Source organism: Pseudomonas sp. NPDC012596, from assembly GCF_042902325.1.
Taxonomy (GTDB): domain Bacteria; phylum Pseudomonadota; class Gammaproteobacteria; order Pseudomonadales; family Pseudomonadaceae; genus Aquipseudomonas.
Window position 1 is genome coordinate 55,173 of sequence record NZ_JBIBEB010000012.1, and the last position, 55,463, is coordinate 110,635.

The window sequence follows — 55,463 nt, forward strand, 5'->3', positions numbered from 1 at the left end:
GACGTACCGGCCGGTGACATCGGCGTTGGTGCCCGCGAGATCGGCTTCATGTTCGGCCAGTACAAACGCCTGGCCAACCAGTTCACCTCGGTGCTGACCGGCAAGGGCATGACCTACGGCGGCAGCCTGATCCGCCCTGAAGCCACCGGCTACGGCTGCGTGTATTTCGCCGAAGAAATGCTCAAGCGTCGCGACCTGCGCATCGACGGCCGCCGCGTGGCCATCTCCGGTTCCGGCAACGTGGCCCAGTATGCTGCGCGCAAGGTCATGGACCTGGGTGGCAAGGTCATCTCGCTGTCCGATTCCGAAGGCACCCTGTACGCCGAAGCCGGCCTTACCGACGCCCAGTGGGATGCGGTGATGGAGCTGAAGAACGTCAAGCGTGGCCGCATCAGCGAACTGGCTGCACAGTTCGGCCTGGAATTCCGCAAGGGCCAGACCCCATGGACCCTGCCGTGCGACATCGCCCTGCCGTGCGCCACGCAGAACGAGCTGGGCACCGAAGACGCCCGCACCCTGCTGCGCAATGGCTGCATCTGCGTAGCCGAAGGCGCCAACATGCCGACCACTCTGGAGGCTGTGGATATCTTCATTGATGCCGGCATCCTGTATGCACCGGGCAAGGCCTCCAACGCCGGCGGCGTGGCCGTGTCGGGGCTGGAAATGTCGCAGAACGCCATGCGCCTGCTGTGGACCGCCGGTGAAGTGGACAGCAAACTGCACAACATCATGCAGTCGATTCACCATGCTTGCGTGCACTACGGTGAAGAGGCCGATGGCAAGATCAACTACGTGAAGGGCGCCAATATTGCCGGCTTCGTGAAAGTTGCCGATGCCATGCTGGCGCAAGGCGTGGTCTGATCCTGAAGTCTGGGGCTGCTTTGCAGCCCAATCGCCGGCAAGCCAGCTCCTACAGGTACCGCGACGGCCTCTGGCTCAGCGCTGTCCCTGTGGGACAGGTACCGCGACGGCCTCAGGCTTAGCGCTGTCAGTGTGGGAGCCGGCTTGCCGGCGATTGGGGCGCGCAGCGGCCCTGATGTTTTTCAAGCCTCGCTAACGATCTCCATGATCTCGATCATCTGATCCCCCACCGGCCGCCGCCACACCACCTCGTCCCCAGGCGCCGCGCCCAACAACGCCCGCCCCAGCGGCGATGCCCAATTGATCAGGCCCCGGCTGGCATCGGCTTCATCCTCACCAACCAGTTGCACCCGCTGCTCCTGGCCCTGCTCATCGCTAAACCTCACCCGGCTGCCGATCTGCACCTTGCTGTTCGAAGTAGCGGCAGGCACCACCTGCGCGCTCTGCACCCTTGCGCTGAAGTAACGCAAATCACGTTCGGTATCCGCCAGGCGCTGCTTGTCACCCCGTTCGCCCTGGGCCTGCAGCTCCGCTCGCAGGGCATTCAGTTCGGCCACACGCTGCTGCAGCTGGCGCAGGCCACTGGCGGTAACGTAATTGGGCTGGTCGCTGACACGCCGCTCCACCGGCTGGTCGGCCTGGGCGGCGGCCTGGTCCTCGTTGACGAATGCTCGGCTCATGCTGGGGCCTCCTTTTGCTGGAGACCATGGTGGCAGGTTGCGGGTTTCAATGGATGTCCGTTTGCGACTCAGTCGTGGCGGTAGGCCCGCGCGGCGCCGCGGTCCTTCTCCTGCTGCCACTCGCGGTCGCGATCGTCCCAGAAGCGCTCGTGGTACAGGCGCTGCTCTTCGCTGTTCTGCATCGCGTGGCACTGGCGAAAGCCGTCGTCCCAGCCGCTTTCGTACTGGCGGTTGTGCAGGTAACGCTGCACGTCCTTGCGAAAGTTGCCAACCATCAGCCCGGCCGCCTGGCGGCCGCTGCTGCAGCCGTCCTGGTAACCGTCGGCGTAGGCAGGGGGATAGCCGTTCTGGACCATCTGCTCGTGAGTGGTTTCGCAACCGGAAAGCAACAATGCGATGCACACGCCTAACCAGTACCGCGACATGGCCACAAGACCCTCGGAATGATGCTGGAAAGTCTAGGTGGCCAGTTGTCGAGGCGCTGTCAAAACAGTGTCAAAGAGTCGGTTGGTTCACAGTGTCTAGTGGAGGCTTTGCCGGCCCTATCGCCGGCAAGGCTGTGGTGTACCTGTGGGAGCCGGCTTGCCGGCGATAGGGCCAGTACAGTCAATAGTGATACCACTTTACCTCAAGCATCACTTCGTTCTGCGCGGTAGCCAGGTGGCTGAACTCCCGTGAAGCACTCAACCTCAACCCCAGGTTCTGGCTGATCTCCCACTGCTGGTTCAGGCTCACGCTGCGCCGCACCTCGCCATTGGTGAAGTAGTCGCCCTTGGCCTCTAGCGTCATGTTGCCCAGGCCGTTGCGCCACAGCAGCCCGCCGTTGAACCCCGCCGCCGGTGCGATGAACTGGGCGAAGTCGTTGTGGTGCTCGACCCGCACGGTACCCAAGGCAAAGCCCAGCAGCCCGTCGGCCAGTTGCCAGGTGCCGCCGGCGCCACCGTTCACATGGCTGACCAGCACCTCGTCGTCATGTTTGCCCGGCACCCGCTCCAAGCCACCGGTAACCTGCCAGGACCAAGGCTTGAGTAGTTCGTTACGCGGTGTCAGCGAGCGAATGGTCGCCAAGTCCAGCTGTTGCACCTGCCAGTCGTTGCCTTCGTACTGGCGCACTTTGAGCTGCAGAATCTCGATCTGCGCGCCGAGTGGGAAGCCGTAGGCGTTGTCGTTGAGGTCGTGATAGGCCATGCGCAGCCCGTATTCGGCATAGGCGCGGTCTTCACGGGTGCCGACGCCAAGCTGCCAGGTGCGCGAGTCGTGGCCGTCTTCGGGCAGGCCTGGGCGCTCGATCTGCAGTGGCGGCGGCGGGTTGCGGTTGATCGCCCGCAGCAGCTCGAAGCTGCGTGTGGCCTGGCCCGGGTCGCGTTCCTGGCCGTTGGCGCGGTAGCGCTCCAGGCGGTAGGCGGCATCCTGTACCAGCGCCTGGCGCTCACGGGGCAGGGCGGTGAACGCGGGGCTTTGAAGTTGCGTGGTGTCGGCGCTCACGGCCAGTACCTGGCGCTTTTCGTCATGGTCCAGCGGCTCGGCGCGGGCCAGTAACTCACGTTCGCGCGAAGGGCGGTAGGTTTCGCTGGCGACCAGGCCGGATTGCTTGACCGCCTTGACCGTGTCGGTGGGGATCGCGGTCAGCGGGAACTGCGAGGTCAGGTCAAGGCTCGGCCGGGCCACCTGCAGCAGCTCAAGCAGGCGGTAGGAGCAATTCTCGTCGAAGAAAAAATAATCGAACTGGACCTGCTTGAGCTCCCAGACGTGCTCGACCATGCGCCCGGTCTCTTCCGGCGTCAGGTCCAGCTGGTATTCCCACAGGTCGCGGTTTTCCAGGCTGCGGTATTCGGACAGCTTCTCCTGGTAGGGCATCAGCGCAAACAGGCCGGGATAACCGCCCATCAGGCCCTTCCAGGCATACAGGATGCTGTTGTCGCTGCCCTCGATATAAGCGCCGAAGTTGATGGCGTAGCTCAGCAGCGTGGTGTCGTCGCTGCGGGTATTGGGCTGGTCGATGCGCAGCAAGGTGTGGCCGAACATCGACGATGGGCTGTTCAGGTAAGCGGCCGGGAAGATCAGCGCCGCGCTGTGTGGGTCGATCGACTGGTACCAGGTCTTGAATTCCTGGCAGTCCGGTTGCGGCAGGCCTTGCAGGCCGAGTTGCTCACGCAGCCAGCGGGTGCGCGCGGGGAATACGCATTGGGCATGCTTGTCGCCCAGGCTCGCCGGGGCGTACAGCGCCTGTACGGTGGCGCGCAGTTCCTGGTCCGGGTGGTGTGCCCCGTCTTCGGCGAGGAAGAACTTGCGGTCGTCGACATAGCTGCGCCAGCCGCCGAGCTTGGCGGTTTCGTAATGGCCCAGGGCGATCCAGTAGGGGGTGTTGGCCAGTTGCTGGAGGCGGCCTTCATCCAGCGCAGGTGCGGCATGAACAGGGGCGCAGGCACACAGCGCCAGGTAAGCGAGGCGTTTGAGCATGTCGGGCAACTACTTCTTAACGATGCCGATAGAAAGGCGAAAACCCGCCCCGTGATGGGGCGGGAGCAGCCGCGCTTAAGCTTCGGTTGCGTACTTGGCCAGGCGTGGGTCGTTTTTCAGGACGGCCAGGGTGTTGGTGTGGACAGTTTCGGCAGTCACGTCGGCGCTGCTGAAGATCTGGTTGAAGTGCTGGTGGGCGACCGAGTTGAAGTAGCCGCGGTCTTCCGGCGCCACGCCCAGTACCACCGCGTAGGTAGTGAGCGCTTCGCCTTGGCCCATGGCCATGTCTTCGGACAGCTCGTTCATCATGCCATTCATGGCGAACCAGGACTTGCCGCCATAGGTCAGCGAAGCCTTGGTGGAGCAGCCGTTGGTGCCGGAGGTCATGCCGAAGGTGGCGTTGCCGGAGGTGCCGTTGGTGGTAGAGGCCAGGAAGTGAGCCGGGGTGCCGCGCTGGCCTTCGAACAGCATGTTGCCCCAGCCGCAGTTCGGGCCACCTGGCGCTTCGGCCATGGCGTTGAGGGAAACCACGGTGAACAGAGTACCCAGAAGAATCCGTTTCATAGCATTTGTTCTCTATTTGTCTTAACCAAGGGTCAGGTTTCTGGCAACTCGGTTGCCAAGTCGGGAAAGCGTTTCACCCACCCGCGCAGCTTGGAGTTTAGGCACGATCTAAAGGTTGCGTTGTTGATTGCGAAAAATTTGCTTGTGCATCAAGCCACCCGCCTGCGACATAAAGTCCCGAGGAGCCTTGCAAGGCGCGCGCGGGCAGCGCCAGAATGCTGCGTATCTGCCCGCCGAAGTAAGGAAACCCAATGCCCGATCCTGTCGCTGCGCGCCTGCGTCTCGCGCCTGAAGCTTTGACCAGGCGTTTTTCCCCCGAGCAGTTTGCCTTTGCCACCACCGACGATCTGGAGCCGTTTCGCGGAGTCCTGGGCCAGGAACGTGCTGTCGAGGCCCTGCAGTTCGGCGTGGCCATGCCACGCCCGGGTTACAACGTGTATGTGATGGGTGAGCCTGGTACCGGGCGCTTCTCGTTCGTCAAGCGCTACCTCAAGGCCGAGGGCAAGCGCCAGCAGACCCCGGCCGACTGGGTTTACGTCAACCACTTCGATGACACCCGCGAGCCGCGTGCCCTGGAGCTGCCGTCGGGCAGCGCCGCTGAATTCATCAGCGACATGGGTGGCCTGATCGACAACCTGCTGGCGACCTTCCCGGCGGTGTTCGAGCACCCGTCCTACCAGCAGAAGAAGGGCGCCATCGACCGCGCCTTCAACCAGCGTTACGACCGCGCCCTGGATGTGATCGAGCGCGCCTCGCTGGAAAAGGACGTGGCCCTGTACCGCGACGCCAGCAACGTGGCCTTCACCCCGATGGCCGACGGCAAGGCGCTGGACGAGGCCGAATTCGCCCAGCTGCCGGACGAAGTCCGCGAGCAGTTCCACGAGGACATCGCTTTCCTCGAGGAGCGTCTGAACGAAGAACTGGCCAGCCTGCCGCAGTGGAAGCGCGAGTCGAACAACCAGCTGCGCCAGCTCAACGAAGAAACCATCACCCTGGCCCTGCAGCCATTGCTGGCGCCGCTGTCGGAGAAGTACGCCGAGAACGCGGCGGTGTGCGCCTATCTGCAATCGGTACAGGTGAACCTGCTGCGCACCGTGGTAGAGCAACTGGTCGATGACAGCAAGGCCGACGCCGTGGCGCGCAAGCTGCTCGAAGAGCAGTACGCGCCGAGCCTGGTGGTTGGCCATCACGCTGCCGGCGGTGCGCCGGTGGTATTCGAGCCGCACCCGACCTATGACAACCTGTTCGGGCGCATCGAATACAGCACCGACCAGGGCGCCCTGTACACCTCGTACCGCCAGTTGCGCCCAGGTGCGCTGCACCGTGCCAATGGCGGTTTTCTGATCCTCGAAGCCGAAAAGATGCTTGGCGAGCCGTTCGTCTGGGATGCGCTCAAGCGTGCCCTGCAGTCGCGCAAGCTGAAGATGGAGTCGCCGATCGGCGAACTGGGCCGCGTTGCCAGTGTCAGCCTGCAGCCGCAGATGATTCCGCTCAACGTCAAGTTGGTCATCATCGGCTCGCGCCAGCTGTACTACGCGCTACAGGACCATGATTCGGACTTCCAGGAAATGTTCCGGGTGCTGGTCGACTTCGACGAAGATATGCCGATGGTCGACGAGAACCTTGAGCAGTTCGCCCAGCTGTTGCGCACCCGTACCAACGAGGAAGGCATGGCGCCGCTGACCAGCGATGCGGTGGCGCGCCTGGCGACCTACAGCGCACGCCTGGCGGAAAACCAGTCGCGCCTGTCGGCGCGCATCGGCGACCTGTTCCAGTTGGTCAGCGAGGCCGATTTCATCCGCCAGCTGGCCAGTGACGCGATGACTGACGCCGGGCACATCGAACGTGCGCTCAAGGCCAAGGCCACCCGCACTGGGCGCGTCTCGCAGCGGGTGCTCGACGACATGCTTGCCGGCATCATCCTGATCGACACCGAAGGCGCGGCCATCGGCAAGTGCAACGGCCTGACCGTGCTGGAAGTGGGCGACTCGGCGTTCGGCATGCCGGCGCGTATTTCCGCCACCGTGTACCCGGGCGGCAGCGGCATCGTCGACATCGAGCGTGAGGTCAACCTGGGCCAGCCGATCCACTCCAAAGGGGTGATGATCCTTACCGGTTACCTCGGTAGCCGCTACGCCCAGGAATTCCCGCTGGCGATCTCGGCGAGCATCGCGCTGGAGCAGTCCTACGGCTATGTGGACGGTGACAGTGCGTCGCTGGGTGAGGCGTGCACGCTGATCTCGGCGCTGTCGCGCACACCGCTCAAGCAGTGCTTTGCCATTACTGGCTCAATCAACCAGTTCGGCGAAGTGCAGGCGGTGGGTGGGGTCAACGAGAAGATCGAAGGCTTCTTCCGCCTGTGCGAAGCCCGGGGCCTGACCGGCGAGCAAGGGGTGATCATCCCGCGTGCCAACGTCGCCACGCTGATGCTCGACGAGCGCGTGCTGCAGGCGGTCGAGAACGGCATGTTCCATGTCTATGCGGTCAGCCAGGCCGACGAAGCGTTAAGCCTGCTGGTGGGCGAGGAGGCCGGGGTGCTGAACGACGAGGGCCTGTTCACCGAAGGCAGCGTCAATGCCCGGGTGGTCGAACGCCTGCGGGAAATTGCCGAGATGATCAGCGAGGAAGACATCGAGAAGGCGGAAAAGGAACGCCTGGAAGATGTCATTGCCCAGGCCAAACCGGCCTGAGTCAATAAATCGGCGCTGACGGCCATGTGCTACCGTTCAGCGCCGGTTTTCCATCTTTTTACAGCATTATTCTATGCTGGAACTTAAGGACGGCAGCAGGGTTCAGGATGGAGACAGCCCGAACGTTTTGGGCTGAACAGGGCTTATTGGAGGGGGACGCTGCCATGCGCAACCTCAGCCTTACTCGCCAGTGCCTGGGCCTGGTGACCCGTATCGAATGCAGCATTCGTCCGCTGGCCGGCGACAACGGCATGTGGACCTTGCTGTTCGCCGCCGGCATGGCCGGTGAACAACCCTCTGCCATCAAGGCCCAGGGGCCTTTTCATGGCCCGCTGGTGGCCGAGTCCGTGCTCAATGCCATCGTCGACAGCCTGACCCTGCATGGGTATCAGGTCGCCGAGGATCCGCAGATCTGGTGCCTGCACTTGCAAGCTCAGTTACGCCGGATCAACGGCGAGCGTTGCCGCAACCTTGGGGATTACCAGTTCCACCCCGAGACCTGAGAGCACGCTACGTTGTTGGTAGGACAACGCAAGCCATGTAGGAGCCGGCTTGCCGGCGATTGGGCTGCGCAGCGGCCCGCCTTTCAAGCAGGCTTTTGCTGTAACAGGTGGCTGGCTATACTCGCTGTCGCTTTTTAGTCACCTGACGAGTCCCAAACCCTCCATGGAACGTATTCTCGAAAACGCGATGTATGCCTCGCGCTGGCTGCTCGCCCCCATCTACTTTGGCCTGTCCCTCGGGCTGCTGGCCCTGGCGCTGAAATTCTTCCAGGAAGTTGTCCACGTCCTGCCCAATGTCTTTGCCCTGAGCGAAGCGGACCTGATCCTTGTGATCCTTTCGCTGATCGACATGTCGCTGGTTGGCGGCCTGCTGGTGATGGTGATGATCTCCGGCTACGAAAACTTCGTGTCGCAACTGGACATCGACGAGAGCAAGGAGAAGCTCAACTGGTTGGGCAAGATGGACTCCTCGTCGCTGAAGATGAAGGTCGCCGCCTCGATCGTGGCCATTTCCTCCATCCACCTGCTGCGGGTGTTCATGGATGCCCAGAACATCTCCACCGATTACCTGATGTGGTACGTGATCATCCACATGACCTTCGTGGTGTCGGCGTTCTGCATGGGCTACCTGGACAAGCTGACCAAGCACTGAGTATTGCCATGCCTGCGCCGCCCGTCCGTTGCAAAACGGACGGGCGGTGTTGTATTCGGCTTGTGCTTTCGGCGGGGCTGTACGAAAAATGAGCACTCATGCCTGGTTCCAGCAGCGAGGTGCTCTCATGAACCTGCATCAGCTCAATACCGAGGCCAGGGCCGGCCATGTCAACGAACTGAATCTGATTGCCATCGAAGGTGGTGATTACCTGCTCGAAGCCCGAGTCAACGGGCGCGCTCAGCCGCTCGATGACAGCCAGGGCAAACGCCTGCGCGTGCGCTCGGTGGAAGAGGCGCGGGAGCTGTTGAAACCTTTGCCGATGATGTCGATGAACCTGCTGCATTGGTCTGTGCAGGACGAGATGTGTGGCATGGGGCAACACCCGGAAGAAGACCTCAAGGTGCCCATTTCGCCGCGCTCGGCCTGGTAGCTGCTCGCAGCGCCCCAGTGTGCTAGGCTGCTCGCCCTTTTCATCAAGGGCGCGGCTGCACTGCGCCCTGCAGTGGAGCACGACAATGTCCGAACTCAACCTGTCCACCGACGAAACCCGCGTAAGCTACGGCATCGGCCGTCAGCTGGGCGGCCAGCTGCGCGACAACCCGCCACCGGGCGTTAGCCTGGAAGCTATCGTGGCCGGCCTGACCGACGCCTTCAATGGCGCCGATAGCCGCGTCAACGAAGCCGACCTGTCGGCCAGCTTCAAAGTGATCCGCGACATCATGCAAGCAGAAGCTGCTGCCAAGGCTGAAGCCGCTGCTGGCGCTGGCAAGGAATTCCTGGCCGAAAACGCCAAGCGTGAAGGCATCACCACCCTGGCTTCGGGCCTGCAGTTCGAAGTGCTGACCGCCGGCGAAGGCGCCAAGCCCACCCGCGAAAGCAACGTGCGTACGCACTACCACGGCACCCTGATCGACGGCACTGTGTTCGACAGCTCCTACGATCGTGGTCAGCCGGCTGAATTCCCGGTTGGCGGCGTGATTGCTGGCTGGACCGAAGCCTTGCAGCTGATGAACGCTGGCAGCAAATGGCGCCTGTACGTGCCGAGCGAGCTGGCCTACGGCGCCCAAGGCGTCGGCAGCATCCCGCCGCACAGCGTGCTGGTATTCGACGTCGAACTGCTCGACGTTCTGTAATGCCCTGGGGCCGCTACGCGGCCCATTCGCCGGCAAGCCGGCTCCCACAAGGACCGCGCAATACCTGAGGGTTGTGCTGTACCTGAGGGTTGTGCTGTACCTAAGGGTTGCACTGTACCTGAGGGCTGCATTGTACCTTGAGGGTTGCACTGTACCCTGTGGGAGCCGGCTTGCCGGCGATGAGGCCGGTGCTGCCGGCCTCAATTCCAGTCTGTTCCCACCGGGCGCAAGGCCCGCGCATAGCAGAACAGGAACAGATTGCGCACCAGCTCCTTGAGCACCACCGGCTCACTCGAATTCAAACCCTGCAGGTCCAGGTCGCCCTGGTCGCGCAGTTCATCGAGCGCTTCTTCCTCGAGTACGGCGCACACTTCGCCAGTCTCGCGGTGCAAGATGCGCAGGTAAGGGTGGGGGCGGTCCAGCCAGGCGTCGATCAGATAAGTCATGGCTATTCTCCTTGGATAGCAGTTCCAATGAGAATAATTCTTATTATCAAAATAGCAAGAGACTATTGGAAGAATTCTTCCGAATGGTGCGGCTGACCCTGTTGCAGGATCTGTCAGGGCCACCGTCTGGCAGCCCCGTCGCACACTAAAATCAGACCTTTCGCACGAATTCCGACTTCAACTTCATGGCACCGATGCCGTCGATCTTGCAGTCGATATCGTGGTCACCGTCGCACAGGCGGATGTTCTTGACCTTGGTGCCGACCTTGACCACCAGGGAGGAGCCCTTGACCTTGAGGTCCTTGATCACGGTGACGGTGTCGCCATCCTGCAGCACGTTGCCGACCGAATCCTTTTTCACCACGTCATCGCTGGCAGCATCAGCTTCGCCGTTGGCCGACCACTCGTGGGCGCATTCTGGGCAGATCAGCTGAGTGCCATCCTCATAGGTGTATTCGGAATTGCATTTTGGGCAGGCTGGCAGAGTACTCACTTCGGTTCCTTAAACAGACAGGCGGTTAAAGGCCCATATTGTATAAGGTTTTAGCCGGGAAATGTTTTGTCTGTACAAAAGCATTCGCGGGACAAGCCCGCTCCCACAGTTACACCTCTGCCTTGAGCTTGGTGGATAACCTGTGGGAGCGGGCTTGTCCCGCGAAGAGGGCGATGCTGGCTTAGTGTGTACGCGCGACCGCAAACTCACTCAGCTCAACCAGCGCATCCCGGTATTCACTGGCCGGCAGCACTTCCAGGCAGACAATGGCCCGCTTGACGTAATCGCGCGCCATTTGCGCGGTGTAGTCCAGAGCGCCAGAAGCCTCGACCGCTACGCGGATCTGCTCCAGGTCTTCCAGGCCACCTTTCTGGATTGCCTTGCGCACCAGTGCCGCCTGCTCAGGCGTGCCTTCACGCATGGTGTAGATCAGCGGCAGGGTAGGCTTGCCTTCGGCCAGGTCGTCGCCGACGTTCTTGCCCAGGGTTTCCGAGTCACCTTTGTAGTCGAGCAGGTCGTCGACCAGCTGGAAGGCCACACCCAGGTGGTCACCGAAGGTACGCAGGGCCTCGCGCTGCTCGTCGGTGGCTTCGGCCAGCGCGGCGGCGCTGTGGGTCGAGGCCTCGAACAGCATCGCGGTCTTGCCGCGGATGACCTCCATGTACACCTCTTCGGTGGTGCTGGCATCGCGCACGCGCGACAGCTGCAGCACTTCACCCTCGGCAATCACCCGGGTGGCCTTGGAGAGGATCTGCATGACCGGCATCGAGCCCAGTTCGACCATCATTTCGAACGAGCGCGAGTAAAGGAAGTCGCCCACCAGCACGCTCGGCGCGTTGCCCCACAGTGCGTTGGCGGTGGAACGGCCGCGGCGCATGCCCGACATGTCGACCACATCGTCATGCAGCAGGGTGGCGGTGTGCAGGAACTCGATGGTCGCGGCCAGCAGGCGCAGGTCGTCGCCTTCGCGGCCCAGGGCCTTGCCGCACAGCAGCACCAGCAGGGGGCGCAGGCGCTTGCCACCGGCGGACGTGATATAGTCGCCGATCTTCGATACCAGCGGCACGCGCGAGGTCAGCTGCTTCTTGATGATCTCGTCGACGGCGCTGAAATCGTCAGCTACCGCGCGGTAGAAGGTTTGGGGTTGCATCGGCTGCTCCATTGAGGTTGCGCGGCATGCTAGGTCGCGGGTCCCGTGGTGTCAAGGCGCGGTGCCCGGGCGGCGGGGCCGGTACTTGCAAGCAAAACCCGGGTTGCGTACAATCGCGCACCCTAACTTCCTGGGCAGCACCTGCCTTACGCAATTGCACCGGGCCGTTCCAGCCCCATGCAGCCATGCCAGCCAATACTCAATATATAAAGCGCTGGGTGAGCAGGATTATCGGAGAAATACCCATGTCTTACGCAGTAATCGTTACCGGCGGCAAGCAGTACAAAGTCGCTGAAGGTGAATTCCTCAAGATCGAAAAACTGGAAGTCGCCACTGGCGAATCCGTGACCTTCGATCGCGTTCTGCTGGTTGCCAACGGTGAAGAAGTCACCATCGGCGCTCCAGTCGTCGCTGGCGCTAAAGTTGTTGCCGAAGTCGTTTCGCAAGGCCGTCACGATAAAGTACGCATCATCAAGTTCCGTCGTCGTAAGCACCACATGAAGCGTATGGGCCACCGCCAGTGGTTCACCGAGATCAAAATCACCGGCATCCAGGCTTAATCCCCTAGATCCCCTGAATTTATTTGGAGAATTGAACCATGGCTCACAAGAAGGCTGGTGGTAGTACCCGTAACGGTCGCGACTCAGAATCGAAACGCCTTGGCGTGAAGATGTATGGCAGCCAGGTCGTCAAGGCCGGCAACATCATCGTCCGTCAGCGCGGCACCCAGTTCCACGCCGGCTACGGCGTTGGCATGGGCAAGGATCACACCCTGTTCGCCAAGATCGAAGGCGTGATCAAGTTCGAGAAGAAAGGCGAGTTCAACCGCCGTTACGTGAGCATCGTCGCCGCTTAATCGCGACGTCGCTCCAGAAGCCCCGTCATGCGACGGGGCTTTTTCGTTTGTGGTGAGCCTCTTGCAAAGCTGTTTGTATGGGCTGCCGGCGTGGGTTTCTACGGTCGTACGGGGCCGCCGCGCTCATTTTTGCAAGAGCCTCAGGTTTTTCAAGTATTCAGCTCGCCGGAAGGCGAGGGGCGGTTTTAAATGAAGTTTGTTGACGAAGTATCGATTCGGGTCAAAGCCGGTGACGGCGGCAACGGTTGCATGAGCTTCCGTCGCGAGAAATTCATCGAGAACGGTGGCCCCAACGGCGGCGACGGTGGCGATGGTGGTTCGGTGTACATGGTGGCCGACGAAAACCTCAATACCCTGGTCGATTACCGCTACACCCGTCACCACGAAGCCCAGCGCGGCTCCAACGGTGGCAGCACCGATTGCACCGGCAAGAAGGGTGAAGACCTGTTCCTGCGCGTGCCGGTCGGCACTACGGTGATCGACGCGTCCACTCAGGAAGTGATCGGCGACCTGGTTACCCCAGGCCAGAAGCTGATGGTCGCCCAAGGCGGCTGGCACGGCCTGGGCAACACCCGTTTCAAATCCAGCACCAACCGTGCGCCGCGCCAGACCACCCCAGGCAAGCCGGGTGACCAGCGCGACCTGAAGATGGAGCTGAAGGTCCTGGCCGACGTTGGCCTGCTGGGCCTGCCAAATGCCGGCAAGAGCACCTTCATCCGTTCGGTATCGGCCGCCAAGCCGAAAGTCGCCGACTACCCGTTCACCACCCTCGTGCCAAACTTGGGCGTGGTCAGCGTCGACCGCTGGAAGAGCTTCGTCATCGCCGACATCCCCGGCCTGATCGAAGGCGCATCCGACGGTGCCGGCCTGGGTATCCGCTTCCTCAAGCACCTGGCGCGTACCCGCGTGCTGCTGCACCTGGTCGACCTGGCGCCGCTGGACGGCAGCAGCCCGGCCGATGCCGCCGAAGTAATCATCAACGAGCTGACCCGCTTCAGCCCGTCGCTGACCGACCGTGAGCGCTGGCTGGTGCTGAACAAGTCGGACATGCTGATGGACGACGAGCGCGACGAGCGGGTCAAGGAAGTGGTCGAGCGCCTGCAGTGGGAAGGCCCGGTCTACGTGATCTCGGCGATCTCCAAGCAAGGCACCGAGCAGCTCAGCCACGACCTGATGCGCTACATCGAAGACCGCGCCGACCGCCTGGCCAACGACCCGGCCTACGCCGAAGAACTGGCCGAACTCGACCAGCGCATCGAAGACGAAGCCCGTGCCCAGCTGCAGGCCCTGGACGACGCCCGTACCCTGCGTCGTACCGGCGTCAAGAGCGTGCACGACATCGGCGACGACGATGCATGGGATGACGATTTCGAGGACGACGAAGACGGCCCGGAAATCATTTACGTGCGCGACTGACCGGTTGCAGTACACTAAACGCCGCTCTCTGGAGCGGCGTTTTTGTATCTACGGTATCTACAGATTCGACATAGGTTGGAAGAGAAGATGCGAAGCAAGGTGACTGGCGCCAAGCGCTGGGTCGTGAAGATCGGCAGTGCGCTGCTCACGGCGGATGGCAAAGGCCTCGACCGCGGCGCCATGGCCGTGTGGGTCGAGCAGATGGTCGCGCTGCGTGAAGCAGGCGTGGAGTTGGTACTGGTCTCCTCCGGGGCCGTGGCAGCCGGCATGAGCCAGCTGGGCTGGACTTCGCGACCGAGCGCGATGAACGAGCTGCAGGCCGCTGCTTCGATCGGCCAGATGCGCCTGGTGCAAGCCTGGGAGTCGAGCTTCGGCGAGCACGGCAAGCACACCGCGCAGATCCTTCTGACCCACGACGACCTGTCCGACCGCAAGCGTTACCTCAATGCCCGCAGCACCCTGCGCACGCTGGTCGACCTGGGTGTAGTGCCGGTGATCAACGAAAACGACACCGTGGTCACCGACGAAATCCGCTTCGGCGACAACGACACGCTGGCCGCGCTGGTGGCCAACCTGGTCGAAGCCGACCTGCTCGTCATCCTCACCGACCGTGACGGCATGTTTGACGCCGACCCGCGCAACAACCCCGAAGCCCAGCTGATCTACGAAGCCCGTGCCGATGACCCGTCGCTTGACGCCGTGGCTGGCGGTACCGGTGGCGCCCTGGGGCGTGGTGGCATGCAGACCAAGTTGCGCGCTGCGCGCCTGGCCGCCCGTTCCGGTGCCCACACCATCATCATTGGTGGCCGCATCGAGCGTGTGCTGGACCGCCTGAAGGCCGGCGAGCGCCTGGGCACCTTGCTATCGCCCGAGCGCGGCATGCTGGCAGCGCGCAAGCAGTGGCTGGCTGGCCACCTGCAAACCCGTGGCACCCTGGTGCTCGACGCCGGTGCCGTGCAGGCCTTGCGTCAAGCCAACAAGAGCCTGCTGCCGGTTGGCGTGAAGACCGTGCAAGGCAGCTTCCGTCGCGGCGAGATGGTCGTCTGCGTGGGCCCGGACGGCCTTGAAGTGGCGCGCGGGTTGGCCAACTACAGCGCACTTGAAGCCCAGAAAATCATCGGCCAGTCGTCCGAGGCCATCGAGTCGCTGCTCGGTTACAGTGCCGAGCCGGAGCTGGTGCACCGCGACAACCTGGTGCTGGTATGAACCTGCTCAAGCGTGTAATTGCCGTGTCGGCGCTGGCGTTGCCGATGCTGGCCGGGGCAGAGGAGGTCGGCCAGGTGTCGACCGTGTTCAAGTTCCTCGGGCCGAACGACCGCATTGTGGTCGAGGCTTTCGATGACCCCAAGGTCGATGGTGTGACCTGCTACCTGTCGCGTGCCAAGACGGGCGGCATGAAAGGTGGGCTGGGCCTGGCAGAAGACCGTGCGGAGGCGTCGATCGCCTGCCGCCAGGTCGGGCCGATCAGCTTCAAGGGTGAGTTGAAGGACGGCGAGGAAGTGTTCAAGGAGCGCACCTCGCTGGTGTTCAAGACCATGCAGGTGGTGCGCTTCCTGGACAAGAAGCGCAATACGCTGGTGTACCTGGTGTACAGCGACCGCATGATCGAAGGTAGCCCGCAGAATGCGGTGACGGCCATCCCGATCTTGCCTTGGGCGCATTGATGTAATCGGGAGGCCTTTGGCCTCCAATCGCTGGCAAGCCAGCTCCCACAGGGTTATCACTGCCCTTGAAGGCTGTGGAGATCCCTGTGGGAGCCGGCTTGCCAGCTCCCACAGGGTTATCACTGCTCTTGAAGGCTGTGGAGATCCCTGTGGGAGCCGGCTTGCCGGCGAAAGGGCCGCAAAGCGGCCCCATTACTCCAGACTCAGGCCAACTCCTCAGCCTGATCCTTGCGCACAACCGCCTTCTCCACATCCCGTGGGCTGATGAACTTCCAGTCCGCTTCGTCGATGTAGATGCCATTCGGCCCGCTACCGCCTTCCAGGTCGATCGCCACGTGCGCCGACACCTGCGGCTTCACGCTCGCCAGAATCGGCACGAAGCCCAGCTGCAGACTGGTCTCCAGCAGTGCCGCCTGGTTGCGTTCGTCGATGTCCGCCGCTTCGTCCAGGTAGTACGGCAGGCGAATGCGCCCGGCCAGGTCGCGGTCCATCAGGTGCAGCAACAAGTACATGTTGGTCAGCGCCTTGATGGTCATGGTGGTGCCGTTGGACGCGGCGCCGTCGATGTCGGCGTGGATCACCGGCTGGCTGTTGATCTTGGTGATCTCGAACGCGAGCTCGAACAGGTCTTTGAGGCCCAACTGGTTATGGTTGGCCGCCACCAGCCGTGCCAGGTATTCCTTGGCCTCTTCGTTCTTGTGGTCCTGGTCCGAGTTCTGCGTCAGGTCGAATACCGACAGGGTCTCGCCTTCCTCGTACTGGCCGGCGCTGTGGATGATCTGGTCGATATGCTTGAGCGCTTCCTTGTTCGGCGCCAGCACCACGCGGAAGCTCTCCAGGTTGGACACTTGGCGCTTGTTGATCTCGCGGTTGAACAGGGCCAGCTGGTGCTCGAGGCTGTCGTAGTCGCTGCGGATGTTGCGCAGGGTCCGGGCAATGTCGGTGACCGCGGCGCGGCGCGCCTTGGCCAGGGTCAGGGCTTCGTCGGTGCGGTGCGCGTAAGCGTTCACCAGCAGCTGCAGGCGGCGCTCCATGTCGTCTTCGCTGTCGAACTTGGCCACGCCCTTCAGGCGCACCTGGGCGTACAGCGCCTCGATCTGGTTGTCGACGCGCTGCAAGCCCTGCCAGCTGTCCTGGTAGTCGTTGAGCAGCGGCAGCAGGTTGTCCATGGAGTCATCGACCGCCTCCATGAACGGCGTGCCGAACGGCAGGTCGGCCGGTAGCAGTTGGCGACGGCGCAAGGCGTCTTCCAGCGTGCGCTGTTTGGACTCCAGGTCGCCGATCTGGCGGCCGACCAGTTGCAGCTTGGCCGACAGTTGCTGAACGCGTTCGGTGAAGGCATCGCTGGAGCGCTTTAGCTCGTCCTGGGCGGCTTCCAGCTGCGCCAGTTGCTCCAGCTTCTCGGGTTCTTCAGCGGCCAGGGTTTCGCTGCGGCGGTAGTCTTCCAGGGCCTTCTGGGCATCCAGCACCTGTTGGTAGAGGGCTTCGGTCTGCGCCTTGGAGGCGGTGCGGTCTGCGGCTACCGACTGCTGGGTCTTGAGCTGCTTGAGCTCGCGCTCCAGGCGGTCCTTCTGATCGCGCAGGGCGGCGCGGTCGGCCAAGGCCTGCAGGGCGGGCGGGTCGATATGGGAGATATCTATGGAAATGCCCGGGGCCTCGAAACGCTCGCCCTTGAAGCCATCGAGTACCGCTTCCAGCGATTTTACCCACAGGTCGCTGTCGTCCAGCTCGATGCCGCGGTCGCCCAACGGCAGGCTGAACAGCGCGCCGTTGAACAGGCGCATCAGGCGGTCGACGTCGGCCTGCGAGAACTCTTCGCGCAGGCGGGCATAGCTGTTGTTGTCGGCGTGGTCGAGTTGCTGCTTGACCTGCTTCATGCGTTTTTCCAGGTCACGCACGCGCTCGTCGAGGTCTTCGGCGGAGAACTGTCGCGATTGCGCCAGGGCACCGGCCAGTTCGTCGTGTGCATCCTTGGCCGCCAGCAGTTGCTGTTCGAGGACCTTGACGTCGTCGACCAGGGCGAAGCGGTGCTTGAGCACCGACAGCTCGCCGAGCCAGCGCTGGATGCCCGTGATTTCACGCTCCAGGCGCATCAGCTCCTGGGTGCCGCCGCGCTGGTCGTTCTGCAGCCGGTCTTGCTCGCCACGGAAGTGCTCGGCCTGGATCACCAACTCTTCCTTGCGCGCCATGGCGTATTCCTGCCAGGTGCCCAACAGGTTATCGAGCAGCGGCGAAAGGCGGTGCAACTTGCCGCGCAGGATGTCGCGCTGGGCCACGCCGCCGGCCAGGGCCTCGACCAGCGGGCCGGCGGCGACGAGGGCGTTGTAGTCCTGCTCCATGCGGCGCACGTCGCGGAAGGCTTCTTCGCAGGCGGCAATGTAGTCGACGCTGCCGGAGCGCAGGCTGTGCTCGAAGGCGTCGAGGAACAGCTGCTTGAGCTTGGCGGCGGTGATTTCGCGCATGTGCAGCAGGTTGATGAACAGTGCGCGGAATGTCTTGAGGCTCTGCTCGCTGGTCGAGCGCAGCGGGATCATGGTCAGGTCCAGCGGCACCGACGTGTGGCCGCCGACCAGCAGCCGGCGCAGTTCATCCGGCTTGAGCTCGTAGGCCTTCAGGCCCAGGCGCTCGAGGTTGGTGAACAGCTCTTTCTGGCGCAGGCAGGTGTCGTTCTTCTGGTAGTGGGCCAGGTCCAGCTCGCCTTTGTAGGCGAAGAACTGGTGGCCGAAACCGCCGCCCGGGCCGCGGCCGACCACGCCGACCACGTGCGGGCCGTGGGGCAGGTTCAGTTCGCAAAGGATGTAAGAGGTGTCGCTGGCGAAGTAGAAACGGCGCGACTGCTCCAGGCTGTACTTGCCGAAGCTCATGTCGGACATGCGTGCCAGGATCGGGAACTGCAGGGCATTGATCGACGCCGACTTGCCCAGGTTGTTGGCGCCGTAGACCGACAGCGGGTGTTCCAGCGGGAACAGGCCAAGGCTGTAGCCGGCGGTGTTGAGCAGTGCGAAGCGGCGGATGCCGTAGCGTTCCTGGCTCATGCGTCAATCTCCTGTTGCTCTTCGCGGATGGCCCGGGCCAAGGCCTCTTCTTCGCTTTCGTCGATTTCAAACGGCGCCAGGTCGAGCGGGTCGTCCGTGCGCGCCAGTTCTTCCGGGCTTTCTTCTTCGACCAGCACCGGGGTTGGCAGCGGCAGGTCGCTGTGCAGGGTGGCGGCCAGGTCGCGGTCCTGCTGCACCGACAGGCACACGTCGAGGAAGCGGTGCATCGGCGGCAGGAAGCGGTAGATGCCGCCTTCTTCGTGGGCGAAGCCGAGCTGGGTCATGCGGCGCATGATCTTTTCTTCCAGCTCGTCGACGGTCTGCACTTCGGCCTGCAGGAACAGGTCGCGGTACTTTTCCAGCAGCGACGGCAGCTCGTCGCGGCCAATGCTGCCGCCGTCGAGCACGGCCATCGGGTCGCGGCCCTGGTCGGCCAGGTGTTCGACCAGGATGAAGGTGAACAGCGAAAGGCGCTGGGCGGTCTTGTTGACCTGCGCTGCGGCCTGCTCGGGGACGAAGTAGTAGAAGCCGCGGGTATCGCACACCAGCTCGAAGCCCAGGGCCTTGAACAGGGTGCGGTACTGGTCCTGGAAGTTCGACAGCTGGGCGTACAGCTCGGGGTCGCGGCGGCTGACATGGAACCCTTTGAACAGCTCGCGAAAGATCGGCGCGAGCTGGGACAGTTCGGAAAGATCAAGATGCATTGGCTGGGCTCGCGTTGGTTTCAGGTGGCGCTTCGCGGCTGGAGGTCAGGGCGAACGAGCGCAGGCTGACCAAGTGTTCCTGGGTGGTGTATTCGCGGCGTTCGAGGCGTTCGCGCTTGAAGCGCTTCTCGCGCGACAGGCGCGAGAACCAGTACAGCAGTTCGTCGGTGGCGCCTTCGGGCTCCTGGTCCAGCAGCCAGACCATCAGGTCGGGCAGCGGCAGGGCATTCTCGCAGCGTTCGAGCATTTCTTTGACCGTGCGTGGCGCACGCGGCAGCGGGCCGTTCTGGGTCTTGTGCGCCTTGGGGAACTTGGCCGGTTTCGGCTCGAAGCGGGCGAGGGCGTAGACATACGCCTCGACCTGGCTGGCACTGCCGAGGAAGGTGCTTTGCGGGCGGGTGAACAGCGGCATGGCTGCGTGCGGCACGGCATCGATGCCTTTGCGGCGGATCACCGACAGGGCCAGCGCCGCGCCGCGGGTCACGGCGTTGTGCCGGCGCGCTTCTTCGCGCAGCGGCAGCAGCAGTTCGCGGGCGTGGCGCAGGGTCAGCTGGGCGCTGGTCTGCATCTCGAGGATGCGCGCGTGGGTGCGCAGCAGCATGTCGTCGTCGACCAGGTGGCCCAGGCGCGCCTGTTCGCCCAGCAGCTTCAGCAGCACGGTCTCGACCTTGCGCACGCCTTGTTCGAAGGCGCCGTCGGCGTTGACCAGCTGGATCATCGGCTCGACGTATTCATCCCACGTCGCCAGTACCTCGGCATAACGCTGGCGCAACGGGATCTGGCGGTTGCTGGTCTTGGCCCGTTCGGCCACGGCCACCAGCGCCTGTTCGTCGTTGTCGAGTTTCTTGAGTACGTCGCGCACGCGCATGTCGAGCAGGCGCAATTGGCGCGCCAGGTCGTCGCTGTCGCGGTTGTCGAAGGCATCCTGGATATGCCCGGCAAGGCGCTCCAGGTGGCGCAGGTAGGCCTCGATCTCCAGGCACAGGCCCAGGCGGTGCTCGCGGCGCAGGTAGGCGAGGAAATCGTGGATCTGGGCGTTGAGCTCGAAGCGGTTCGGGCTCTTGGCCACCGGCACCAGGATATCCAGGCGGATCCACACGTCGAGCAGCTGGGTGATGTCCTGCGGCGTGCTTTCCACTTGCTGGCGGCCCAGTTGCTGGCGCAGTTCGACCAGGCTCAGGGTGCCTTGGTCGAAACGCTCGCACAGCGGCTCGATCAGGGCCCAGTGTTCAGCTAGGGCGCGCAGGACGCGCTTGGGTTCGATCATTGGCGTCTACTCGTTGCCAAGTAAAAAGGGGGCGATTGTACTGCATCCCGGGGGGAGGATTTCACCCCTTGGTCTGTAATGAGGAGTTACCCCTGATTTTGCTAAGGGATTCACTGGCCTCATCGCCGGCAAGCCGGCTCCCACAGGTACGCCACCGAGCCCTGTGGGAGCCGGCTTGCCGGCGATGAGGCCCCTGCATGCCGCAATTTTCTGCCGACCAGTTGCGGCGCTCGCCTGCCAACAGCGTTAGAATGCGCGATTGATTCAACCCTCCGGATACCCGTGCCTTGCTGACCGAGTCCCGCCGCCGCGCCTACCTTTCCGCCATGCAAGTGGTGCATTGGCTGCCGCGCGCCGAACTGCCGTTCGCCGCCCCGTCGCGCCCCGAGCTGCTGTTGCCGCAGGTGCCGGTCGAGGAAGCCGAATTCGAGATCAGGCCATCCGCACCGGCCGTCCACGACGCGCCGCCGGTACCGCAGGCGCGCTCCGGCGAGCGGCCGAAAATCGAAATCCCGCGCCCGGGCAACACGCCAAAGCCTGTGGCCAAACCGGTCGAGCCCGAGGCGCAGGCCCGCGCGCCACGTCCGGCCCTGGTGCCACCGCCGCGCTTTTCGCTGCAACTATTGCGCGCTGGCAGTTGCCTGCTACTGGTCGAGCTGGCCACCGGCCAACCGTTCCAGAGCCGCGACCCGTCCTACCTGCTGCTCAAGGACATGCTGCGCGCCGCTGGCTTGCCCGACGCTCCGCAAATCATCGGCGAGCCGGTGCGCTGGCCGCTGCTGGTGCGCGGCAACATGGACCAGGGCCCGGACGCTGCGCGAGATTTCGTCAAAGGCTTCATCCAGGCGCGCCTCGAAGAAACCCCTTGCAGTTGCCTGTGGCTGATCGGCCTGCCGGCCCTGCGCTTTGCCGCCAGTGCCGACACCGAAGCGTATTACCAAGTACTGAAGCTCGACGGCCTGGGCGACGCCTGGGCGTTGCCGGGCCTTGAATTGTTGATGGACGAGCCGCACCGCAAGGCGGACGTCTGGCAAGCGATGCGCCAGCTGATGGCGCGCTGGAAGAGCGTTGAATGAGTGAATCGATCAGTTTCCGCCCCATGACCGAGGCGGATCTGGATGCCGTGCTTAAGATCGAATATGCCGCGTTCAGCCATCCCTGGACCCGCGGGATCTTCCAGGATGCGCTCAAATCCTACGAAGTGTGGTTGATGTTCGATGGTCAGCAGCAAGTCGGCCATGGCGTGATCAACGTGATCATCGATGAGGCGCACCTGCTGAACATTACCGTCAAGCCGGAGAGCCAGGGGCGGGGCATGGGCCTGCGCTTGCTCGAACATTTGATGGCGCGGGCGTATCAGCTCAATGGGCGGGAGTGCTTCCTGGAGGTGCGGGCCAGCAACCAGTCGGCGTACCGGTTGTATGAGCGGTACGGCTTCAACGAGATCGGCCGCCGGCGGGATTACTATCCGGTGGCGGGTGGGCGCGAGGATGCGCTGGTGATGGCTTGTACGTTGTTTGAAGAGTGACCTGCTTTGTCGACTGGCTGTGGGCATTTGCAGGGCGATGATGCACGTCTTGATTCTTGTAGCGTTGTCTAAATCGAGCGCCGCCCGCGGGGCGCATCGCGGATAAATCCGCTCCTACATTTGTTGCAACGCGCCGTTCCAGTCAGGCCATGGTTGTTCGTCTCGGTGCATGGCTGAAGACCTGCGGGGCGGCGGCAGCGCCAGCCGAAATTTCGCGCCGTACCAACAAGGCTGACGACTATGGCCTATCAGGCCATGGCGCGTTGCAACAAATGTAGGAGCGGATTTATCCGCGATGCGCCGCGCGGGCGGCGCTCGATCTCCAACCCTCCCAAAACATACCTTCGTGCACCTAGCTGCCCCACGCACTCCCAGGCGTACCTGGGTCAGTCCTAACCATGCTTAACTCTTTTCAGGCCGCCAGGGTTGGCGACGGTGCTCAGGAGCAGTAATGAAAAGTGCAAAAGGCTGGCTGCTGGCGTTGGCGTTGATCGCAGGTGCGGCGCAGGCGGATGAGCGCGACCTGTGGATGTTCGCGCAATGGGCCGGGGATCATCAGACCCGGCCTTTTCGCGAGATGCTGGTGGGTGCCCGCCTGTATGGCGTAGTGCCGATTCACCAATTGCTGCGCTCGGCCTCGGACTGGCGGCTGTGCAAGGCTTCACCCTTCGCAGTGCCACCGCCCGGCAACTGGCCTGCGGTGCGTTCCACGCTGGCGCTGATCAAGACACTGGATGACGAGGGTATCCTGCGCCAGTTCGAAGTGGTCTCGGCCTACCGCGATCCAAGCCTCAACCGCTGCGCCGGCGGCGCCGTGGGCAGTGCCCATACCCGAGCGTTCGCGGTCGATATCCTGCTGCCGGCCTGGGCTGACCCCAACCCGTTGTGTAGCTTCTGGCAGCGGCATGGCCAGGCCTGGAACATGGGCCTGGGGCGTTACCCGTCAGGCCGTATCCATGTCGACACCGCGGGTTATCGCACCTGGGGCGGCGATGGCAGTGCGGGGTCGTCGTTCTGCAGCAGGCCCAGCTGAGCAAGGCAGGCCTGGCTTTCGCCAATCACCCATTCGGCAAAGCGCTGGCGCTTGCCGCCGTCATCCAGCGGGTGCGGGCTCAGCAGGTGATAAGCGGAGCCATCGCGCAGGAAACCGAACGGCGCTGCTAGCTGGCCGCTGTCGAGTTCGTCACGCACCATCAGTGCCGAGGCAATGCTCAAGCCCAGGCCGGCGCTGGCTGCCTGCAGTGACAGGTAGAAATGTTCGTAGTCGCTGCGCTGGCTGTGCCGCGCCTGCTGGCCGCTCAGGCGCAGCCAGGCAGGCCACGCGCTCGGCCGGGTGTTGCTGTGCAGCAAGCGCTGGCCGTCGAGCGCGGTACTGCCATCGCGGTTGACCGGGCCAATCCATTCATCGCAGATCCTTAAAGTGTGCAGCGCGGGTGGCCAGTGGAAGTCATCGCGGCGCAGCGCCAGGTCGACGCCGCTGCGCGCAAAGTCCATTGGCCCGCCGGCGGCCACCAGATGCAGCTGCAGGTCCGGGTGAGCGGCATGAAAGCGGGGCAGGCGCGGGATCAGCCAGCGCATGGCGATGGTCGGTTCGCACGAGAGCACCAGCACATTGTCGCGTTCCTGCTGCTGCAGGCGCTGCACTGCGCCTTCCAGCTGCTCGAAAATGGCCTGGGTTGTGCCCTGCAGTGCGCGGCCCGCCGGGGTCAGGAAGATCGCCCGGTTGCGCCGCTCGAACAGTGCGATGCCAAGGCTTTCTTCAAGCAGGCGCACCTGACGGCTGACGGCGCCATGGGTAACGTGCAGGCGCTCGGCGGCGCGCACGAAGCTCTCGGTCTCGGCGGCGATGTCGAAGTAACGAAAGGCGGTGAGGGGTGGCAGTTTCATGGGCTTCATGGTTGCCAGTGCGGGCCTCTTCGCGGGGCAAGCCTCACACCACCTTGGGTAATTGTAAGGGCTGTGTGGGAGCGGGCTTGCCCCGCGACGGGCGGGCACGGGCAATAAACCTCTGTGAGAAAAGCTAGCGGATTTGCTTCACTATAAATCGATTTTCCACCATTTGTTGGGCCTCGATAATGCGTACATCTGTGCATTTTCATCGTCTATCGAGGACCCACCCGTGACCGAACTGCTTGCCGTCGCTCTATTCACGCTTCTGGCCGTCATCAGCCCTGGGGCCGATTTCGCCATGGTTACCCGCAGCAGTTATGCACAAGGCCGCAAGGCCGGGTTGGCGGCAGCGGTGGGCATTGCCCTGGGGGTGCAGGTGCATGTGCTGTACACGGTGCTGGGCATCGCCGTAATCATCAGCCAGAGCCCTTTGCTATTCCTGGCCATGAAGGTGCTCGGGGCGGGGTACCTGATCTACCTGGGTTACCAGTCGCTGACCAACACCGCGCGCATCAGCCTTGAAGGGCAGCCATCGGCCACCGGGCTGCTTCCGGCACTGCGCACAGGGTTCCTCACCAATGCCTTGAACCCCAAGACCATGCTCTTCGTCGTAAGCGCCTACACCCAGGTCGTGCAGCCGGGCACACCGCTGGGGTTGGATTTCGCCTACGGAGCATTCATGTCATTTGCCCATTGGGTGTGGTTCAGCCTGGTGGCGGTGTTCTTCTCGAGTGCGGGGTTGCGCAAGGCAATGATCGAGCGGCAGGTTTTGGTCGACCGGGTGATCGGTGTGGCGCTGATTGGCTTGGGGCTGGCGGTGGTGGTAGCTGGTGTACGTTGAGGGGAGGGGCGCTGAGCTTTATCGAGGGCAAAAGAAAAGGGCCTACCTTGCGGTAAGCCCTTTTCAAGTTTGGTGGCTACACAGGGACTTGAACCCCGGACCCCAGCATTATGAATGCTATGCTCTAACCAACTGAGCTATGTAGCCGATGGCGCGCATTATTCGCTTGTGAGGCCCCTGTGTCAACACTCATTTCAAAAAAAATTTGCACGCTTTCAAAAACTTAGCCGCCAAGCCCGATTTTATTGGACGATCAGCCACTGCCCGAGCACGGCGTGCACTTGCAATCGCTGTTCGCTAGCCAGTGCGTCGAGGGTTTCGCCGGGCCGGTCGAGGTTGAAGTCACCGCTCACGCGCCGATACGCCGTTTGTTCATCCATCAGCCATACGCGGCGGCCCTGGTAGCTGGCGAGGCGCTCGATCACCTGACCCAAGGGCATGTCGCTGGCACGAAGGTGGCCAGTACGCCAGGCGTCTGCGGTTTTGACATCGACTTTTTGCACAGGGTTGATACGTGCTTCGGTGAATATTACCCGTTCGCCGGCCGACACCATGCGTTGATCGCCCCCCTGAACGATCATGGCCTTGCCGTTGAGCACCACCAGTTCGTCGTGATCGGCGTGGCGGGCCACCATCAGGCGGGTGCCGAATACCTGAATGCGGGCATCGTCCACCTGCACTTCCAGGGCGCGGCCGTCTAGCATCACTTCCAGGTAGACCTGGCCCTGCACCAGATGCAGCAGCCGCGTGCGCCCTCGCAGGTCGACATTTATCGCGCTGGCGCTGTCCAGGTGCAGCGTCGAGCCGTCGGCCAGGCGCAGGCTGCGCCGTTCGCCCGCGTCGGTGTGCAACTCACTGCCCAGGCGTTGCAGCAGCGGCCAGTACACATACGCCAGCACCGCCAAGGCTGTCAGAAACAGCAAGGCCAGCGCTTTGCTCAAGTGGCTGCGGCGGGCACTGACAAGGCGTGGCCGCGGCCGTGCTGGCGGCACCTGCAGTTGCTGCCAACAGGCCTCCAGCTCGGCATAGGCGTGCGCGTTGAGCGGGGCCTGGCACCAAACGGCGAACGCCTGGCGCTCGCGTTCAGTGCAGCCGGGTTGGCGCAGCCGGGAGAACCATTCTAGTGCTTCCTGCTGAGGGTCAGCCTGAATCTGCGTGGCGGGCATCGGGCTCATAAGGATGTGCTCGCGAAAGGGCGGTTTCGCCCAACGATTACGGGAAAATTAGTCCGAGGATGCTAAATATATTGAGAACCATTTACAAGTACGCGGTGACGGAGGGATAAAAAGGTAGCTATGTATCCATTTGTTTCCTGATAATCGGATCCCAACCCTGCGGACGGAAATCAAGCTCATGGCCATCAGCAGCACCTCCACCGCCAGCACCGGCTCGGCTAGCCAAGCCAACCCGCTGGTGATGCGCATCATCACCTTCTGCGCGCTGGCGCACCTGATCAATGACCTCATTCAGTCGGTGCTGCCGGCGATCTACCCGATGCTCAAGGCCAACTACGACCTGAGTTTCGCCCAGATCGGCCTGATCACCCTGACCTTCCAGATCACCGCCTCGCTGCTGCAACCCTGGGTGGGCTTTTTCACCGACCGTCGCCCAACGCCGAACTTGTTGCCGCTCGGCACCCTGTGCACGTTGGTGGGGATCGTCATGCTGGCCTTCGTTGGCAGCTTCCCTATGATTCTGCTGGCCTCGGCGCTGGTGGGGATCGGCTCGTCGACCTTCCACCCGGAGACTTCGCGTATTGCGCGCCTGGCCTCGGGCGGGCGTTTCGGGCTGGCGCAGTCGACCTTTCAGGTGGGCGGCAACGCAGGCTCAGCCTTTGGCCCGTTACTGGCGGCCGCCATCGTCATCCCGTTCGGCCAGACCCACGTCGCCTGGTTCGGCGTAGCCGGGCTGCTGTTCTTTGCCGTGACCCTGATGCTGCGCCGCTGGTACACCGAGCACCTTAGCCAGGCCAAGGCGCGCAAGGCGGTGCAGGCCAGCCATGGCATCTCGCGCAAGCGGGTGATCGCGGCGCTGATCGTGCTGGGCCTGCTGGTGTTCTCCAAATACTTCTACATGGCCAGTTTCACCAGCTACTTCACCTTCTACCTGATCGAGAAATTCGACCTGTCGGTGGCCAGCTCGCAGCTGCACCTGTTCCTGTTCCTGGGCGCGGTGGCGGCGGGTACCTTCTTTGGCGGGCCAATCGGTGACCGCATCGGGCGCAAGGCGGTGATCTGGTTCTCGATCCTCGGTGTAGCGCCGTTCACGCTGGCGCTGCCGTATGCCGACCTGTTCTGGACCACCGTGCTGAGCGTGGTGATCGGTTTCATCCTAGCGTCGGCATTCTCGGCGATCGTGGTGTATGCTCAGGAGCTGGTGCCAGGCAGCGTGGGCATGATTGCCGGGATCTTCTTCGGCCTGATGTTCGGCTTCGGCGGCATTGGTGCGGCGTTGCTGGGGTACCTGGCGGACTTGCGCGGCATCGAGTACGTGTATGGGTTGTGCTCGTTCCTGCCATTGTTCGGCTTGTTGGCGGTGTTTCTGCCAAATACCGGTAAGCGCTGAGATTGATGGGCTGCTTTGCAGCCCATTCGCGGGGCAAGCCCGCTCCCACAGGAGCCCGGCTGAATCCAGGGTCAGCACTGAACCTGTGGGAGCGGGCTTGCCCCGCGAATGGGCCACGCAGCGGCCCCGGCAATTGACGGCTCAAGCTGGCTTGGCCTAGAGTGCCGCCTCTTTTCATCCACCTGCGTAGTAGCCAAAGCAATGCGCCGTAACCAGTCCCTCCCACATGCTCGCCAGCCTGCCTTGCAGGCCATGCGTCGTGCGTGGCCGAGCGATACGGTGCTCAAGCGTCGCCGCAGCGTGCTGTTTGCGTTCACCTTTTCACCACACCTCGTTCTGAACTGACCTGCGCCTTTGCGTCGTCCGCCTTCCGGCGTGCGCGTGGGCGCCTGTAACTGCGCGTCTTTTCAGTTTGCTAGGAGTGGTACATGAACATGCGTTTGCTGGCGGGCCTTCTGTTCGCCGTGTCGGTGGTCGGCTTCAGCCTGGGGGCCAGCCTGCCGCTGGTGTCGTTGCGTTTGCATGAGGCCGGTGCCGGCACCTTGCAGATCGGTATCATCTCGGCCATTCCCGCTGCGGGCATGATGCTTTCGGCATTCATGGTCGACGCCTGTTGCCGCCACCTGACCCGCCGCACCATCTACCTGCTCAGCTTCAGCCTGTGTACCGTCAGCATCGCGTTACTCGAATCCGCGTTCGGCTCGATCTGGCTGCTGGCCGCGCTGCGCCTGGGCCTGGGTATCGGCATGGGCATCGCGATCATCCTTGGCGAGTCTTGGGTCAACGAGCTGTGCCCTGACCACAACCGCGGCAAGATCATGGCGCTGTATGCCACCAGCTTCACCGGCTTTCAGGTACTGGGCCCGGCAATGCTCGCGGTGATCGGCGCCAACAGCCCGTGGATCACCGGTGTGGTGACCTTTTGCTATGGCCTGGCGCTGCTGTGCATCCTCTTCACGGTCCCCAACGACCACGTAGAGCACGGCGAAGAAGGCGAAAAAAGCTTCGGCCTGGCGGGTTTCTTCCGCGTGGCGCCGGCGTTGTGCGTGGCGGTGCTGTTCTTCTCTTTCTTCGATGCCGTGGTGCTGTCGCTGCTGCCGGTCTACGCCACCAGCCATGGCTTTGCCGTGGGTGTCGCGGCGCTGATGGTGACTGTGGTGTTCGCCGGCGACATGGTCTTCCAGCTGCCGCTGGGCTGGCTGGCCGACCGGGTCGAGCGTACCGGGCTGCACCTGGTCTGCGGGCTGGTGGCGATGGCGATCGGTATTGCCTTGCCGTGGCTGTTGCAGATGACCTGGCTGCTGTGGCCGTTGCTGGTGGTGTTGGGCGCGGTGGCGGGGGGCATCTACACCCTGGCGCTGGTGCTGATCGGCCAGCGCTTCAAGGGCCAGGACCTGGTCACGGCCAATGCCAGCGTGGGCTTGCTGTGGGGCGTGGGCAGCCTGGTCGGGCCGCTGGTCAGCGGCGCGGCGATGGATGTGGCGCCGCATGGGTTGCCGATGGCGCTGGCGATCATGGCCGGGCTGTTTGTGTGTTTTGCGCGGCAGTCGTATCGGCGCGCGGGGAAGTTGCGGGCCGTGGCAGACTGAAATTCTGGTGCTGGCAGTGCTGGCCCTATCGCCGGCAAGCCGGCTCCCACAGTCATGGACCACCCCAAGGGTTGGATTGATGTCCAACTGCTTGGGGCAGTCCAGTCAAACCACCATTCTTGAGTGCAGTGGTGTACCTGTAGGAGCCGGCTTGCCGGCGATAGGGCGGGAGTTGTCAGCCTAAGTCAAAAGCTTCCGCGCAAGGTCACCGACACATTGCGCGGATCACCCCAGTAATACCCGGTCGGCGTCGGTGCCACCTGGCGGTAGTACTTCTTGTCGAAGATGTTGTTGGCGTTGAACTGCAACGAGTAATGCTCGTTGAAGCGATAGTTGACCATCGCGTTGTACACCGCATACCCCGACTGCGATGCCTCGACGTTGCCACTGCGGTTATAGATGTCGCTCTGCGCCTGCACACCGCCACCCACGGTCCAGGCCTGCAGCTCGCCCGGCAGGCGATAGCTGGTGAACAGCCGCAGCATGCGCTTGGGGTCGGTGGTGCGGATGGCGTTGCCGGTGTTGCTGGTGGTGTCCTTGAGGTATTCGGTGGTGTTGTAGGTGTAGCCACCGCTCACGTTCCAGCCTGGCAGCACTTCGCCGGAAATCTCCAGCTCGAAGCCCTGGCTGCGGTTCTTGCCGGCGGCCACTTTGCAATAGCCCGAGGTGTAGTTGGGCAGGCAAGGGTTGGGCCCGCTCACGTCATCCAGGGCGTTGCCAACCTGGTAAATACGAAAGAACGCCAGCGAGGTGTTCAGCCGCCCCTCGTAGAACTCGCCCTTGATGCCGGTCTCGTACGCCTCGCCGGTGGTCGGCTCCAAGACCGAGCCGCTGACGTCGGTGGCGGTCTGCGGGTTGAAGATTTCGGTATAGCTGGCGTAGGTGCTGAAGTTGTCGTTGAGGTCGTAGATCAGCGCTGCGTACGGCACGATCTTGTTGTCGACGCTGAAGGTGCCGTTCGACTTGGTGTTGTTTTCCTGCTCGTAGTCGTACCAGTTGGCACGTGCACCGATGATCGCGGTCAGCGGGTCGGCCAGGGAAATGCGCCAGGTGGCGTAGGCCGCTTCCTGTGTGGTGCGGGTACGCACCGGGTGTGCCGTGATGTTGATGTCCGGTTCGGCCAGGCTGGTCTTCGGGTCCCATTCGCGGATATCGAATACGCCCGAGGATACGAAGTTGGTCGCCGAGGCGTAGGAATCATTACGAATTCGCTCTACGCCTAGCATCAAGTCATGGGTACGGCCCAGCAGGTCGAACGGGCCATTGAGGGTGGCGCTGAGGTTGTTCTGCAGGCTCTCACCGCCATCGCCTTCGGTAACCTGATAGTTCATCAGGTAAGGGTTGTTGCCGGGGTTGGCGGCGCCGCTGGCGCGGGTGAAGTACGTCTGCTTGAAGCCGTTGTCGTCCAGCTCGAAGTGCGTGCGCTGGGCCATCAGCTTGAGCTTCCAGTCGTTGTCGAAACGGTGCTCGAGCTCGGCGAACGTCTGCAGGTTGCTGCGATCCCAACGGTTCCAGTCGGCGCCCAGGTAGGTGCTGCGGCCCAACGGCAGGGGCGAACCGTCGTAATCGGCGGGCAGGTTGCCCCAGGCGCCGGTGGCATCGAGCTTGGTCCATTCCAGGCCGGTGGTCAGGGTGGTGCTGTCTGTCAGGTCGAAAGCCAGCACACCGTAGAACACCTCTTTGCGTTCCTGGCGAGAATCCTGAAAGTGGTCCTTGTCATCGTGCACGGCGATCACCCGGCCACGCACGTTGCCGGTTTCGGTCAGCGGGCCGGAGATGTCGGCGACATAGCGCTGGGCATCCCATGAACCGAGGGTGACGCTGCCTTCACCCTGAAATTCGTGGGTGGGGCGCTTGCGCACCAGGTTGACGGTGCCGGACGGGTTGCCCGCGCCGCGGATCATGCCGGTGGCGCCACGCAGGATTTCGGCGCGGTCGATGATTGCCGAATCGCTCTGGATGAACGAGCCACCGCCGCTGCTTTGCACCACGGTGGCGCCGTCGTACTGGATGGCATCAATCGCGTAGCCGCGCGAGTAGTACTGCACGCGTTCGCTGTCGGTCAGGTTCACCACCACACCGGGGGTTTGCTCCAGCAGGTTGGTGAGGTTGGTGATGTTCTGGTCGTCGATGCGCTGGCGGGTGACCACCGTTACCGACTGCGGGGTACGGCGGATGCTTTGCGCGGTCTTGCCGATGGTCACTGCGCCAGTGGTGTATGACCCACTGTGCTCGGTGGTCTCGCCCAGGCTATTGCTGGAAATACTGGTAGCGCCCAGCTCCAGAGCACCGCCAGCGTCCATTGCCGGGATCAGCAAAAAGCTGTTGGGGCCTTCCTGTTGCACCTGCACGGCGCTGCCCTGCAGCAGGATGGCCAACGCCCGGGCAGCCTCGTGGGGGCCCTGTACGCCTTGGGTGGTCTTGCCTTGCAGGCTGTTCGCGTCGTACGACAGGTTCAAGCCGCCTTGCCGGGCAAATTGGTCCAGCGCCGGTGCCAATGGGCCCCCCGGGATGTTCCAGTCGATTTGCAGGTTCTGGCTGGCGGGCGCGGCTTGCACGTGCGCGGGCAGGGTGAAGGCACTGGCCAGGCCAAGGCCTAGCACGGCGCCGCGCACGGCATGGCGCAGCCTGTCGTTGCGGGGGGGACACGGGTGAATCATTGACCGCTCCTGAAGGTTTCTTGGACCACTTTTCGGGCTTTGTTCCTTCAGGCCGCACGAGAATGAGATTCCACCTCATTCTTTTTTGAAAATAATCAGGCAGCCCCGACGCTGACCCAATAGCGTGTGCGGTAGTCGATACGCACCGGGAGGCTGCGGGCGAGCAATTGCAGGATCTGTTCGGTGTCGCCAAGTTGGTAGGTGCCGGACACCTTCAGTTCGGCCACCTCGGGCGCGCAGCGCAACAAGCCCGGGCGGTAGCGCGCAAGCTCTGTGCAGAACTCGGCAAGTGGCATCTGCTGTACGCTGAGCACGCCATCGGTCCAGCCCCATGGGTCGCCATGCAGCGCGGCGGGCTGGTACTGCCCGCTCGGCGAAACTTGCAGGGCTTCGCCCGCGTGTACCAGGCGCGGCGAAGCGGAGGAGGGAAACAGCGTGGCTTCTCCACCGCGCACAGCCAACAGCAAGCCCTGGTCGTTCTCACGTAGCAGCAGTTGGGCGTCATGGGTGCGGAGTGCACCGACACGGGTGGTGATACGGAATGGTCGGTTGTCGCCGGGGTTGCTGGCCAGGCTGACTTCGCCGCGCAGCAGGGTCAGCTCGCGTTGCTCGGCGCTGAAGCGCAGGTCGATGGCGGTGGCTGTGTTGAGCTGGATCTGGCTGCCATCGCTGCCCTGTAACCGGCGGCGTTCGCCGGTGCCGGTGCTGCTGTCGGCCATCATTGCCGGCAGGCCCAAAGGTTCGCGCATGGCCCAGCCGAGGCCGCCGCCAACCGCCAGCACCGCCAACAGCTTGAGGTGGTCACGGCGGTTGATGCGCTGGCGCTGGGTGCCATCGAGGGTGCGACGGCTCAGTTCGGTGGGCAGCCCGGCCAGTTCGTCACTGAGGTTGCTCACCCTTTGCCAGGCTTGGGCATTGAGCGGGTGGCGGGCCAGCCATTGCTGAAACTGCTGTTCGGTTGCCGGGCTCGGGGTATCGAAGCGCAGTTTCACCAACCAATCGATGGCTTGGTCGACCTGCGCCTGTGCGGGTGCGCGATCAGAGCTCGGCATATCGCAACCGGTAGCAAACGCCCAAGGCTTTGGCCAAGTCGCGCTCGACGGTGGCACGCGATACTACGAGGCGCAGGGCGATCTGCGGGATGCTCAAGCCATCGAGCTGGGCCAACAGAAAGGCTTGGCGAGCGCGTGGCTTGAGCTGGTGCAGGGCGCGGTCGAGGCGTTCGAGCGAATCGAGAATCACCAGGCGGTGTTCCTCACTGGGCACTTCCCCTTCGGGCAGGTGAGCCAGGCTTTCCTGGTAGGCGCGTTCCAGGGCATGGCGGCGGAACTGGTCGATCATCAGGCCGCGGGCGATGCTGCTCAGGTAGGCGCGGGGTTCGCGCAGCGGCGAAACCTGGCGTGCGCGCAGCAGGCGCACGAAGGTGTCTTGCGCCAGGTCGGCGGCGTGTTCCTGGCAACCAACCCGGCTACGCAGCCAGCCGCGAAGCCACGCGTTATGGGACTGGTAGAGCAGGGCGACCTCGGCCGGTTTGAGCGTGTCGTTGATCTGCATCGTAGCGAAGGCCTGACCCCGAGAAACGTGTACGACTGTTAATGGTTCTCAATTCTATGCGGGGACAGTGGCGCGGAGCAATGGTATGCCAGGAATTAGCTGCGCAAGATCCGGCGTTTACCCGATGTGCGGCTGGTCTAAGCTGGACCTGCCCCGAACCCGCTGGAGCACTGGATGATCCGTGCCGACCTCTCCCCTGATGCCTACCGCGACGCCACCGATTACCTGGCTGCGTTGGACCCGGACTGGGCGCGGCATATCGCGGCGATCGGGCCGTGCTTGCACCGCGCCACGCCCGGGCGCGAGCCCTATGAGGCGCTGGTGCGGGCGATTGCCTATCAGCAGTTGCATGCGCGTGCGGCCGAAGCGATTCTGGGGCGAATGCTGGCGTTGTTTCCGGACTCACCGTTCCCCGCACCGCAGCAGTTGTTGGCGGTGGCGCCGGAAACGATGCGCGCCTGCGGGTTTTCAGCCAGCAAGCTGGCCGCTGTCCAAGGCATTGCCCAAGCCACGCTGGACGGTGCGGTGCCTGGCCGCGAAGAGGCATTGCGCATGCCTGACGATGCCTTGATCGAACGCTTGGTCGCCTTGCGCAGCGTGGGCCGCTGGACCGTGGAAATGCTGTTGATCTACAGCCTGGAGCGCATGGATATCTTGCCGGTGGACGATTTTGGCGTGCGCGAGGGGTATCGTCGGCTCAAGGGCTTGGAAAAGGCGCCGACGCCGGCGCAGATGCGGACGCTGGGTGGCCCATGGAGCCCGCATCGGACAGTGGCAGCCTGGTACCTGTGGCGGGCTTGATGTTCCATGGTTTCACGAGGCATAGCGTGATGAACGCCTACACAACTGACGACCAACGCTGGCAAGCCGTACAAACCCGCGACCCCAGCGCCGCCAAGCATTTCGTCTATGCCGTGCGCACCACCGGTGTGTATTGCCAGCCCGGCTGCAAATCACGCATGGCCAAACGCGAGAACGTCGAGTTTTTCACCGATGCCACCGCCGCAGAAACCGCCGGTTATCGCGCGTGCCGCCGCTGCCAGGCCAAACCCACGGCCAACCGCCGCTCAGGCCTCGTCGCCCGTGCCTGTCGCCTACTGGAAACCAGCGACAACCCACCCAGCCTGAACCAGCTCGGCACACAACTGGCCGTCAGCCCGTTCCACCTGCACCGCATGTTCAAAGACGAAACGGGCCTCACGCCCAAAGCGTATGCCTCGGCATTCCGCGCCCAGCGCCTGCGTGAAAGCCTGAGCGATGGGCAGTGCTCTGTGACCGACGCCATCTACGACGCGGGCTACAACTCCAACAGCCGTTTCTACGAAAGTGCCGACCAGCGGTTGGGCATGCGCCCGCGGCAGTATCGCGCGGGTGGCGACGGCGCGACGATTCACTTTGCCGTTGGCCAATGTTCACTCGGCGCAATCCTGGTGGCGCAGAGCGAGAAGGGCATCTGTGCGATTCTGTTGGGCGAGGCCCCTGAAGCGCTGCTCGAGCAATTGCAGGACCAGTTCCCCAAAGCCCGGCTGATCGGCGGTGATGCCGACTACGAACGCGTGGTCGCCGAAGTGGTGGGGTTTGTCGAAGCCCCCGCCTTGGGCCTGGACCTGCCGCTGGACGTGCAGGGCACCGCTTTCCAGGAGCGGGTTTGGCAAGCCCTGCGCGAGGTGCCGGTGGGCAGCCGGGCTAGCTATACCGAAATAGCCGAACGCATCGGCGCACCCAAAGCGGTACGTGCCGTGGCCATGGCCTGCGCGGCCAACCGCATCGCCGTGGCCATCCCCTGCCACCGAATCGTGCGCCGGGACGGCGACATTAGTGGCTACCGGTGGGGGGTGGAGCGAAAACAACAGCTATTGGCGCGAGAGACGGCACTCTCCTGATTGCCATAAGCCGCGTAGAATCCACCGCCAAATCGAGTTGCATAGAGGAATGTTCGATGAGGCGTGTAAGCCTTGCCCGTTATTGCCTGGGTATCATGGCCCTGATGCTGGCGCTCGCTGCGCCGGCTTGGTCGGCCGCCACGCCCGTGTCCAACCTGGCCGCTGGCGAGCTGCCGGCGCTTGATGAGAATGCCAGCATCGAGCAGCTAAGCGATCGGCTCGATCAGATTCGTCAGGGGGTCACCAGCAACGCCAACGATGACGTGCTCTCGCAGCTGCGTATGGCCGCCGTGCAGGTACAGCGCCAAGCCGACGCGTTGAGTGCGGTGCGCACGGGTGATGTGCAAAAGATCGATGACCAGCTGAAAGTCATCGGCCCGCCGCAGCCTGATGAAGCCGCAAGCCTCACCCTGCAACGCAAGGATCTCGAGGCGCAGAAGAAAGCCTTGGTTGCCGAACAGGACCAGGCCACCAAGCTGACCCAGTCAGCCCGCGACTTGTCCACGCAGATCGTCAACTTGCGCCGCAGCCAGTTCAACTCGCAGGTCACCAGCCGCGCAACCAGCCCGTTGACCCCCGCGTTCTGGCAGTCGTTGATACGCCCGACCGAAGATGACGTGATGCGCCTGCGCGACTTGCGCGGCGAGGCAAGCGATGCCCTGGCCAGCGCCTTGAGCCCTGAGCACCGCTGGTTCTTCATCAGTAGCCTGGTGGCGGCGATTCTGGTCTGGACACTGGTGCGCCTGCTTTTCGAGCGCCTGCTTGCCGATGCCATGATCCGCTGGCTCCCCGAGGGCCGCCTGCGCCGCAGCGCACTGGCCCTGAGCGTAAGCCTGGCCACCCTGGGCACCATCGCCGGTTCCGTGTCGCTGCTGCGCTGGGGCCTGCAGAGCAGCGCCGAGTTGGGTTCCGACATTGCCAGCCTGACCAACCACTTCCTCACCCTGGTGGTGTTCAGCGCTTTCATCACCGGCCTGGGCCGCGCCATGTTGATGCTGCAGCGCCCGTCTTGGCGCCTGCCGCCGATCCATGACGAAGTGGCCAGCGCGCTGGGCTGGTTCCCCAAGTTGCTGGCGCTGGCGCTGATGGTGATGTTGACCATGGAGCGCATCAACAGCGTGATCGGCACCAGCCTGGCGCTGACCGTGGCGACCAACGGCCTGACCGCGCTGGTGGTGGCGGCAATCTTCACGACAGCGCTCGTCCGCTACCGCCGCACCTTGCGCAAGCATGAACTGGAGCGCCCGACCGGCCTGGCCGGGCTGATCCCGTTCGTGATCGTGGTGTGGGTTGGCCTGATCGTGCTGACATTGCTGGCCGGTTACCTGACCCTGGCCTACTTCCTCACCGCCAAGCTGCTGTGGATCAGCGTGGTCGCCACCTGTGCCTACCTGCTGACCACCTTTATCGGTGACCTGTTCGAAACCCTGCTGTCGCCGCGCCAACCCGGCGGCCTGGCGCTGGCCTCGACATTGGGCCTGGCGCCACGCCATCAGGCGCAGGCCAGTACCATCCTGACCGGTATCGGCCGCACGTTCCTGCTGTTCCTTGCCGTGATGCTGGCGTTGATGCCATCAGGCACCAGCCCGGGCGAGCTGCTGCTGAGCCTGGGTGACTGGGATGGCACCGGCGGCAAGATGCTCGGCAACCTGAACATCGTGCCTGGCGACATTCTGCTGGCGGTGGGGATGCTGTTCGGCGGCATGCTCGGCATTCGCGTGCTCAAGCGTTGGTTGAGCGAGCGCTTGCTGCCGGAAACCGACATGGACGCTGGCATGCGTGCTTCGCTAGTGACGCTGGTCGGCTACTTGGGCTTCCTGTTCCTGGCCATGCTGGTGATGTCGACGCTGCGTATCAACCTCACCAGCCTGACCTGGGTGGTCAGTGCGCTGTCGGTCGGTATCGGTTTCGGCCTGCAGCAGATCGTGCAGAACTTCATTTCCGGTTTGATCCTGCTGACCGAGCGTCCGGTGAAAGTGGGTGACTGGGTGAGCCTGGCCGGTGTCGAGGGTGACATTCGCCGGATCAACGTGCGCGCCACCGAGATCCAGATGTCCGACCGCTCCACGGTGATCGTGCCCAATTCGCAGTTCATCTCGCAGAACGTGCGTAACGTGACCATGGGCAATGCGCTGGGCGTGGTGGGCATCACCTTGACCCTGCCGCTGGAGACGGATGCCAACCAGGTGCGCGAGCTGTTGCTGGCGGCCTATCACGAGCACGAGGCGATCCTGGATGCGCCAACGCCTTCGGTGACGTTCAAGGACCTGACGACCAGTGGCATGGTGATCAGCGTCAGTGGTTATGTGGCAGGGCCGCGGCAGGTGTCGGGTGCCCGCAGCGATCTGCTGTTCACTATCCTCGGCCGCTTGCGAGATGAGGATATTCCGCTGTCCTCGCCACAGAGCATGGTGCTGGTGCAGGAAGGCTCGCGCCCGGCTGACGAGCCGGCGTGAATCAGGGGCCGCTGTGCGGCCCATTCGCGGGGCAAGCCCGCTCCCACAGGGCCTCGCCGCCTTCAGAGACTGTGCAAAACTGTGTGGGAGCCGGCTTGCCGGCGATTGGGCCGCGCAGCGGCCCCTGTGGGTATCAGCCCATGCACCGCGTGACATGCTTCACCGACAGGTACCCCGACAACCCCCAAGGTCCGAGCTCGCGACCGATCCCGCTGCCCTTGGTCCCGCCCCACGAAGTCTCGACGAACACCGCCTGCATCGAGTTGATCCACACATGCCCGACTTCCAGCGCATCGGCCACACGCTCGGCGCGTTCCAGGTCGGCCGAACAGACGGTGGCAACCAGGCCAAAACGGCTGTCATTGGCCTCGGCAATCGCCTGTGCTTCGGTCGAGAAGCGACGTGCGCACAGCACCGGGCCAAAGATCTCCTCCGTCCACAGGCGGCTGCCCACAGGCACGTCGGCATACAGCGTGGGGCTCACGAACCAACCCTCACGGTCCAGCGCATGCCCGCCCGCCAGGCATTGCAGGCCCTCTTCGCGTGCCGTCGCGAAGTAACTGGCAACTTTCAACCACTGTGCCTGGCTGGTCAGCGGGCCCATGTCCACTTCTTCAGCCAGCGGGTTGCCAACGCGCAGCTTCTCCAAGGCTTGCTGCAGGCGCGGCAGCAGGGCATCGGCAATGCCATCCTGCACCAGCAGGCGCGATGTGGCCGAGCACATCTGCCCGGCATTCCAGGTGATGCCGGCGACAATCCATTCCACTGCCTGGTCGACATCGCAATCGTCGAACACCACGATCGCCGACTTGCCGCCCAGCTCCAGGGTTACCGGCCGGCACTGTGCCGAAGCGCTGCGCATCACCTGGCTGCCAACGCTGTTGCTGCCGGTGAACGACAGCTTATCCAGGCCGTTGTGGCTGCTCAGTGCCGCGCCGGTTTCGGCCTTGCCGTTGACGATGTTCAGCACGCCGGCGGGCAGGCCGAGGGTGTCGGCGATCTGGCCGTAAGCCTGCTCGATCAGCGGGGTGACCTCCGACGGCTTGAGCACCACGGTGCAGCCAGCGGCCAGGGCCGGGGCCAGCTTCCAGGCGCTGGTCACCAGCGGGAAGTTCCACGGCACGATCAGGCCGACCACCCCCACCGGTTCCAGGCGGGTACGCGCAGTGAACCCGGGCGCAGCCAGGGGTACGTCGCGATTTTTCGACGGCAGTTGCGCGGCCAGGTCGGCGTAGTAGCTGAACGTGGCGATCGCATCGTCCAGGTCGATTTCGGCCTCGTGGCGCGGCTTGCCGTTGTTGCGCATCTGCAGGGCAATCAACACTTCACGGCGCTGCCCGAGCTGCTCGGCAAAGCCGCGCAGGTAGGCTGCACGGTCGCTGGCGCTGGTGTGCTTCCAGGCGGGCAGGGCTTCACGCGCTGCAGCAACGGCCTGGTCGACCTGGGCAACGCTGGCGGCCATCAGTTCGGCGAAGGGCAGCCCCAGCGCAGGGTCGGTGACGCTGATGCAGTCGCTGCCCTGGCCTTCGACCCAGCGGCCGGCGATGTAGTGGGAAGTGGTCATGGTCGGTATCCAGTCAGGCCATTTCGGCAGTGGTCAGCGCCGGCGTGTGCGGGGTGCTTTTGCAGCGCACCCAGCGCGGGCCGTTGGGGCCATACACGCCAGCAGGTTCAGGGAACAGGTTGAGCAGCAGCAGGTAGAGCACGCCGGCCAGGCCCAGGGTGACCGGCAGGCTCAGGTCGATACCGCTGGCCAGGTCACCCAGCGGGCCGACGAACTGCCCCGGCAGGTTGACGAAGCACAGGCCGACGGCCGCGCTGGGGATCCACGCGCCCATGCCGCGCCAGTTCCAGCCGTGCAGGAACCAGTAGTGCCCACCGCGTTGGCCGCGGGTGAACACCTGCAGGTCGTCAGCATGGTAGAAGCCGCGGCGGGTAATCAGGCCGAGGATCATGATCACCATCCAAGGGCTTGTGCAGGTGATGATCAGCACGGCGAAGGTCGACACGCTTTGCACCAGGTTGAAGGTGAAGCGGCCGATGAAGATGAAGGCAATGGCCAGCACGCCGATCAGCAGGGTGGCGCCGGCGCGGCTGAGCAGGCGCGGGAACACGCTGGACATGTCCAGGCCCGTGCCATAAAGCGCCGTGGTGCCGGTGGACATGCCGCCAATCACCGCAATCAGGCACACCGGCAGGAAGAACCAGCTCGGCGCAACGGCCAGCAAACCACCCACGTAGTTGTTGGCGGCGATGTAGTCCGGTGCCTGGGTGGCCACCAGCGTGGCGGTGCACAGGCCGAACAGGAACGGGATCAGCGTGCCGGCCTGTGCGGCGATCACCGCCAGCATGATGCGCGCCTTCGGCGTTTGCCGCGGGATGTAGCGCGACCAGTCGCCAAGGAAGGCACCGAACGATACCGGGTTGCTCATGGCCAGGATCGCAGCGCCTACAAATGCGGCCCAGAAGCCGGCCTGCCCGAGGTTGACGCTACCGGCGTAGCCCGCATCGAAGGGCCCTGCGAACGCGACGATGCCCAGCAGGAACAGCAGGCTCGACGCCCATACGGCAATCTTGTTCACCCACAGCATGAAGCGGAAGCCGAAGATGCACACCACCAATACCAGGATGGCGAACAGGCCGTAGGCCAGGCCCAGGGTCAGGTCGGTTTCCGGCAGGCCGGCCAGGCGCTTGGCGCCGCCGACCAGGGCATCGCCCGAGCTCCACACCGACAGCGAGAAGAATGCCACGGCGGTAAGCAGCGACAGGAACGAGCCGACGATGCGCCCATGCACGCCGAAGTGCGCGCCTGACGACACCGCATTGTTGGTGCCGTTGAGCGCACCGAACAGGCCCATGGGCGCGAGGATCAGCGCGCCCACGCCGACCCCTAGCAGAATCGCCCAGACCCCGGCCTGGAACGATAAGCCGAACAACACTGGGAAACTGCCCAGCACGGCGGTGGCGAAGGTGTTGGCACCGCCAAAAATGAGGCGGAACAGGTCCAGCGGGGCGGCGTCGCGTTGATCGTCAGGGATCTGTTCGACGCCATTGGTCTCGATACCGGTCGAGTGGCTCATGGTGATGCTCCAGCGCGTTGTTGTAGGCCGGCGCGGGGCGCGGCCCTCTTGTGGGTGCGATGGCAGGGCGGCAGGGCCGCGTAAGGGGTGATCAGGCTGCGGTGACGACCGACAGGTGCTCGTGGCAGGCCAGCCAGCGCTCACCCTGGCGCCGGAACACGATGGTCTCGCGTTCGGCCAGTTGCTGTTCTTCGCTCGCGATGCGGATGTGTGTGGCCACGTCGTGCATGAAGATCGCCACCTCACCCTGCAGGCTCACCTGCACGTTGCTCGACACGCAGCCCAGCACCGCAAAACCCTCGGCCTGCCATTGAGCCCAGAGGTCTTCATAGGCACGGCGCGACAGCAGCGGTTGCGGCAGGGTGTGGAAGAGGAAGGTGGCGTCCTCGCTGAAACAGGCGAAGTAGCGGGCGGTGTTGTTGCTGGCAAAGGCGGCGACGAGGTCGGCGGCAGCCTGCCGTACCTGGAGTGTCTGGTCCACGGGAGTGGCCTCACGGTTATTGTGATTGTGGTGAAGCGATTCTGGTGGGGAGGGGCGGGGGGAAAAATCGCTGGGGGGAAATAATTAGTTTAGAAATTCGTGAACCAACAGTCCCGCTTGCTTTACCCATGCCATAGCAGTGGATAAGGTGAAGGCAATTGCGTCTGGCCTTTGGGTGGCAATGCAGCCCCTCTTCAGGTCTTTTGAATTCACGGGCGGATGGGGGGTTATGGCAGACACTCCTGCTAAGTCGCTGGCGCCCTGTTATGGCATTCATGCCGGTGGAAACTGTTATCCGTGAGCAACAGGAAGCCTATTACGCAGCGCTTGCAGCTTCTGATCAGGCAGCTGAGGCAACACCGTTTGCCGAGTTCATGCTGAGTGCTCTCCTGCAGGCGCTTGTTGAAGCCAGTGCTACCGATCAAGTAACCGATCAAGTAACCGATCAAGTAACCGATCAAGTAACCGATCAAGTAGCTAGCCTTTTGAGTATTCTTCCGCCGGGTTCCGCGTTGAAAAGCAATGAGTTGATGCAGCGTCTAGGGCTTTCTCACCGCCCCACGTTTAGCAAAAGCTATCTGAAACCTGCCTTGGCTGCAGGGCTGATCGAAATGACAGAGCCAGATTCACCGCGCAGTCCAACCCAGCAGTACCGACGCGTGCGTAATTGACATGCGGTGGGATGTGATCGCCCAGGCCTTCGCCGACTGACGGCAGATCCCAACCTCAATCCTTGCCTACGCTGAAACTCCCAACCTGCGTTCGCAAGGAGATCTGTCATGGCCTTCCAATATAAACGTCTGGACAAGAACAACGCCGCGGTGCTGCTGGTCGATCACCAGGCTGGCTTGCTGTCGCTAGTCCGCGATATCGACCCCGACCGCTTCATGAACAACGTGCTGGCCCTGGCCGACCTGGCCAAGTACTTCAAGCTGCCGACTATCCTCACCACCAGCTTCGAAACCGGGCCCAACGGCCCGCTGGTGCCAGAACTCAAAGCGCTGTTCCCCGACGCCCCGTACATCGCCCGCCCGGGCAACATCAACGCCTGGGACAACGAAGATTTCGTCAAGGCGGTGAAGGCCACCGGCAAGAAGCAGCTGTTGATCGCCGGTGTGGTCACTGAAGTCTGCGTGGCCTTCCCGGCGTTGTCGGCGCTGGAGGAGGGCTTCGAGGTGTTCGTGGTCAGCGATGCATCCGGTACGTTCAACGAGCTGACCCGCGATTCCGCCTGGCGGCGCATGGAGGCAGCGGGGGCGCAACTGATGACTTGGTTCGGCGTGGCCTGTGAGCTGCACCGCGACTGGCGCAATGATGTCGAAGGGCTGGGGACCTTGTTCTCCAACCACATTCCGGACTACCGCAACCTGATGACCAGCTACGACAAGCTGGCGAAGTGAACCGTCAGGTTTGAACCATACTGACTGTTCACCCGCCTTCAGGAACCTGCCAAATGGCCAAGTCGTCACGGAAAAAAGCCCTGCAAGAACCCTCGGAGAAACTGGGCGGCAAGGCCTACGAGAAGCAACTGAAAAGCCTGCATGTCGAACTGGTGAAGCTGCAGGAATGGGTCGTGGCCAAGGGCCTGAAGGTGTGCATCGTGTTCGAGGGCCGTGATGGTGCTGGCAAGGGTGGCACCATCAAGGCCATTACCGAGCGTGTGAGCCCTCGGGTATTCCGCGTGGTGGCGCTGCCAGCGCCGACCGAGCGGGAAAAAACCCAGATGTACGCCCAACGTTACCTCAACCACCTGCCGGCAGCTGGTGAAGTGGTGATCTTCGACCGCAGCTGGTACAACCGCGCCGGTGTCGAGCGGGTGATGGGTTTTTGCACCGAAGAGCAGGCCAGCAAATTCCTCACTGTGGTGCCGTTGTTGGAAAAACTGATGGTCGAGTCGGGGATCATCCTGATCAAGTACTGGCTGGAAGTCAGCGCCGACGAACAGACCCGCCGCCTGCAGGACCGCATCAGTGACGGCCGCAAACTGTGGAAGCTCTCGCCCATGGACCTCAAGTCCTATACCCGCTGGGACGAATATACCCGCGCACGTGACGAGATGTTCACCGCTTCGGATTCGTCCTGGGCACCGTGGTTCCTGGCCCACTCCAACGACAAGCGCCGTGCGCGGCTGAACATCATCAGCCACTTGCTGACACGGGTGCCTTACAAGGACATCACCCGTGACCAGGTGGTGAAGCTGCCCAAGCGCGGCAAGATCGGCAAGTACAAGGCGGTGGCGTATCCCTTCAAAGTGGTGGAAGAACGCTTCTGATCCTCGTTTTGGCGCTTCAGGCGTAGGATCTTTCCTAACCTGAAACCAAATGCTTCAGTTCAAGTTAGCTTGGGAATTATCCTACGCGCGCCGCTGCCGTTTCGCTGTTGTCGATGATGAGCATCAGGGCTAATTTCCCCGGGTCGTCATGGTTTGACGATCGGGTGTGAGAGCCCGGTGATACATCGTGCCAGTGCTATGGCAGCCGTTCGTGGGCAGGCGTTTGCCTGGCCGGAATTCCGATGTTCGCCGGTCTCTCACCCCACGTTCGGCTGCCACCCTGCTTCTGTGAGAGGAAGTTGAGTGGGGGCTTCGTGTACTGAACTCGGAGAAGCATCATGAAAAAGCTCGTACCTGATCCGCCCACCGCAAAAACCACCTCCCGCTCGTTCTACACCATCAACAACGACATGCCCTCAGCCGAGGCATTGCTCTACGTGATTCAGCTACTGCGCGGTATCGAAGACACCCTCGACGAATACATCTGCGGCAATGTCGGCGAGCCGGGTATCGGCATGCTGGTCAACTCTGTACACAACGTGCAGATGGGGCGGGCGTTGACCGAATTGGTGCTGACCAGGGAGGCTGGAGATATCAGCTGGCACTGAGGCAGGTGTTGCTCGGTGGCCATACTCCGCGGTGGATTGTTCGCGGATAAATCCGCTCCTACACAGCTCAAGTCATCACGGGCGTGAGTCATTCCTTTCCCTGGGCTGAAACGGCGGCGCCCCATTCGCGGGTAAACCCGCTCCTACAGGTTTAGCGCCAGCCTGGAGAGCGGCGCAGTACCTGTAGGAGCGGGTTTACCCGCGAACGGGGCGCCGCGGATTTACTGCCGTTATACGTTGAAGCGGAAGTGCATCACATCGCCGTCTTTGACGATGTAGTCCTTGCCTTCCAGGCGCCATTTACCGGCTTCCTTGGCACCGCCTTCACCCTTGAACTGGATGAAGTCGTCATAAGCCACCACTTCAGCGCGGATGAAGCCTTTTTCGAAGTCGGTGTGGATCACGCCAGCGGCCTGCGGGGCGGTGGCGCCGACGCGCACGGTCCATGCACGGACTTCTTGCACGCCGGCAGTGAAGTAGGTCTGCAGGTTGAGCAGCTCGTAGCCGGCACGGATAACGCGGTTCAGGCCAGGCTCTTCCAGGCCCAGGGCCTCGAGGAACATGTCTTTCTCTTCACCGTCGTCGAGTTCGGCGATTTCGGCTTCGATCTTGTTGCACACCGGTACCACAACCGCGCCTTCTTCTTCGGCGATGGCGCGTACCACGTCCAGGTGCGGGTTGTTGTCGAAACCGTCTTCAGCCACGTTGGCGATGTACATCACCGGCTTGCTGGTCAGCAGGTGGAAGCCACGGATGACGGTTTTCTCGTCGTCAGCCATGTTCTTCATCAGGCTGCGCGCAGGCTTGCCTTCGGTGAAGTGCGGAATCAGCTTTTCCAGGATGGCCTTTTGCGCCAGGGCTTCCTTGTCGCCGCCCTTGGCGTTGCGGGTGACCTTCTGCAGTTGCTTCTCGCAGCTGTCGAGGTCGGCGAAGATCAGTTCGAGGTCGATGATCTCGATGTCGCGCTTTGGGTCGACGCTGTTGGAAACGTGGATCACGTTCTCGTCTTCGAAGCAGCGCACGACGTGGGCGATGGCGTCGGTCTCGCGGATGTTGGCGAGGAACTTGTTGCCCAGGCCTTCACCTTTGGATGCACCGGCCACCAGGCCCGCGATGTCGACGAACTCCATGGTGGTCGGCAGGATGCGGTTAGGCTTGACGATCTCTGCCAGCGCAGCCAGGCGCGCGTCGGGCATCGGCACGATGCCGCTGTTCGGCTCGATGGTGCAGAAGGGGAAGTTCTCCGCCGCGATGCCAGACTTGGTCAGGGCGTTGAACAGGGTGGACTTGCCGACGTTGGGCAGGCCGACGATGCCGCAATTGAAACCCATGGGTATTCCCCTTTCTAAAGTGTCAGGCCTTCTGGCTGTGCAGCTCGCGCATCGCCTTGGCGAAGTCGCCGGCAAGCACGTCCGGCAGCACGCCGAGGGCAAAATCGATGCTGGCGTCGAGCTTCTCCTGCTCGGCGCGCGGCGCGCGGCCCAGGACGAAGTTGGAGACCAGCTTGGCGTCACCCGGGTGGCCGATGCCAAGCCGCAGGCGGTGGAAGTCGTTCTGGTTGCCGAGCTGCGCGATGATGTCGCGCAGGCCGTTGTGCCCACCATGGCCACCGCCGCGCTTGAGCTTGGCGACGCCCGGAGGCAGGTCGAGTTCGTCATGCGCCACCAGGATTGCTTCCGGCTTGATGCGGAAGAAATTGGCCAAGGCCGCCACGGACTGGCCGCTACGGTTCATGTAGGTGGTGGGGATGAGCAGACGAACGTCGTTGCCCTGATGGCTGAATTTTGCCGTCAGGCCGAAATACTTGCGGTCAGCGGTCAAGGAGACGCGCTGGGCGCTGGCAATGCGTTCAACGAAAAGAGCCCCTGCGTTATGCCGGGTCTGTTCGTATTCGGGGCCGGGGTTACCCAAGCCGACGATCAACTGGATGGCGGTCACGTAGGGGCTCTTCCTTGGAGTTGGTGGGTTACGGTGCGCGGCACTGTAACCCGATCAACACCGGCGCGCGAGTGGATTACTCAGCGGCGCCTTCTTCAGCTTCTGGAGCAACGCGTGGCGCGTGAACGTTGGCAACAGCTTTGTCATCACCGTGGGCCAGAGCTACGAACTCTACGCCTTTCGGAGCTTTCAGGTCCGACAGGTGGATGATGGTGCCGATTTCAGCGTTTGCCAGGTCAACTTCGATGAACTCAGGCAGGTCTTTGGCTTCGCAGGAAACTTCGATCTGCGATTCAACGTGCGAGATCTCGCCGCCTTTCTTGGTCGGTGCTTCTTCGTTGATGAAGTGCACTGGAACAACAGCGGTCAGTTTCTGGCCAGCAACGACGCGGATGAAGTCAGCGTGCATGATGAACTGCTTGGCAGGGTGACGCTGCATGGCTTTGACGATGACGTTTTGCTTGACGCCGTCAACGTTCAGCTCGATCACGTGGCTGAAGGCAGCCTCGTCTTCGAACAGCTTGGTGATTTCCTTGGCCAGGATGGTCAGGGACTCGGCGTCCTTGTTACCACCGTAAACAACGGCTGGGATGTGAGCGGAGTGACGCAGGCGGCGGCTCGCACCTTTCCCCAGGTCAGTACGCGCTTGGGCGTTCAGAGTGAAATCAGTCATTTTGTTTCTCCAAAATAGCCCCCCGAGGGCGTTTGCGACCAGCGCCAACGGGGATGGCAAAAAAGCCCCGCCCCAACAAATGCTGGGGCGGGGCGCTTCATATCAATACACGTTCCGCTTAGCGGAACATCGCACTGATCGATTCTTCATTGCTGATGCGGCGGACCGCTTCAGCCACAACCGGTGCGATATCCAGCTGGCGGATACGGTCACAGGCTTGAGCAGCGGCGGACAGCGGAACGGTGTTGGTCACCACCAGCTCGTCCAGTACCGACTTCTCGATATTCTCGATCGCACGGCCCGACAGGACAGGGTGCGTGCAGTAGGCATATACCTTGGCCGCGCCGTGTTCTTTCAGGGCCTTGGCCGCATGGCACAGGGTGCCGGCGGTATCGACCATGTCGTCTACCAGGATGCAAGTGCGCCCTTCGACGTCGCCGATGATGTGCATGACTTCGGAGTGGTTGGCCTTTTCACGGCGTTTGTCGATGATACCCAGGTCGACACCCAGGGACTTGGCGACGGCACGTGCGCGCACGACACCACCGATGTCCGGGGAGACGATCATCAGGTTCTCGAAACGCTGGTCTTCGATATCGTCGACGAGTACGGGCGAACCGTAGATGTTGTCGACAGGAATATCGAAGAAACCCTGGATCTGGTCAGCGTGCAGGTCGACGGTGAGAACACGGTCGATACCCACGACAGTGAGCATGTCAGCGACAACTTTGGCGCTGATGGCTACACGTGCCGAACGCGGACGGCGGTCCTGGCGGGCGTATCCGAAGTAAGGAATCACGGCGGTGATTCGGGATGCTGAGGAGCGGCGGAAGGCGTCGGCCATCACTACCAGTTCCATCAGGTTATCGTTGGTCGGGGCACAAGTCGGCTGAATAATGAAAACGTCTTTACCGCGAACATTTTCATTGATCTCAGTGCTGATCTCGCCGTCGGAGAACTTACCGACAGAGACGTCACCGAGAGGGATATGCAGCTGACGTACGACACGCCGAGCCAGATCGGGGTTAGCGTTCCCCGTAAAGACCATCATCTTGGACACGCGCAGTACCTGGAGGCTGAGGGTATACCTGGATGAGTATAAGGAAAATGGCAGGGGCGGCTGGATTCGAACCAACGCATGGCAGGATCAAAACCTGCTGCCTTACCGCTTGGCGACGCCCCTGTATCTGTTGCTGCGAGCGCTAGGCACTCGGCTTCTTGACCAGACTTTGCAGCTTGCGATGCAACATCGAAACATTGCTTCCTTTCGCCACAAACCCTGTTTGGGTCGCTGAAAGAAGGGCCAGAACTTTATCAGCTTCGGCTTTGCTTGGGAAGGCCCCAAACACACAACTTCCAGTTCCTGTTAGTCGAGCTTCGGTGAATTTACCCAGAAAATTCAATGCGTTTCGAACTTCTGGATACCGCTGCTCAACCACCCCTTGGCAGTCATTTCGACTGTTTCCCTCGGGAACGGGGCGCATCTTAAGGGGGAGAGAATCACGTGTCAACTGCGGATGTGAAAAAATTTCTGCTGTACTGACAGACACTTGCGGCACCAGCACGACATACCACGGCTCGATCGGGTCGACCGGGGTCAGTTGTTCGCCGACACCCTGGGCAAACGCCGCGTGGCCACGGACGAAGACCGGTACATCGGCGCCCAGGGCAAGCCCCAGGCCGGCCAGGCGATCTTCGTCCCAGTCCAGTTGCCACAAATGTGCCAGCGCCAGCAGGGTGGTCGCCGCATTCGAACTGCCGCCGCCGATGCCGCCGCCCATGGGCAGCACCTTGCTCAGCCAGATGTCGGCACCCAGGCGGGTGCCCGACTGTTCCTGAAGCTTGCGCGCGGCACGCACGATCAGGTTGCTGTCGTGGGGGACCGACTCGATTTCGCTGTGCAGGTGGATCACGCCGTCTTCACGCACGGCGAATGTCAGCTCGTCACCGTGGTCGAGGAATTGGAACACGGTCTCCAGCTCGTGGTAGCCATCCGGGCGGCGCCCGATGATGTGCAGCCACAGGTTGAGCTTGGCCGGGGCGGGCAGGGTGAGCGTATGCATCGATCAATGCCCCAGCTGGCGCGGCTGCCAGTCCTTGACCACCAAGGTAACGTCGATGTCTTTGCCGTGCAGCTTCAGGCGTTCGGGCAACCAGTAGCCATTCTGCTCGGTGTAGCTCAGGTATTGCACCTGCCAGCCATCCTGGTCGAGGCTGGCCAGGCGGCTGTCGCCGTCCAGGGTCAGCTTGCTCTTGGTGTCTGGAGCGGGCAGCCCGCGTACCCACCAGACCAGGTGCGAAACCGGCAATTGCCAGCCCAGTTGTTCTTCCAGCAAAGCTTCGGGGCTGGTGGCTTCGTAGCGGCCCTGGTTGGCCACCTCCAGCACCACGCCGCCGGGGCGGCCTGTCAGGCGCGCGGCGCCACGGCCCAGCGGGCCGGCCAGGCGAATGTCGTAGTAATCCTGGCGTTGCAGCCAGAACAGCGTGCCGCTGCCGGAATCGCGCGGGGCGCGGATACCGACCTTGCCGTTGATCTGCCAGCCATCGAGGCTGCTCAGTTGCTCTTTATGGGTGCGCCACTGCTGCGGGTCGCCGTGGCCCTGCAGGGCTTCGCGGCTACCAAAACCGGCACAGCCGGCCAGCAGGGCAATCAGGGTGAAGGTGATGCAATGGCGCAAAAACATGGCGTTAAAGGGTCTCGGATCCGGTCAGGCGCAAGATGGTCTTGCGCAGGATAGGGCTGTCGGGCTGGGCCTCGAAGGCCTTGGCCCAGACCTGCCGGGCTTCACGGCGCTTGCCGTTGGCCCACAGGACTTCGCCCAGGTGGGCGGCCACTTCGTGGTCGGGGAAACGCTGCAAGGCTTGGCGCAGGTAGCCTTCGGCTTCGTCGAGGTTGCCCAGGCGGTAGGCGACCCAGCCCATGCTGTCGAGCACCGCTGGGTCATCCGGGGTCAGCTGGTGGGCTTTGTCGATCAGCGCCTTGGCTTCGGTATAGCGCGTGGTGCGGTCGGCCAGGGTGTATCCCAGGGCGTTCAGGGCCATGGCGTTTTCCGGCTCGCGGGCGATGATGGCGCGCAGGTCTTTTTCCATCTGCGGCAGGTCGTCGCGCTTTTCGGCCAGCATGGCGCGGGTGTACAGCAGGTTGAGGTCGTCCGGATAGCGCTGGATGGCCTGTTGCAGTACCTGGTTGGCCTGGGCGTCCTTGTTGTTGTTGCTGTAGCTTTCCGATTCGATCAGGTACAGCTGGATGGCGATGTCCGGCTGTGCCTCGCGGGCTTCTGCGAGCATGCGCGAGGCCTCGGTACCACGGCCGTTGGCGATGAGGATATCGGCCTGGCGCAATTGCGCCGGCAGGTAATCGGGGCCCGGGCCGACCAGCGCGTATTCGCGCAGGGCACCGGCCGGGTCATGGCGTTCTTCGGCTATCCGACCCAGGTTGAGGTGAGCAGCATCGACATTGCTGTCGCGCTCGATCATTTCGCGCAGGTAGCTCTCGGCCTCGTCCCAGTCCTTGTTTTCCAGGCATACCAGCGCCAGGGAATAACGCAGCTCGTCGTCTTCCGGGTAATCCTGCACCAGGCTGATGAACTCGCCTTTGGCGTCGGCGATCCGGTCTTGTTCGACCAGGGTACGCGCGTAGGTCAGGCGCAGGCGCTTGTCGTCCGGGTTGTCGCGGATGGCCCCGCGCAGCAGCGGCAGAGCTTCCGGGCCGCGGTCCAGGGCCTGGAGCAGGCGCGCGCGCAGCAGGATCGGGGCAATTTCACCATTTTGCGCCGGGTTTTCTTCAAGCAGTTCCAGGGCCTCTTCGGCCTTGCCGTCCTGGTTCAGCAGTAGCGCCTTGCCGAATACCAGCTGGCTGTTGTCGGGGTACTTGACCAGCAGCCGGTCGAAGCTCTGCAGCAGCCCGTCGCGGGTGCTCTGGTCGGTTTCGGCAGCAGAGAGGGCGAGGAAGTCGAAGTGCGTGTCGCCCTGGCCCTGCAACACCTTTTCCATATAGGTCATGGAGTCGTCATAGCGACCGGCGCGTGCCAACTGGATGGCGGCGGCGCGCTGGGCATCGAGGTTCTGTGGGTCGTTCTTGGCCCAGATGAGCGCGCTGTCCAGCGCCGGCTCGTCGGCGCCGAGGTATTCGGCGATGCGGAAGGCACGCTCGGACACGGCAGGGTCCTGAGTCTTCTCGGCCTGGTCGGCGTAGTTGGCCAGGGCAATGTCAAAGCGGTTGCGCTGGCCGGCCAGCTCGGCCACCAACAAGCTATAGAGCGTGTCCTGTTTGAACGACCCATACACCACGGGCTTTTCGGCCTCACTTTTGCCGGCGTCGGCAACGGGAGGCTCGGCCGTCTGCGGGGCCAGGCTCTGGCAGCCCTGGAGCAGGGCGAAGGCAAGCAGCAGTGCGAAGGGTCTGTTCATATAAGGAGGCTTAAAAGGACTTACCGGCGGTCGGAGCATGATGACACAAGCGCGGGGGCAAACCCACACGCGAAGGTCGCGGTTTACGGCGATGGTCTTGGTATATAGGGACAATAGCGAACGGTGGTTGTTCTAAAACCTGCGAAAGAGGACAATTATCGGCTTCCCGTCACAACCAGCGACCTTGCATGGCCTTTCTTGCACTTGGTATCAACCATAAGACTGCCTCGGTAGACGTACGCGAGCGCGTGGCGTTTACCCCAGAGCAGCTGGTGGACGCCCTGCAGCAGCTCTGCCGACTGACCGCCAGCCGCGAAGCGGCGATCCTGTCGACCTGCAACCGTAGCGAGCTCTATATAGAGCAGGACCAACTGTCCGCCGAGGCGGTTCTGCAGTGGCTGGCCGACTATCACCGCCTGAGCCTGGATGAACTGCGCGCCAGTGCCTACATCCACGAAGAGCACGACGCCGTCCGGCACATGATGCGGGTGGCCTCGGGCCTCGACTCGCTGGTGCTGGGCGAGCCGCAGATCCTCGGCCAGATGAAGTCGGCCTATGCCGTGGCGCGTGAAGCCGGCACCGTCGGCCCGTTGCTCGGGCGGCTGTTCCAGGCCACCTTCAGTGCGGCCAAGCAGGTGCGCACCGACACCGCGATTGGCGAGAACCCGGTGTCGGTGGCGTTCGCCGCGGTGAGCCTGGCGCGGCAGATCTTCAGCGACCTTGGCCGCAGCCAGGCGCTGCTGATCGGTGCTGGCGAAACCATTACCCTGGTTGCTCGCCACCTGCATGAGCAAGGCGTGCGCCGTATCGTCGTGGCCAACCGCACGCTGGAGCGCGCCAGCCTGTTGGCCGAGCAGTTCGGTGCGCATGCGGTGTTGCTGGCCGACATCCCCCAGGAGCTGGCCCACAGCGACATCGTCATCAGCTCCACGGCCAGCCAATTGCCGATCCTAGGCAAGGGCGCCGTGGAAAGCGCGCTGAAGCAGCGCCGGCACAAGCCGATTTTCATGGTCGATATCGCCGTGCCGCGGGATATCGAGCCGGAGGTGGGTGAACTCGACGACGTTTATCTGTACACCGTCGACGACCTGCACGAAGTGGTCGCGGAAAACCTCAAGAGCCGTCAGGGCGCGGCTCAGGCAGCCGAGGAGCTGGTTTCGGTGGGCGCCGAGGACTTCATGGTGCGCCTGCGCGAACTGGCCGCGGTGGATGTGCTGCGCGCCTATCGCCAGCAAAGCGAGCGCCTGCGCGACGAAGAACTGCAAAAGGCCCAGCGTCTGCTGGCCAACGGCGGCAACCCCGAAGATGTGCTGGCCCAGTTGGCCCGGGGGCTGACCAACAAACTCCTGCACGCGCCCAGCGTGCAGTTGAAAAAGCTCTCGGCCGAGGGCCGCCTCGATGCGCTGGCCATGGCCCAGGAACTCTTTGCCCTCAACGAGGGCTCGACGGACAAATCCTTGCAATGAAAGCGTCGCTGCTGAACAAACTGGACACGCTCCAGGACCGCTTCGAGGAACTCACCGCGTTGCTCGGTGATGCCGAAGTCATTTCCGACCAGACCCGCTTCCGCGCCTATTCCCGCGAGTACGCCGAAGTGGAGCCGGTGATCGCCGCCTATAAAGAGTGGCGCAAGGTGCAGGATGACCTCGAAGGCGCGCAGGCGCTGCTCAAGGACTCCGACCCCGACATGCGCGAGATGGCTGTCGAAGAGGTGCGCGAAGCCAAGGAGCAGCTGGTCGGCCTGGAGTCGCAGCTGCAACGCATGCTGTTGCCCAAAGACCCCAACGACGGGCGCAACGTGTTCCTGGAAATTCGCGCAGGCACCGGCGGCGATGAAGCGGCGATCTTCTCGGGCGACCTGTTCCGCATGTATTCGCGTTACGCCGAACGGCGTGGCTGGCGCCTGGAGATTCTGTCCGAGAACGAAGGCGAGCACGGCGGCTACAAAGAGATCATCGCCCGCGTCGAAGGCGATAGTGTGTACGGCAAACTCAAGTTCGAGTCTGGCGCGCACCGTGTGCAGCGGGTGCCGGAGACCGAGTCGCAGGGCCGTATCCACACTTCGGCGTGCACCGTGGCGGTACTTCCTGAACCCGACGAGCAAGTGGCGATCGAAATCAACCCTGCCGACCTGCGCGTGGACACCTACCGCTCCTCGGGTGCCGGCGGCCAGCACGTCAACAAGACTGACTCGGCGATCCGCATCACCCACTTGCCCACCGGCATCGTGGTGGAGTGCCAGGAAGAGCGTTCGCAGCACAAGAACCGCGCCCGCGCCATGTCCTGGCTGTCGGCCAAGCTCAACGACATGCAGACCAGCGCCGCGCAGAACGCCATCGCCAGTGAGCGTAAGCTGTTGGTGGGCTCCGGTGACCGTTCCGAGCGCATTCGCACCTACAACTACCCACAGGGGCGAGTGACCGATCACCGGATCAACCTGACCCTTTATTCGCTCGACGATATCCTCGCCGGTGGCGTAGACGCGGTGATCGAACCTTTGCTGGCCGAATACCAGGCCGATCAACTGGCCGCCCTGGGGGACTGATGACCATCATTGCCAGCCTGCTGCGCAACGCGCAGTTGCCGGATTCGCCCACCGAACGCCTGGACGCCGAACTGCTGCTGGCCGCAGCCATTGGCAAGTCACGCAGCTACCTGCACACCTGGCCCGAGCGCATCGTCAGCAGCGAGGATGCCGAGGCCTACGCCGGCTACCTTCAGCGCCGTCGTGCCGGCGAGCCGGTTGCCTACATTCTTGGGCAGCAGGGTTTTTGGAAGATCGACCTGGAAGTGGCGCCACACACGTTGATCCCGCGCCCGGACACCGAACTGTTGGTCGAGACAGCCCTTGAGTTGCAGCCTGCCTCACCCGCCAAGGTGCTCGACCTGGGCACGGGCACGGGCGCCATCGCCCTGGCCCTGGCCAGCGATTGCCCGGCCTGGCAGGTAACGGCGGTAGACCGGGTGGAAGAGGCCGTGGCCCTGGCCGAGCGCAACCGCCAGCGCCTGGGCCTGGGTAACGTCAAGGTGCTGACCAGCCATTGGTTCAGTAGCCTGGCCGGTGAGCGTTTCGACCTGATCGTCAGCAACCCGCCGTATATCGCCGCACAAGACCCGCACCTGGTCGAAGGTGATGTGCGCTTCGAACCGAGCAGTGCGCTGGTGGCCGGTGCCGATGGCCTGGATGACCTGCGGCTGATCGTCAGCGAGGCGCCGCAGTACCTGCTGCCGGGTGGCTGGCTGCTGCTCGAGCATGGCTATGATCAGGCTGATGCAGTGCGCGCACTGCTGGCGCTACAAGGTTTTACCGAGGTCGCCAGCCGCAAGGACCTTGGCGGCCATGAACGTATTTCCCTGGGGCGCCTGCCATGCTGACCGATCAGGAACTGTTGCGTTACAGCCGGCAGATCCTGCTGGCTCAGGTGGATATCGACGGCCAGTTGCGGCTCAAGCACAGCAAGGCGCTGATCGTCGGCCTGGGTGGCCTGGGCTCGCCGGTGGCGCTGTACCTGGCTGCTGCCGGCGTGGGTGAGCTGCACCTGGCCGACTTCGACACCGTCGACCTGACCAACCTGCAACGCCAGGTCATCCATGACAGCAGTAGCGTTGGCATGAGCAAGGTGGACTCGGCGCTGCAGCGGCTTGAGGCAATCAACCCTGACGTCACCCTGGTCGCCCATCGCCAGGCGCTGGATGAGGACTCCCTGGCCGCCGCTGTTGCCGCCGTTGACCTGGTGCTGGACTGCTCGGACAACTTCGGCACGCGCGAGGCGGTTAACGCCGCCTGTTTCGCGCATGGCAAGCCACTGGTCAGCGGCGCAGCGATACGCCTGGAAGGGCAGCTGTCGGTGTTCGACCCTCGGCGTGACACCAGCCCTTGCTACCACTGCCTGTACGGCCATGGCAGCGAAGCCGAACTGACCTGTAGCGAAGCCGGCGTGATTGGCCCGCTGGTGGGGCTGGTCGGCAGCCTGCAGGCGTTGGAGGCCTTGAAGCTACTGGCAGGTTTTGGCGAGCCACTGGTGGGCCGCCTGCTGCTGATCGATGCCCTCGGCACGCGCTTGCGTGAGCTGCGGGTCAAGCGTGACCCTGCCTGCGCCGTGTGTGGCAAGCGCGATGGCTGAGCGCTCGGCGCCGGTCGGCGTGATGGACTCGGGGGTCGGCGGTTTGTCGGTGCTCGCCGAGATCCAGCGCTTGCTGCCCAACGAGTCGCTGCTCTATGTTGCCGATTGCGGCCATGTGCCGTATGGCGAAAAAAGCCCGGACTACATCCGCCAGCGTTGCCGGCGCATAGCCGAGTTCTTCCAGGCGCAAGGCGCCAAGGCGATGGTCCTGGCGTGCAACACGGCGACGGTGGCGGCGGTTGCCGACCTGCGCGAGTTGTACCCCGACTGGCCGCTGGTGGGCATGGAGCCCGCAGTAAAACCGGCTGCTGCCGCCACCCGCGCCGGCGTAGTC

General features: G+C 63.2%; 53 protein-coding genes, 2 tRNA genes and 1 pseudogene (2 of these 56 cut by a window edge). 29 read left to right on the forward strand and 27 right to left on the reverse strand.

Translation table 11 applies throughout. The features are described 5' to 3' along the window. On the forward strand, positions 1-861 hold the 3' portion of the coding sequence (gene gdhA / locus ACFY68_RS15830) for an NADP-specific glutamate dehydrogenase (protein ID WP_387528950.1). It extends 480 nt beyond the left edge of the window; the window shows 861 of its 1,341 coding nt (coding positions 481-1,341); its start codon lies off the left edge, out of view; its stop codon occupies positions 859-861. Between the two features lie 182 nt (positions 862-1,043). On the opposite strand, the gene ACFY68_RS15835 is transcribed toward gdhA, so the two are convergent. The 4 genes from ACFY68_RS15835 to ACFY68_RS15850 form a co-directional block, all read right to left on the reverse strand. Beyond that, on the reverse strand, positions 1,044-1,541 hold the full coding sequence (locus ACFY68_RS15835; RefSeq protein WP_387528953.1) for a GreA/GreB family elongation factor: 498 nt from the start codon (positions 1,539-1,541) through the stop codon (positions 1,044-1,046). 68 nt (positions 1,542-1,609) lie between these two features. After that, positions 1,610-1,966 (reverse strand): hypothetical protein, encoded by a 357-nt coding sequence (locus ACFY68_RS15840; protein ID WP_387528956.1) that lies wholly within the window; start codon positions 1,964-1,966, stop codon positions 1,610-1,612. A gap of 181 nt (positions 1,967-2,147) precedes the next feature. Beyond that, positions 2,148-4,001, reverse strand: coding sequence for a DUF4105 domain-containing protein (locus tag ACFY68_RS15845; RefSeq protein ID WP_387528959.1), 1,854 nt, complete (start codon positions 3,999-4,001; stop codon positions 2,148-2,150). A 75-nt stretch (positions 4,002-4,076) separates the two neighbouring features. Then, positions 4,077-4,565, reverse strand: coding sequence for a DUF3015 domain-containing protein (locus tag ACFY68_RS15850; protein WP_346614850.1), 489 nt, complete (start codon positions 4,563-4,565; stop codon positions 4,077-4,079). A gap of 251 nt (positions 4,566-4,816) precedes the next feature. Between ACFY68_RS15850 and ACFY68_RS15855 the strand changes: the two genes are divergently transcribed. The 5 genes from ACFY68_RS15855 to ACFY68_RS15875 all read left to right on the forward strand — a co-directional run bounded on the left by ACFY68_RS15855 (position 4,817) and on the right by ACFY68_RS15875 (position 9,546). After that, positions 4,817-7,255: a Lon protease family protein gene (locus tag ACFY68_RS15855; RefSeq protein WP_387528963.1), complete on the forward strand. Its 2,439-nt coding sequence runs from the start codon at positions 4,817-4,819 to the stop codon at positions 7,253-7,255. A gap of 164 nt (positions 7,256-7,419) precedes the next feature. Further along, complete coding sequence (locus ACFY68_RS15860) at positions 7,420-7,758, forward strand: hypothetical protein (RefSeq protein ID WP_003247487.1); 339 nt, start codon at positions 7,420-7,422, stop codon at positions 7,756-7,758. Positions 7,759-7,921: 163 nt separating this feature from the next. Further along, positions 7,922-8,410, forward strand: a complete 489-nt coding sequence (locus ACFY68_RS15865) for a TIGR00645 family protein (protein ID WP_003247486.1) — start codon at positions 7,922-7,924, stop codon at positions 8,408-8,410. A gap of 127 nt (positions 8,411-8,537) precedes the next feature. Beyond that, a complete protein-coding gene (locus ACFY68_RS15870) occupies positions 8,538-8,843 on the forward strand; it encodes a DUF6482 family protein (RefSeq protein ID WP_387528970.1) in 306 nt (101 codons plus the stop codon). An 85-nt stretch (positions 8,844-8,928) separates the two neighbouring features. Continuing rightward, positions 8,929-9,546, forward strand: coding sequence for an FKBP-type peptidyl-prolyl cis-trans isomerase (locus tag ACFY68_RS15875; protein ID WP_387528973.1), 618 nt, complete (start codon positions 8,929-8,931; stop codon positions 9,544-9,546). 200 nt (positions 9,547-9,746) lie between these two features. On the opposite strand, the gene ACFY68_RS15880 is transcribed toward ACFY68_RS15875, so the two are convergent. From ACFY68_RS15880 to ACFY68_RS15890, 3 genes are all read right to left on the reverse strand, one after another. After that, on the reverse strand, positions 9,747-9,992 hold the full coding sequence (locus tag ACFY68_RS15880; RefSeq protein WP_346614854.1) for a hypothetical protein: 246 nt from the start codon (positions 9,990-9,992) through the stop codon (positions 9,747-9,749). Positions 9,993-10,143: 151 nt separating this feature from the next. Then, positions 10,144-10,485, reverse strand: coding sequence for a zinc ribbon domain-containing protein YjdM (locus ACFY68_RS15885; protein ID WP_346614855.1), 342 nt, complete (start codon positions 10,483-10,485; stop codon positions 10,144-10,146). Positions 10,486-10,666: 181 nt separating this feature from the next. Beyond that, positions 10,667-11,635, reverse strand: coding sequence for a polyprenyl synthetase family protein (locus ACFY68_RS15890; protein ID WP_387528977.1), 969 nt, complete (start codon positions 11,633-11,635; stop codon positions 10,667-10,669). Positions 11,636-11,880: 245 nt separating this feature from the next. On the opposite strand from ACFY68_RS15890, the gene rplU reads away from it, so the two are divergent. From rplU to ACFY68_RS15915, 5 genes are all read left to right on the forward strand, one after another. Next, positions 11,881-12,195: a 50S ribosomal protein L21 gene (gene rplU / locus ACFY68_RS15895; RefSeq protein WP_003247466.1), complete on the forward strand. Its 315-nt coding sequence runs from the start codon at positions 11,881-11,883 to the stop codon at positions 12,193-12,195. Between the two features lie 38 nt (positions 12,196-12,233). Further along, positions 12,234-12,491 carry a 50S ribosomal protein L27 gene (gene rpmA / locus ACFY68_RS15900; protein WP_008092023.1) on the forward strand — a complete coding sequence of 86 codons (258 nt, stop codon included), beginning with the start codon at positions 12,234-12,236 and terminating at the stop codon, positions 12,489-12,491. A 189-nt stretch (positions 12,492-12,680) separates the two neighbouring features. Then, on the forward strand, positions 12,681-13,907 hold the full coding sequence (gene cgtA, locus ACFY68_RS15905; RefSeq protein ID WP_387528982.1) for an Obg family GTPase CgtA: 1,227 nt from the start codon (positions 12,681-12,683) through the stop codon (positions 13,905-13,907). Between the two features lie 87 nt (positions 13,908-13,994). Next, entirely contained in the window at positions 13,995-15,113 is a 1,119-nt protein-coding gene (proB, locus tag ACFY68_RS15910; protein ID WP_346614858.1) for a glutamate 5-kinase, read from the forward strand. Then, entirely contained in the window at positions 15,110-15,571 is a 462-nt protein-coding gene (locus tag ACFY68_RS15915; protein ID WP_387528986.1) for a CreA family protein, read from the forward strand. Before proB ends, ACFY68_RS15915 begins: the two co-directional genes overlap by 4 nt. A gap of 203 nt (positions 15,572-15,774) precedes the next feature. Here ACFY68_RS15915 and mksF read toward each other — a convergent pair whose 3' ends face one another. The 3 genes from mksF to mksB are packed head-to-tail and all read right to left on the reverse strand — an operon-like array spanning position 15,775 to position 20,577. Continuing rightward, positions 15,775-18,606, reverse strand: a complete 2,832-nt coding sequence (mksF, locus tag ACFY68_RS15920) for an Mks condensin complex protein MksF (protein WP_387528989.1) — start codon at positions 18,604-18,606, stop codon at positions 15,775-15,777. Beyond that, positions 18,603-19,310: an Mks condensin complex protein MksE gene (gene mksE, locus ACFY68_RS15925; protein ID WP_387528992.1), complete on the reverse strand. Its 708-nt coding sequence runs from the start codon at positions 19,308-19,310 to the stop codon at positions 18,603-18,605. The genes mksF and mksE overlap by 4 nt, the downstream gene beginning before the upstream one ends. Further along, positions 19,300-20,577, reverse strand: coding sequence for an Mks condensin complex protein MksB (mksB, locus tag ACFY68_RS15930; RefSeq protein WP_387528995.1), 1,278 nt, complete (start codon positions 20,575-20,577; stop codon positions 19,300-19,302). The genes mksE and mksB overlap by 11 nt, the downstream gene beginning before the upstream one ends. A gap of 287 nt (positions 20,578-20,864) precedes the next feature. On the opposite strand from mksB, the gene ACFY68_RS15935 reads away from it, so the two are divergent. The 3 genes from ACFY68_RS15935 to ACFY68_RS15945 all read left to right on the forward strand — a co-directional run bounded on the left by ACFY68_RS15935 (position 20,865) and on the right by ACFY68_RS15945 (position 23,138). Next, positions 20,865-21,653 carry an energy transducer TonB gene (locus ACFY68_RS15935; RefSeq protein ID WP_387528998.1) on the forward strand — a complete coding sequence of 263 codons (789 nt, stop codon included), beginning with the start codon at positions 20,865-20,867 and terminating at the stop codon, positions 21,651-21,653. Then, positions 21,650-22,105 carry a ribosomal protein S18-alanine N-acetyltransferase gene (rimI, locus tag ACFY68_RS15940; protein WP_387529001.1) on the forward strand — a complete coding sequence of 152 codons (456 nt, stop codon included), beginning with the start codon at positions 21,650-21,652 and terminating at the stop codon, positions 22,103-22,105. The genes ACFY68_RS15935 and rimI overlap by 4 nt, the downstream gene beginning before the upstream one ends. Positions 22,106-22,556: 451 nt before the next feature. After that, positions 22,557-23,138, forward strand: a complete 582-nt coding sequence (locus ACFY68_RS15945) for a D-Ala-D-Ala carboxypeptidase family metallohydrolase (RefSeq protein ID WP_387529004.1) — start codon at positions 22,557-22,559, stop codon at positions 23,136-23,138. Here ACFY68_RS15945 and ACFY68_RS15950 read toward each other — a convergent pair. Further along, entirely contained in the window at positions 23,078-23,992 is a 915-nt protein-coding gene (locus ACFY68_RS15950) for a LysR substrate-binding domain-containing protein (RefSeq protein WP_387529007.1), read from the reverse strand. The genes ACFY68_RS15945 and ACFY68_RS15950 overlap by 61 nt on opposite strands. Before the next feature lie 232 nt (positions 23,993-24,224). On the opposite strand from ACFY68_RS15950, the gene ACFY68_RS15955 reads away from it, so the two are divergent. Beyond that, positions 24,225-24,836 (forward strand): LysE family translocator, encoded by a 612-nt coding sequence (locus tag ACFY68_RS15955; RefSeq protein ID WP_387529010.1) that lies wholly within the window; start codon positions 24,225-24,227, stop codon positions 24,834-24,836. Positions 24,837-24,906: 70 nt separating this feature from the next. Here the strand turns inward: ACFY68_RS15955 and ACFY68_RS15960 are convergent. Together ACFY68_RS15960 and ACFY68_RS15965 are read right to left on the reverse strand one after the other, a co-directional pair. Then, positions 24,907-24,983: transfer RNA gene (locus ACFY68_RS15960), tRNA-Met, on the reverse strand. 95 nt (positions 24,984-25,078) lie between these two features. Then, positions 25,079-26,011: a FecR family protein gene (locus ACFY68_RS15965; RefSeq protein WP_387529012.1), complete on the reverse strand. Its 933-nt coding sequence runs from the start codon at positions 26,009-26,011 to the stop codon at positions 25,079-25,081. Positions 26,012-26,189: 178 nt separating this feature from the next. Between ACFY68_RS15965 and ACFY68_RS15970 the strand changes: the two genes are divergently transcribed. Continuing rightward, positions 26,190-27,401 carry an MFS transporter gene (locus tag ACFY68_RS15970; RefSeq protein ID WP_387529015.1) on the forward strand — a complete coding sequence of 404 codons (1,212 nt, stop codon included), beginning with the start codon at positions 26,190-26,192 and terminating at the stop codon, positions 27,399-27,401. A gap of 428 nt (positions 27,402-27,829) precedes the next feature. Beyond that, complete coding sequence (locus ACFY68_RS15975; protein ID WP_387529018.1) at positions 27,830-28,990, forward strand: MFS transporter; 1,161 nt, start codon at positions 27,830-27,832, stop codon at positions 28,988-28,990. Between the two features lie 185 nt (positions 28,991-29,175). Here the strand turns inward: ACFY68_RS15975 and ACFY68_RS15980 are convergent, their stop codons facing one another. The 3 genes from ACFY68_RS15980 to ACFY68_RS15990 all read right to left on the reverse strand — a co-directional run bounded on the left by ACFY68_RS15980 (position 29,176) and on the right by ACFY68_RS15990 (position 33,204). Further along, positions 29,176-31,650 (reverse strand): TonB-dependent siderophore receptor, encoded by a 2,475-nt coding sequence (locus ACFY68_RS15980; RefSeq protein ID WP_387529021.1) that lies wholly within the window; start codon positions 31,648-31,650, stop codon positions 29,176-29,178. 95 nt (positions 31,651-31,745) lie between these two features. Further along, complete coding sequence (locus tag ACFY68_RS15985; RefSeq protein ID WP_387529024.1) at positions 31,746-32,702, reverse strand: FecR domain-containing protein; 957 nt, start codon at positions 32,700-32,702, stop codon at positions 31,746-31,748. Further along, positions 32,689-33,204: a sigma-70 family RNA polymerase sigma factor gene (locus tag ACFY68_RS15990; protein ID WP_387529027.1), complete on the reverse strand. Its 516-nt coding sequence runs from the start codon at positions 33,202-33,204 to the stop codon at positions 32,689-32,691. Before ACFY68_RS15990 ends, ACFY68_RS15985 begins: the two co-directional genes overlap by 14 nt. Before the next feature lie 174 nt (positions 33,205-33,378). On the opposite strand from ACFY68_RS15990, the gene ACFY68_RS15995 reads away from it, so the two are divergent. Genes ACFY68_RS15995 through ACFY68_RS16005 form a run of 3 tightly spaced genes read left to right on the forward strand, consistent with a single transcriptional unit; the run spans position 33,379 to position 37,543 of the window. After that, on the forward strand, positions 33,379-34,005 hold the full coding sequence (locus ACFY68_RS15995; RefSeq protein WP_387529030.1) for a DNA-3-methyladenine glycosylase family protein: 627 nt from the start codon (positions 33,379-33,381) through the stop codon (positions 34,003-34,005). A 29-nt stretch (positions 34,006-34,034) separates the two neighbouring features. After that, the gene (gene ada, locus ACFY68_RS16000) at positions 34,035-35,087 is read left to right on the forward strand and encodes a bifunctional DNA-binding transcriptional regulator/O6-methylguanine-DNA methyltransferase Ada (protein ID WP_387529033.1); all 1,053 of its coding nucleotides are present in this window, start codon (positions 34,035-34,037) and stop codon (positions 35,085-35,087) included. A 56-nt stretch (positions 35,088-35,143) separates the two neighbouring features. After that, positions 35,144-37,543: a DUF3772 domain-containing protein gene (locus ACFY68_RS16005; RefSeq protein ID WP_387529036.1), complete on the forward strand. Its 2,400-nt coding sequence runs from the start codon at positions 35,144-35,146 to the stop codon at positions 37,541-37,543. A 133-nt stretch (positions 37,544-37,676) separates the two neighbouring features. On the opposite strand, the gene ACFY68_RS16010 is transcribed toward ACFY68_RS16005, so the two are convergent. The 3 genes from ACFY68_RS16010 to ACFY68_RS16020 form a co-directional block, all read right to left on the reverse strand. Beyond that, positions 37,677-39,107 carry an aldehyde dehydrogenase family protein gene (locus tag ACFY68_RS16010; RefSeq protein ID WP_387529039.1) on the reverse strand — a complete coding sequence of 477 codons (1,431 nt, stop codon included), beginning with the start codon at positions 39,105-39,107 and terminating at the stop codon, positions 37,677-37,679. Positions 39,108-39,120: 13 nt separating this feature from the next. Further along, positions 39,121-40,623: a purine-cytosine permease family protein gene (locus ACFY68_RS16015; RefSeq protein WP_387529042.1), complete on the reverse strand. Its 1,503-nt coding sequence runs from the start codon at positions 40,621-40,623 to the stop codon at positions 39,121-39,123. A 91-nt stretch (positions 40,624-40,714) separates the two neighbouring features. Further along, on the reverse strand, positions 40,715-41,104 hold the full coding sequence (locus ACFY68_RS16020; RefSeq protein WP_387529045.1) for a YybH family protein: 390 nt from the start codon (positions 41,102-41,104) through the stop codon (positions 40,715-40,717). A gap of 221 nt (positions 41,105-41,325) precedes the next feature. Between ACFY68_RS16020 and ACFY68_RS16025 the strand changes: the two are divergent. The 4 genes and pseudogenes from ACFY68_RS16025 to ACFY68_RS16040 form a co-directional block, all read left to right on the forward strand. After that, positions 41,326-41,775, forward strand: a pseudogene (locus ACFY68_RS16025) (Fic family protein); the annotation flags it as partial. A gap of 108 nt (positions 41,776-41,883) precedes the next feature. Continuing rightward, complete coding sequence (gene ycaC / locus ACFY68_RS16030; protein WP_387529048.1) at positions 41,884-42,504, forward strand: isochorismate family cysteine hydrolase YcaC; 621 nt, start codon at positions 41,884-41,886, stop codon at positions 42,502-42,504. 53 nt (positions 42,505-42,557) lie between these two features. Beyond that, positions 42,558-43,376 (forward strand): polyphosphate kinase 2, encoded by an 819-nt coding sequence (ppk2, locus tag ACFY68_RS16035; RefSeq protein ID WP_387529051.1) that lies wholly within the window; start codon positions 42,558-42,560, stop codon positions 43,374-43,376. A gap of 338 nt (positions 43,377-43,714) precedes the next feature. Then, positions 43,715-43,984 (forward strand): hypothetical protein, encoded by a 270-nt coding sequence (locus ACFY68_RS16040; protein WP_387529054.1) that lies wholly within the window; start codon positions 43,715-43,717, stop codon positions 43,982-43,984. A 230-nt stretch (positions 43,985-44,214) separates the two neighbouring features. Here the strand turns inward: ACFY68_RS16040 and ychF are convergent, their stop codons facing one another. The 8 genes from ychF to ACFY68_RS16080 form a co-directional block, all read right to left on the reverse strand. Beyond that, complete coding sequence (gene ychF / locus ACFY68_RS16045; protein ID WP_387529057.1) at positions 44,215-45,315, reverse strand: redox-regulated ATPase YchF; 1,101 nt, start codon at positions 45,313-45,315, stop codon at positions 44,215-44,217. A 22-nt stretch (positions 45,316-45,337) separates the two neighbouring features. Further along, entirely contained in the window at positions 45,338-45,922 is a 585-nt protein-coding gene (gene pth / locus ACFY68_RS16050; RefSeq protein ID WP_008099045.1) for an aminoacyl-tRNA hydrolase, read from the reverse strand. A 76-nt stretch (positions 45,923-45,998) separates the two neighbouring features. Next, complete coding sequence (locus tag ACFY68_RS16055; protein ID WP_346614886.1) at positions 45,999-46,595, reverse strand: 50S ribosomal protein L25/general stress protein Ctc; 597 nt, start codon at positions 46,593-46,595, stop codon at positions 45,999-46,001. A 118-nt stretch (positions 46,596-46,713) separates the two neighbouring features. After that, positions 46,714-47,655, reverse strand: coding sequence for a ribose-phosphate pyrophosphokinase (locus ACFY68_RS16060; protein ID WP_003247410.1), 942 nt, complete (start codon positions 47,653-47,655; stop codon positions 46,714-46,716). Between the two features lie 48 nt (positions 47,656-47,703). Further along, positions 47,704-47,778: transfer RNA gene (locus tag ACFY68_RS16065), tRNA-Gln, on the reverse strand. 19 nt (positions 47,779-47,797) lie between these two features. Then, on the reverse strand, positions 47,798-48,658 hold the full coding sequence (gene ispE / locus ACFY68_RS16070; protein WP_387529063.1) for a 4-(cytidine 5'-diphospho)-2-C-methyl-D-erythritol kinase: 861 nt from the start codon (positions 48,656-48,658) through the stop codon (positions 47,798-47,800). 3 nt (positions 48,659-48,661) lie between these two features. Further along, a complete protein-coding gene (gene lolB, locus ACFY68_RS16075) occupies positions 48,662-49,279 on the reverse strand; it encodes a lipoprotein insertase outer membrane protein LolB (RefSeq protein ID WP_387529066.1) in 618 nt (205 codons plus the stop codon). A 4-nt stretch (positions 49,280-49,283) separates the two neighbouring features. Further along, complete coding sequence (locus tag ACFY68_RS16080; RefSeq protein ID WP_387529069.1) at positions 49,284-51,005, reverse strand: tetratricopeptide repeat protein; 1,722 nt, start codon at positions 51,003-51,005, stop codon at positions 49,284-49,286. Between the two features lie 188 nt (positions 51,006-51,193). Here ACFY68_RS16080 and hemA point away from each other — a divergent pair, with 188 nt between their 5' ends. The 5 genes in view from hemA to murI are tightly spaced (each overlapping or abutting the next) and all read left to right on the forward strand, a layout consistent with a single transcriptional unit that may run on beyond the window. Further along, on the forward strand, positions 51,194-52,471 hold the full coding sequence (gene hemA, locus ACFY68_RS16085) for a glutamyl-tRNA reductase (RefSeq protein WP_012316263.1): 1,278 nt from the start codon (positions 51,194-51,196) through the stop codon (positions 52,469-52,471). Continuing rightward, positions 52,468-53,550, forward strand: a complete 1,083-nt coding sequence (prfA, locus tag ACFY68_RS16090) for a peptide chain release factor 1 (RefSeq protein WP_346614892.1) — start codon at positions 52,468-52,470, stop codon at positions 53,548-53,550. Before hemA ends, prfA begins: the two co-directional genes overlap by 4 nt. After that, entirely contained in the window at positions 53,550-54,380 is an 831-nt protein-coding gene (prmC, locus tag ACFY68_RS16095) for a peptide chain release factor N(5)-glutamine methyltransferase (RefSeq protein ID WP_387529073.1), read from the forward strand. Before prfA ends, prmC begins: the two co-directional genes overlap by 1 nt. Then, entirely contained in the window at positions 54,374-55,129 is a 756-nt protein-coding gene (locus ACFY68_RS16100) for a molybdopterin-synthase adenylyltransferase MoeB (protein WP_387529076.1), read from the forward strand. The genes prmC and ACFY68_RS16100 overlap by 7 nt, the downstream gene beginning before the upstream one ends. Further along, a protein-coding gene (murI, locus tag ACFY68_RS16105; protein ID WP_387529079.1) for a glutamate racemase crosses the window boundary here: on the forward strand, positions 55,122-55,463 show its beginning. 456 nt of this gene lie beyond the right edge of the window; 342 of the gene's 798 nt are visible here — the first part of the coding sequence; it begins with the start codon at positions 55,122-55,124; its stop codon lies off the right edge, out of view. Before ACFY68_RS16100 ends, murI begins: the two co-directional genes overlap by 8 nt.

Bases quoted from the DNA above. Each gene is read 5' to 3' on its own strand.
- ACFY68_RS15835 (WP_387528953.1), bottom strand. From the start codon at position 1,541: ATGAGCCGAGCATTCGTCAACGAGGACCAGGCCGCCGCCCAGGCCGAC.
- ACFY68_RS15840 (WP_387528956.1), bottom strand. From the start codon at position 1,966: ATGTCGCGGTACTGGTTAGGCGTGTGCATCGCATTGTTGCTTTCCGGT.
- ACFY68_RS15845 (WP_387528959.1), bottom strand. From the start codon at position 4,001: ATGCTCAAACGCCTCGCTTACCTGGCGCTGTGTGCCTGCGCCCCTGTT.
- ACFY68_RS15850 (WP_346614850.1), bottom strand. From the start codon at position 4,565: ATGAAACGGATTCTTCTGGGTACTCTGTTCACCGTGGTTTCCCTCAAC.
- ACFY68_RS15855 (WP_387528963.1), top strand. From the start codon at position 4,817: ATGCCCGATCCTGTCGCTGCGCGCCTGCGTCTCGCGCCTGAAGCTTTG.
- ACFY68_RS15860 (WP_003247487.1), top strand. From the start codon at position 7,420: ATGCGCAACCTCAGCCTTACTCGCCAGTGCCTGGGCCTGGTGACCCGT.
- ACFY68_RS15865 (WP_003247486.1), top strand. From the start codon at position 7,922: ATGGAACGTATTCTCGAAAACGCGATGTATGCCTCGCGCTGGCTGCTC.
- ACFY68_RS15870 (WP_387528970.1), top strand. From the start codon at position 8,538: ATGAACCTGCATCAGCTCAATACCGAGGCCAGGGCCGGCCATGTCAAC.
- ACFY68_RS15875 (WP_387528973.1), top strand. From the start codon at position 8,929: ATGTCCGAACTCAACCTGTCCACCGACGAAACCCGCGTAAGCTACGGC.
- ACFY68_RS15880 (WP_346614854.1), bottom strand. From the start codon at position 9,992: ATGACTTATCTGATCGACGCCTGGCTGGACCGCCCCCACCCTTACCTG.
- ACFY68_RS15890 (WP_387528977.1), bottom strand. From the start codon at position 11,635: ATGCAACCCCAAACCTTCTACCGCGCGGTAGCTGACGATTTCAGCGCC.
- rplU (WP_003247466.1), top strand. From the start codon at position 11,881: ATGTCTTACGCAGTAATCGTTACCGGCGGCAAGCAGTACAAAGTCGCT.
- rpmA (WP_008092023.1), top strand. From the start codon at position 12,234: ATGGCTCACAAGAAGGCTGGTGGTAGTACCCGTAACGGTCGCGACTCA.
- cgtA (WP_387528982.1), top strand. From the start codon at position 12,681: ATGAAGTTTGTTGACGAAGTATCGATTCGGGTCAAAGCCGGTGACGGC.
- proB (WP_346614858.1), top strand. From the start codon at position 13,995: ATGCGAAGCAAGGTGACTGGCGCCAAGCGCTGGGTCGTGAAGATCGGC.
- ACFY68_RS15915 (WP_387528986.1), top strand. From the start codon at position 15,110: ATGAACCTGCTCAAGCGTGTAATTGCCGTGTCGGCGCTGGCGTTGCCG.
- mksF (WP_387528989.1), bottom strand. From the start codon at position 18,606: ATGAGCCAGGAACGCTACGGCATCCGCCGCTTCGCACTGCTCAACACC.
- mksE (WP_387528992.1), bottom strand. From the start codon at position 19,310: ATGCATCTTGATCTTTCCGAACTGTCCCAGCTCGCGCCGATCTTTCGC.
- mksB (WP_387528995.1), bottom strand. From the start codon at position 20,577: ATGATCGAACCCAAGCGCGTCCTGCGCGCCCTAGCTGAACACTGGGCC.
- rimI (WP_387529001.1), top strand. From the start codon at position 21,650: ATGAGTGAATCGATCAGTTTCCGCCCCATGACCGAGGCGGATCTGGAT.
- ACFY68_RS15945 (WP_387529004.1), top strand. From the start codon at position 22,557: ATGAAAAGTGCAAAAGGCTGGCTGCTGGCGTTGGCGTTGATCGCAGGT.
- ACFY68_RS15950 (WP_387529007.1), bottom strand. From the start codon at position 23,992: ATGAAACTGCCACCCCTCACCGCCTTTCGTTACTTCGACATCGCCGCC.
- ACFY68_RS15965 (WP_387529012.1), bottom strand. From the start codon at position 26,011: ATGAGCCCGATGCCCGCCACGCAGATTCAGGCTGACCCTCAGCAGGAA.
- ACFY68_RS15970 (WP_387529015.1), top strand. From the start codon at position 26,190: ATGGCCATCAGCAGCACCTCCACCGCCAGCACCGGCTCGGCTAGCCAA.
- ACFY68_RS15975 (WP_387529018.1), top strand. From the start codon at position 27,830: ATGAACATGCGTTTGCTGGCGGGCCTTCTGTTCGCCGTGTCGGTGGTC.
- ACFY68_RS15980 (WP_387529021.1), bottom strand. From the start codon at position 31,650: ATGATTCACCCGTGTCCCCCCCGCAACGACAGGCTGCGCCATGCCGTG.
- ACFY68_RS15985 (WP_387529024.1), bottom strand. From the start codon at position 32,702: ATGCCGAGCTCTGATCGCGCACCCGCACAGGCGCAGGTCGACCAAGCC.
- ACFY68_RS15990 (WP_387529027.1), bottom strand. From the start codon at position 33,204: ATGCAGATCAACGACACGCTCAAACCGGCCGAGGTCGCCCTGCTCTAC.
- ACFY68_RS15995 (WP_387529030.1), top strand. From the start codon at position 33,379: ATGATCCGTGCCGACCTCTCCCCTGATGCCTACCGCGACGCCACCGAT.
- ada (WP_387529033.1), top strand. From the start codon at position 34,035: ATGAACGCCTACACAACTGACGACCAACGCTGGCAAGCCGTACAAACC.
- ACFY68_RS16005 (WP_387529036.1), top strand. From the start codon at position 35,144: ATGAGGCGTGTAAGCCTTGCCCGTTATTGCCTGGGTATCATGGCCCTG.
- ACFY68_RS16010 (WP_387529039.1), bottom strand. From the start codon at position 39,107: ATGACCACTTCCCACTACATCGCCGGCCGCTGGGTCGAAGGCCAGGGC.
- ACFY68_RS16015 (WP_387529042.1), bottom strand. From the start codon at position 40,623: ATGAGCCACTCGACCGGTATCGAGACCAATGGCGTCGAACAGATCCCT.
- ycaC (WP_387529048.1), top strand. From the start codon at position 41,884: ATGGCCTTCCAATATAAACGTCTGGACAAGAACAACGCCGCGGTGCTG.
- ppk2 (WP_387529051.1), top strand. From the start codon at position 42,558: ATGGCCAAGTCGTCACGGAAAAAAGCCCTGCAAGAACCCTCGGAGAAA.
- ACFY68_RS16040 (WP_387529054.1), top strand. From the start codon at position 43,715: ATGAAAAAGCTCGTACCTGATCCGCCCACCGCAAAAACCACCTCCCGC.
- ychF (WP_387529057.1), bottom strand. From the start codon at position 45,315: ATGGGTTTCAATTGCGGCATCGTCGGCCTGCCCAACGTCGGCAAGTCC.
- ACFY68_RS16055 (WP_346614886.1), bottom strand. From the start codon at position 46,595: ATGACTGATTTCACTCTGAACGCCCAAGCGCGTACTGACCTGGGGAAA.
- ispE (WP_387529063.1), bottom strand. From the start codon at position 48,658: ATGCATACGCTCACCCTGCCCGCCCCGGCCAAGCTCAACCTGTGGCTG.
- lolB (WP_387529066.1), bottom strand. From the start codon at position 49,279: ATGTTTTTGCGCCATTGCATCACCTTCACCCTGATTGCCCTGCTGGCC.
- ACFY68_RS16080 (WP_387529069.1), bottom strand. From the start codon at position 51,005: ATGAACAGACCCTTCGCACTGCTGCTTGCCTTCGCCCTGCTCCAGGGC.
- hemA (WP_012316263.1), top strand. From the start codon at position 51,194: ATGGCCTTTCTTGCACTTGGTATCAACCATAAGACTGCCTCGGTAGAC.
- prfA (WP_346614892.1), top strand. From the start codon at position 52,468: ATGAAAGCGTCGCTGCTGAACAAACTGGACACGCTCCAGGACCGCTTC.
- prmC (WP_387529073.1), top strand. From the start codon at position 53,550: ATGACCATCATTGCCAGCCTGCTGCGCAACGCGCAGTTGCCGGATTCG.
- ACFY68_RS16100 (WP_387529076.1), top strand. From the start codon at position 54,374: ATGCTGACCGATCAGGAACTGTTGCGTTACAGCCGGCAGATCCTGCTG.